Annotated in this window: 56 protein-coding genes (2 of these 56 cut by a window edge); 21 read left to right on the forward strand and 35 right to left on the reverse strand. The window is 59.8% G+C overall.

Annotated features, from left to right (window positions below; all coding sequences use genetic code 11):
• On the reverse strand, window positions 1-817 hold the 5' portion of the coding sequence (locus tag ACIROY_RS20295; protein WP_402343720.1) for a LacI family DNA-binding transcriptional regulator. The gene continues 227 nt to the left of window position 1, outside the view; 817 of the gene's 1044 nt are visible here — the first part of the coding sequence; it begins with the start codon at window positions 815-817; its stop codon lies off the left edge, out of view.
• A gap of 204 nt (window positions 818-1021) precedes the next feature.
• Between ACIROY_RS20295 and ACIROY_RS20300 the strand changes: the two genes are divergently transcribed.
• Entirely contained in the window at window positions 1022-1579 is a 558-nt protein-coding gene (locus tag ACIROY_RS20300) for an SRPBCC family protein (RefSeq protein ID WP_402343723.1), read from the forward strand.
• 36 nt (window positions 1580-1615) lie between these two features.
• Here ACIROY_RS20300 and ACIROY_RS20305 read toward each other — a convergent pair whose 3' ends face one another.
• Window positions 1616-1969 carry a hypothetical protein gene (locus tag ACIROY_RS20305; protein WP_402277989.1) on the reverse strand — a complete coding sequence of 118 codons (354 nt, stop codon included), beginning with the start codon at window positions 1967-1969 and terminating at the stop codon, window positions 1616-1618.
• A 447-nt stretch (window positions 1970-2416) separates the two neighbouring features.
• Between ACIROY_RS20305 and ACIROY_RS20310 the strand changes: the two genes are divergently transcribed.
• Window positions 2417-2740 (forward strand): hypothetical protein, encoded by a 324-nt coding sequence (locus ACIROY_RS20310; protein ID WP_402343727.1) that lies wholly within the window; start codon window positions 2417-2419, stop codon window positions 2738-2740.
• Window positions 2737-3336: a hypothetical protein gene (locus ACIROY_RS20315; RefSeq protein WP_402343730.1), complete on the forward strand. Its 600-nt coding sequence runs from the start codon at window positions 2737-2739 to the stop codon at window positions 3334-3336. The genes ACIROY_RS20310 and ACIROY_RS20315 overlap by 4 nt, the downstream gene beginning before the upstream one ends.
• Here ACIROY_RS20315 and gltK read toward each other — a convergent pair.
• The 6 genes from gltK to ACIROY_RS20345 form a co-directional block, all read right to left on the reverse strand.
• Window positions 3333-4016, reverse strand: a complete 684-nt coding sequence (gltK, locus tag ACIROY_RS20320) for a glutamate/aspartate ABC transporter permease GltK (protein ID WP_402343733.1) — start codon at window positions 4014-4016, stop codon at window positions 3333-3335. The two genes, ACIROY_RS20315 and gltK, sit on opposite strands and share 4 nt — an antisense overlap.
• A 15-nt stretch (window positions 4017-4031) precedes the next feature.
• Window positions 4032-4766 (reverse strand): amino acid ABC transporter permease, encoded by a 735-nt coding sequence (locus tag ACIROY_RS20325; RefSeq protein ID WP_402277987.1) that lies wholly within the window; start codon window positions 4764-4766, stop codon window positions 4032-4034.
• 37 nt (window positions 4767-4803) lie between these two features.
• On the reverse strand, window positions 4804-5373 hold the full coding sequence (locus tag ACIROY_RS20330) for a carboxymuconolactone decarboxylase family protein (RefSeq protein WP_402343736.1): 570 nt from the start codon (window positions 5371-5373) through the stop codon (window positions 4804-4806).
• Window positions 5374-5406: 33 nt separating this feature from the next.
• Complete coding sequence (locus ACIROY_RS20335) at window positions 5407-6312, reverse strand: glutamate/aspartate ABC transporter substrate-binding protein (protein ID WP_402343739.1); 906 nt, start codon at window positions 6310-6312, stop codon at window positions 5407-5409.
• Window positions 6313-6367: 55 nt separating this feature from the next.
• Window positions 6368-7690: an aspartate aminotransferase family protein gene (locus ACIROY_RS20340; RefSeq protein WP_402343742.1), complete on the reverse strand. Its 1323-nt coding sequence runs from the start codon at window positions 7688-7690 to the stop codon at window positions 6368-6370.
• Between the two features lie 274 nt (window positions 7691-7964).
• Entirely contained in the window at window positions 7965-8876 is a 912-nt protein-coding gene (locus ACIROY_RS20345; protein ID WP_402343745.1) for a MurR/RpiR family transcriptional regulator, read from the reverse strand.
• A 256-nt stretch (window positions 8877-9132) separates the two neighbouring features.
• Between ACIROY_RS20345 and ACIROY_RS20350 the strand changes: the two genes are divergently transcribed.
• The 6 genes from ACIROY_RS20350 (at window position 9133) to ACIROY_RS20375 (ending at window position 14404) form a co-directional block, all read left to right on the forward strand.
• Window positions 9133-11328, forward strand: a complete 2196-nt coding sequence (locus ACIROY_RS20350) for a TonB-dependent siderophore receptor (protein WP_402343747.1) — start codon at window positions 9133-9135, stop codon at window positions 11326-11328.
• A gap of 51 nt (window positions 11329-11379) precedes the next feature.
• Window positions 11380-11682 carry a DUF3649 domain-containing protein gene (locus ACIROY_RS20355; protein ID WP_402277981.1) on the forward strand — a complete coding sequence of 101 codons (303 nt, stop codon included), beginning with the start codon at window positions 11380-11382 and terminating at the stop codon, window positions 11680-11682.
• On the forward strand, window positions 11679-13319 hold the full coding sequence (locus ACIROY_RS20360; protein ID WP_402343750.1) for a PepSY-associated TM helix domain-containing protein: 1641 nt from the start codon (window positions 11679-11681) through the stop codon (window positions 13317-13319). The genes ACIROY_RS20355 and ACIROY_RS20360 overlap by 4 nt, the downstream gene beginning before the upstream one ends.
• Window positions 13316-13687: a DUF3325 domain-containing protein gene (locus ACIROY_RS20365; protein ID WP_402343753.1), complete on the forward strand. Its 372-nt coding sequence runs from the start codon at window positions 13316-13318 to the stop codon at window positions 13685-13687. The genes ACIROY_RS20360 and ACIROY_RS20365 overlap by 4 nt, the downstream gene beginning before the upstream one ends.
• Window positions 13688-13875: 188 nt before the next feature.
• Window positions 13876-14121: a type II toxin-antitoxin system ParD family antitoxin gene (locus ACIROY_RS20370; protein ID WP_402277978.1), complete on the forward strand. Its 246-nt coding sequence runs from the start codon at window positions 13876-13878 to the stop codon at window positions 14119-14121.
• A complete protein-coding gene (locus tag ACIROY_RS20375) occupies window positions 14114-14404 on the forward strand; it encodes a type II toxin-antitoxin system RelE/ParE family toxin (protein ID WP_402277977.1) in 291 nt (96 codons plus the stop codon). Before ACIROY_RS20370 ends, ACIROY_RS20375 begins: the two co-directional genes overlap by 8 nt.
• Window positions 14405-14433: 29 nt before the next feature.
• On the opposite strand, the gene ACIROY_RS20380 is transcribed toward ACIROY_RS20375, so the two are convergent.
• The 12 genes from ACIROY_RS20380 to ACIROY_RS20435 form a co-directional block, all read right to left on the reverse strand.
• Window positions 14434-14940, reverse strand: coding sequence for a hypothetical protein (locus ACIROY_RS20380; RefSeq protein WP_402343755.1), 507 nt, complete (start codon window positions 14938-14940; stop codon window positions 14434-14436).
• A gap of 81 nt (window positions 14941-15021) precedes the next feature.
• Entirely contained in the window at window positions 15022-15807 is a 786-nt protein-coding gene (locus ACIROY_RS20385) for a GntR family transcriptional regulator (protein ID WP_402277975.1), read from the reverse strand.
• A gap of 41 nt (window positions 15808-15848) precedes the next feature.
• Window positions 15849-17474, reverse strand: coding sequence for a gamma-glutamyltransferase family protein (locus ACIROY_RS20390; RefSeq protein ID WP_402343758.1), 1626 nt, complete (start codon window positions 17472-17474; stop codon window positions 15849-15851).
• A 40-nt stretch (window positions 17475-17514) separates the two neighbouring features.
• Window positions 17515-18474: an ABC transporter ATP-binding protein gene (locus ACIROY_RS20395; RefSeq protein ID WP_402277973.1), complete on the reverse strand. Its 960-nt coding sequence runs from the start codon at window positions 18472-18474 to the stop codon at window positions 17515-17517.
• A 10-nt stretch (window positions 18475-18484) separates the two neighbouring features.
• A complete protein-coding gene (locus ACIROY_RS20400) occupies window positions 18485-19480 on the reverse strand; it encodes an ABC transporter ATP-binding protein (RefSeq protein ID WP_402277972.1) in 996 nt (331 codons plus the stop codon).
• A 12-nt stretch (window positions 19481-19492) separates the two neighbouring features.
• A complete protein-coding gene (locus ACIROY_RS20405) occupies window positions 19493-20398 on the reverse strand; it encodes an ABC transporter permease (protein ID WP_402343761.1) in 906 nt (301 codons plus the stop codon).
• Between the two features lie 8 nt (window positions 20399-20406).
• The gene (locus tag ACIROY_RS20410; RefSeq protein ID WP_402277971.1) at window positions 20407-21345 is read right to left on the reverse strand and encodes an ABC transporter permease; all 939 of its coding nucleotides are present in this window, start codon (window positions 21343-21345) and stop codon (window positions 20407-20409) included.
• 99 nt (window positions 21346-21444) lie between these two features.
• Complete coding sequence (locus tag ACIROY_RS20415) at window positions 21445-22923, reverse strand: ABC transporter substrate-binding protein (protein WP_402278050.1); 1479 nt, start codon at window positions 22921-22923, stop codon at window positions 21445-21447.
• 424 nt (window positions 22924-23347) lie between these two features.
• Entirely contained in the window at window positions 23348-24532 is a 1185-nt protein-coding gene (gene ampC / locus ACIROY_RS20420; protein WP_402343764.1) for a class C beta-lactamase, read from the reverse strand.
• A 16-nt stretch (window positions 24533-24548) separates the two neighbouring features.
• Window positions 24549-24680, reverse strand: coding sequence for a hypothetical protein (locus tag ACIROY_RS20425; protein WP_402343766.1), 132 nt, complete (start codon window positions 24678-24680; stop codon window positions 24549-24551).
• Window positions 24681-24814: 134 nt separating this feature from the next.
• Complete coding sequence (locus ACIROY_RS20430; protein WP_402343769.1) at window positions 24815-25054, reverse strand: hypothetical protein; 240 nt, start codon at window positions 25052-25054, stop codon at window positions 24815-24817.
• A gap of 5 nt (window positions 25055-25059) precedes the next feature.
• On the reverse strand, window positions 25060-26556 hold the full coding sequence (locus tag ACIROY_RS20435; RefSeq protein WP_402277968.1) for an aspartate/glutamate racemase family protein: 1497 nt from the start codon (window positions 26554-26556) through the stop codon (window positions 25060-25062).
• A 202-nt stretch (window positions 26557-26758) separates the two neighbouring features.
• Between ACIROY_RS20435 and ACIROY_RS20440 the strand changes: the two genes are divergently transcribed.
• From ACIROY_RS20440 to ACIROY_RS20455, 4 genes are all read left to right on the forward strand, one after another.
• Window positions 26759-27658, forward strand: a complete 900-nt coding sequence (locus ACIROY_RS20440) for a LysR substrate-binding domain-containing protein (RefSeq protein ID WP_402277967.1) — start codon at window positions 26759-26761, stop codon at window positions 27656-27658.
• Between the two features lie 195 nt (window positions 27659-27853).
• A complete protein-coding gene (locus ACIROY_RS20445; RefSeq protein ID WP_402277966.1) occupies window positions 27854-29395 on the forward strand; it encodes a methyl-accepting chemotaxis protein in 1542 nt (513 codons plus the stop codon).
• A 119-nt stretch (window positions 29396-29514) separates the two neighbouring features.
• Complete coding sequence (locus ACIROY_RS20450) at window positions 29515-30714, forward strand: threonine ammonia-lyase (protein WP_402343772.1); 1200 nt, start codon at window positions 29515-29517, stop codon at window positions 30712-30714.
• 26 nt (window positions 30715-30740) lie between these two features.
• Entirely contained in the window at window positions 30741-32588 is a 1848-nt protein-coding gene (locus tag ACIROY_RS20455) for a peptide transporter (protein ID WP_402343775.1), read from the forward strand.
• Window positions 32589-32648: 60 nt separating this feature from the next.
• Here ACIROY_RS20455 and ACIROY_RS20460 read toward each other — a convergent pair whose 3' ends face one another.
• Window positions 32649-33758, reverse strand: a complete 1110-nt coding sequence (locus tag ACIROY_RS20460) for a GGDEF domain-containing protein (protein WP_402343778.1) — start codon at window positions 33756-33758, stop codon at window positions 32649-32651.
• 224 nt (window positions 33759-33982) lie between these two features.
• Entirely contained in the window at window positions 33983-34378 is a 396-nt protein-coding gene (locus ACIROY_RS20465; protein ID WP_402343781.1) for an antibiotic biosynthesis monooxygenase, read from the reverse strand.
• A gap of 75 nt (window positions 34379-34453) precedes the next feature.
• Here ACIROY_RS20465 and soxR point away from each other — a divergent pair, with 75 nt between their 5' ends.
• From soxR to ACIROY_RS20485, 4 genes are all read left to right on the forward strand, one after another.
• Window positions 34454-34948, forward strand: coding sequence for a redox-sensitive transcriptional activator SoxR (soxR, locus tag ACIROY_RS20470; RefSeq protein ID WP_402277961.1), 495 nt, complete (start codon window positions 34454-34456; stop codon window positions 34946-34948).
• Between the two features lie 106 nt (window positions 34949-35054).
• Window positions 35055-35612, forward strand: coding sequence for an RNA polymerase sigma factor (locus tag ACIROY_RS20475; protein ID WP_402343784.1), 558 nt, complete (start codon window positions 35055-35057; stop codon window positions 35610-35612).
• 62 nt (window positions 35613-35674) lie between these two features.
• Window positions 35675-36046: a hypothetical protein gene (locus ACIROY_RS20480; protein ID WP_402343787.1), complete on the forward strand. Its 372-nt coding sequence runs from the start codon at window positions 35675-35677 to the stop codon at window positions 36044-36046.
• A 20-nt stretch (window positions 36047-36066) separates the two neighbouring features.
• A complete protein-coding gene (locus tag ACIROY_RS20485) occupies window positions 36067-36396 on the forward strand; it encodes a 4Fe-4S dicluster domain-containing protein (protein WP_402343790.1) in 330 nt (109 codons plus the stop codon).
• A 6-nt stretch (window positions 36397-36402) separates the two neighbouring features.
• Here ACIROY_RS20485 and ACIROY_RS20490 read toward each other — a convergent pair whose 3' ends face one another.
• The 3 genes from ACIROY_RS20490 to ACIROY_RS20500 all read right to left on the reverse strand — a co-directional run bounded on the left by ACIROY_RS20490 (window position 36403) and on the right by ACIROY_RS20500 (window position 38713).
• Window positions 36403-36609, reverse strand: a complete 207-nt coding sequence (locus ACIROY_RS20490) for a hypothetical protein (protein WP_402343793.1) — start codon at window positions 36607-36609, stop codon at window positions 36403-36405.
• Window positions 36610-36782: 173 nt separating this feature from the next.
• A complete protein-coding gene (locus ACIROY_RS20495; RefSeq protein WP_402343796.1) occupies window positions 36783-37703 on the reverse strand; it encodes an ornithine cyclodeaminase family protein in 921 nt (306 codons plus the stop codon).
• Between the two features lie 71 nt (window positions 37704-37774).
• Window positions 37775-38713: a LysR family transcriptional regulator gene (locus ACIROY_RS20500; protein WP_402343799.1), complete on the reverse strand. Its 939-nt coding sequence runs from the start codon at window positions 38711-38713 to the stop codon at window positions 37775-37777.
• Window positions 38714-38984: 271 nt separating this feature from the next.
• Between ACIROY_RS20500 and ACIROY_RS20505 the strand changes: the two genes are divergently transcribed.
• Window positions 38985-39500: a DUF421 domain-containing protein gene (locus ACIROY_RS20505; RefSeq protein ID WP_402343802.1), complete on the forward strand. Its 516-nt coding sequence runs from the start codon at window positions 38985-38987 to the stop codon at window positions 39498-39500.
• A gap of 97 nt (window positions 39501-39597) precedes the next feature.
• A complete protein-coding gene (locus ACIROY_RS20510) occupies window positions 39598-40233 on the forward strand; it encodes an ATP-binding cassette domain-containing protein (RefSeq protein ID WP_402343805.1) in 636 nt (211 codons plus the stop codon).
• 21 nt (window positions 40234-40254) lie between these two features.
• On the opposite strand, the gene ACIROY_RS20515 is transcribed toward ACIROY_RS20510, so the two are convergent.
• Window positions 40255-40524: a helix-turn-helix domain-containing protein gene (locus ACIROY_RS20515; protein WP_402343808.1), complete on the reverse strand. Its 270-nt coding sequence runs from the start codon at window positions 40522-40524 to the stop codon at window positions 40255-40257.
• 143 nt (window positions 40525-40667) lie between these two features.
• On the opposite strand from ACIROY_RS20515, the gene ACIROY_RS20520 reads away from it, so the two are divergent.
• Complete coding sequence (locus tag ACIROY_RS20520) at window positions 40668-41039, forward strand: hypothetical protein (protein WP_402343811.1); 372 nt, start codon at window positions 40668-40670, stop codon at window positions 41037-41039.
• Here the strand turns inward: ACIROY_RS20520 and ACIROY_RS20525 are convergent.
• From ACIROY_RS20525 to dnaN, 8 genes are all read right to left on the reverse strand, one after another.
• The gene (locus ACIROY_RS20525; protein ID WP_402343814.1) at window positions 41036-41482 is read right to left on the reverse strand and encodes an SRPBCC family protein; all 447 of its coding nucleotides are present in this window, start codon (window positions 41480-41482) and stop codon (window positions 41036-41038) included. The two genes, ACIROY_RS20520 and ACIROY_RS20525, sit on opposite strands and share 4 nt — an antisense overlap.
• A 126-nt stretch (window positions 41483-41608) precedes the next feature.
• The gene (locus ACIROY_RS20530; protein WP_402343817.1) at window positions 41609-42682 is read right to left on the reverse strand and encodes an HNH endonuclease; all 1074 of its coding nucleotides are present in this window, start codon (window positions 42680-42682) and stop codon (window positions 41609-41611) included.
• Between the two features lie 680 nt (window positions 42683-43362).
• Complete coding sequence (locus ACIROY_RS20535) at window positions 43363-46443, reverse strand: type I restriction endonuclease subunit R (protein WP_402344202.1); 3081 nt, start codon at window positions 46441-46443, stop codon at window positions 43363-43365.
• Entirely contained in the window at window positions 46443-47504 is a 1062-nt protein-coding gene (locus tag ACIROY_RS20540; protein WP_402343820.1) for an SIR2 family protein, read from the reverse strand. The genes ACIROY_RS20535 and ACIROY_RS20540 overlap by 1 nt, the downstream gene beginning before the upstream one ends.
• Window positions 47501-48772, reverse strand: a complete 1272-nt coding sequence (locus tag ACIROY_RS20545; RefSeq protein WP_402343823.1) for a restriction endonuclease subunit S — start codon at window positions 48770-48772, stop codon at window positions 47501-47503. Before ACIROY_RS20545 ends, ACIROY_RS20540 begins: the two co-directional genes overlap by 4 nt.
• Window positions 48762-50315: a type I restriction-modification system subunit M gene (locus ACIROY_RS20550; protein ID WP_402343826.1), complete on the reverse strand. Its 1554-nt coding sequence runs from the start codon at window positions 50313-50315 to the stop codon at window positions 48762-48764. The genes ACIROY_RS20545 and ACIROY_RS20550 overlap by 11 nt, the downstream gene beginning before the upstream one ends.
• A gap of 967 nt (window positions 50316-51282) precedes the next feature.
• The gene (gene gyrB, locus ACIROY_RS20555; protein WP_402277943.1) at window positions 51283-53790 is read right to left on the reverse strand and encodes a DNA topoisomerase (ATP-hydrolyzing) subunit B; all 2508 of its coding nucleotides are present in this window, start codon (window positions 53788-53790) and stop codon (window positions 51283-51285) included.
• A 204-nt stretch (window positions 53791-53994) separates the two neighbouring features.
• Window positions 53995-55101, reverse strand: a complete 1107-nt coding sequence (gene dnaN, locus ACIROY_RS20560) for a DNA polymerase III subunit beta (RefSeq protein ID WP_402343829.1) — start codon at window positions 55099-55101, stop codon at window positions 53995-53997.
• Here dnaN and ACIROY_RS20565 point away from each other — a divergent pair.
• Window positions 55024-55269 carry a hypothetical protein gene (locus ACIROY_RS20565; protein ID WP_402278055.1) on the forward strand — a complete coding sequence of 82 codons (246 nt, stop codon included), beginning with the start codon at window positions 55024-55026 and terminating at the stop codon, window positions 55267-55269. The genes dnaN and ACIROY_RS20565 overlap by 78 nt on opposite strands.
• 162 nt (window positions 55270-55431) lie before the next feature.
• On the opposite strand, the gene dnaA is transcribed toward ACIROY_RS20565, so the two are convergent.
• Window positions 55432-56539: the 3' portion of a chromosomal replication initiator protein DnaA gene (gene dnaA / locus ACIROY_RS20570; protein WP_402343832.1), read on the reverse strand. 329 nt of this gene lie beyond the right edge of the window; only the last 1108 of its 1437 coding nucleotides appear in the window; the start codon falls outside the window, past its right edge; its stop codon occupies window positions 55432-55434.

Here is a 56539-nt window from a genome sequence, read left to right on the forward strand (position 1 = left end):
CGATCATGACGCCCATGGCGAGGATGTCGGAGCTGCAGAACACGCCGTCGATAACGCCGGCCTGGCCCAGCAGGTCGGCCAGGCCGGTGCGGCCGCTGCCCAGCGTGGTCGGCGCCGGCACCATGCACTGCGGCACCTCGGCGCGACCGGCTGGCGCCATGCCAAGCCGCACCGCTTCGTCGGAGAACGCCCGCGCGCGACGGCGGCTGCGTTCGTCGACACCGGCGATCACGGCCACGCGGCGGCGACCGGCTGCGTGCAGGTGCTGCGCCACGGCGACGCCGATGCGTTCATGCGAAAAGCCGACCAGCATGTCGATCGGCGTAGGCGTCAGGTCCCAGGTTTCCACCACGGGGATGCCGCTGGCCAGCAGGCGCTTGCGCGACTCGGCCGAGCGCATGATGCCGGTCAGCACCACGCCGTCGGGACGGCGGCCGATGATGGCTTCGAGCAAGGCGTCTTCGCGCGAATTCTCGTAGCCGCTCTGACCCAGCATGAGCTGGTGGCCGGCGTCGGCCAGCGCTTCGGTCAGCGACTGCACGGTTTCCAGGAAGATCGGCCCGACGATGGTCGGCACCACGGCGGCGACCAGGCGGCTTTTCTTGGAAGCCAGGCCCCCGGCCAGCAGGTTGGGCACGTAACCGGTGCGCTCGACGGCTTCACGGACCTTCTTGAGCACGGTCTCCGACACCGCGTCGGGCGTATTGAGCGCGCGCGAGGCGGTGATCGGCGCCACGCCGGCCAGCCGGGCGACGTCGCGCAGGGTCAGCCCGGCACCCTTGCGGCCCTTGCGCGCGACAGGCGCGGGTGCAGTCATCGGGACGTCAGGTGAAGGTGCTGAAATGGCGGGAATCGAAGGCTTCGTCATGGCGCGATTTTAGCATCGTCAAAATGGTACCGATACCAGTGCGCCACCGTGGATGACATTGCGCCAGCGCCAGATTCGCGTAAGCTCCCGTTTGCTCATTGATGAACTGCCCACCCGAGAATCCCTTTGCGACTCTTTCTGCTTTGCTCACTCGTGGCGCTGTCCGGAACCGCTTGCCTCGACGCCGACGCGCAAACCGCCGCCGGCGAGCCAGACGTCAGCGTCGTCATGAGCCACGCCAAAGGCTATCCGCTGTTTGCCGTGACGGCGAAGATGACCGTGACTGCCGACATCGCGCGCAGCTGGAAGGTGCTGACCGACTACGACCGGCTGGCCGAGTTCGTCCCCAACCTGTCGCGTTCGCACGTCAGCTCGAGCGAAGGCAATGAGCGTGTCGTCACCCAAAACGGTTTCGCCCAATTCCTGTTCCTCCGGCAAAACATCGATCTGGTGCTGCACGTCACCGAGCAAGCGATGGACGCCATCGACATCCGCCTGGTCAGCGGCAACATGCGCGAATACCAGGCGCGTTGGGAATTGCAGTCATTGCAGGCGCAGCAGCCGGGAGACGAAGGACGCACCCGCATTTCCTACGCCGGCATCATTGCGCCTGACTTTTATGTGCCGACGCTGTTTGGCGCAACACTGATGAAGCGGGACCTGCGCAACATGCTCAACGCCGTCAAGGCTGAAATGGAAAAGCGGCCCTGAGGCCGCTTTCACTATCGTGATCGAGAACCGATCGTCTCAGACTATCCCGAGTATCGAATAGCCGCCGTCGCACAAGGCGTCATAGCAACGCGTGCAGTGGTCGCAGAACAGATGCGAGCGTTTGACCTGATGCCGGCGCAGCACGAGCTGGAGTGCGACGCCTTCGCAATGCGGGCATGTCTCACGCATGGTGCCGACCGGGATCGGATCAGGTGCGAGGAACATGCCGTTGTCGAGCACCATGCCGTCCACCACTTCGCGCGGATCGATTTCCAGCAACGTGATATCGAGACGCTCGCGTCGGCGGTGCGGCCGGGGAGGGAGATTGACGCCGATGGCGCTGGTGTAGATGGATGAACGGTCTTCCGTTGCGACAGATGCAGGACTCATTACTGTGCTCCTTTTGGTCGACAGATAAGTACGCTGTTTCGCTGGCTGTGATGACTAGCTGTTTTTCTGGTGGAATACCCAATCTAGTAAAGATAAGAGGCAAGCGCAAGGAACGATAGAGAATAGTTCTACGAGTCTTGATTTGTTCATAACAACATCAATAGAAATTCTCTGTTGGATTCAAAAACTAGATTTTCATCATGCAACATACGACGATGTATATTGTGTTTATGCATTAATTTCGCTGAGAAATTCTTGAATAAATTCTTCCTGCACGGCATTATCGGGTCGCGCGAATAATGGGCTCGCATCCAGCTCGTGCATGGAAAACAACATTCGTCTGCAACGCCAATAAAAAAATCTGTGACGAAAATCACGCTCAGACCTTCGCGGACTCATGTCTGCGGCCGTCGCTATTTTTCGTCCGGCCTTCATCCGGGGAAACACATGCAACGCACCGCAGCAACAGCATCGTCTTCACAGGCGAAGTCAGACTTGCTGAAAAGAGTATCTGAACCTTTCCACGCACGGACCAGCCTCCACGTCTTCTTTTCTTCGCTCTTGCTTTGCCATGTGACCCCCTTCGCCCATGGCGAGAGCCTCGATGCAAACGGCATACGAATGACCTATCCGGACGGCTATGCAAAACCGGTGTCAAGTAAGGGGACTCCACATGCCTACACTTACTCAAGCTTCAAAAAAATCCCGCCTTCAGGGGTGATCGCCGTCATCACGCGCATCACTGACGGAAAGCAGTCTCCCCGCCCATGATTGACTTCGTGCGAGCGGTCCTGCGAACCGGGTTTTTACCTGCGATATTTCTGGCTGCTCTGGCGGCCACGAGCCCGAGCGCCAGTGCCGCTGGCTTCACCTTCCTGCGCGCGGGCAACTTCATGTGCCCACAAGAATACGTACGCATGCTGGAACATATTGTGGATGCCGAGACGCCGAAAGAACGGGATGCCATGGTCATCGCTGCCGTGTTCTCGGGTTCATGCACCGGCGCTTCGGCGGTGGCGAGCGAAATCGTTGAAGTCGAAGATCGGCGCAGTCCCAATGGCAACGGCTATTCCTGCTTCCATTTGTACGACGAAAAAGGTCCGATGAACTGCGCCCTCAATCAGTATGTGACGGATATTGAAACCGAGATCGCACAACGCAGCGGCGACTACCGGATCTTGGGCGAGGGACCCGGCGGGATCAAGGTAAGTTGCCTCGAAGGAGGCATGGTGTCGATGCAAAAAACTCCGCGCGGATGGGAAAGGTTTTCTATGATTTTTCCGAAACAGATGGAATTGCCCAGGGCTTTGTCCACTGATCGGGAAACTGCCCTGCGTGAAGGATGCAGAGGATTTGACTACCGCTAGTCCGGTCGTGCGCTGAGGGTGCGCTTGACCAGCAGCGAAATGCCAAAGCAAATCACGAAGTAGACCGCTCCCGCGAAGAACAGCAATTCAATGATGCGGCCGTCGCGTTCGCCGATGCTGTAGGCGCGGCCGAAGAAATCCGCCAGCGCGCTGACGTACACCAACGACGTGTCCTGAAACAAAATGATGCCCTGCGTCAGCAGCAACGGCACCATGTTGCGGAACGCCTGCGGCAGGATGATCAGGCGCATCGTCTGCGTGTAAGTCAGCCCCAGCGCGAACGCCGCAGCCAACTGGCCGCGCGCCACGCTCTTGATGCCGGCGCGGATGATTTCGGAGTAATAAGCCGCCTCGAACAAGGAGAAGGCAACCAGCGCCGAAATCATGCGCAAGTCGTTCGACGCCGACAAATGGAACACCTTCTGCAACAACTGCGGCACGATCAGGAAGAACCACAGCAGCACCATCACCAGCGGGATCGAACGGAACAGGTTGACGTAGCCGCTGGCGAACCACTGCAACGGCTTCGACGACGACAGCCGCATCATCGCCAGCAGCGTGCCCCAGACGATGCCGAACGCGATGGCGGTGGCGGTGATCTGCAGCGAGATCGCCATGCCATGGCCGAGCACCTGAACCGCTGCAGGCGTGATGGAACTGAAATCGAACTGATAGCTCATGGCCGCGCGCCCTCTCTATTTTCCGCCGCCGAAACCCGGCAGGGCGACGCGCCCTTCGAGCCGGCGCATCAGCGTCATGACCGTGATGTTGATCAGCATGTAGGTCAGCGTGACGGCGATGAAGGCCTCATACGGCTGCGCGGTGTAATCAACCAGTTGCCGTCCCTGCGCGGCAAGCTCCAGCAGGCCGATGGTGGAGGCCACCGCCGAGTTCTTGAAGATGTTGAGGAATTCCGAGGTCAGCGGCGGCAGGATGATGCGGAACGACATCGGCAGCAGCACGTAGCGGTAGGTCTGCGCCAGCGTGAAGCCGATCGCCAGGCCGGCGTTCTTTTGTCCGGGCGGCAAAGCGCCGATGCCGGAGCGCACCTGCTCGCACACGCGCGCCGCGGTGAAGAAGCCCAGGCACAGCATGGCGGTGGTGAACTGTTGCGCCAGCGGGCTCATGCTCTTGATGTCGTCGCCGATGCCGAACGGCAGCACCTCGGGCATGGCGAAATACCAGATGAAGACTTGCACCAGCAGCGGCACGTTGCGGAACAGTTCGACGTAAGTCGCGGCGGCGCCGCGCAGCCAGCGATTGGGCAGCGTGCGCATGATGCCCAGCACGGTGCCCAGCGCGAGTGCAAGGCACCAGGCCGACAGGCCGAGCGCCAGCGTTACCGACAAACCCGACAGCAGCCAGTCGGCGTAGGTCTGGTTATCGGCGGCCTGGTGGAGGAAGACGCTCCAGTTCCAGCGGTAGTCCATGTGGTGCTCTCGGAATGGAAAAGAATGCGCGCGGCGCTCAGACCGGCGGCGGTTCAGGGAAAGGCAGCGAGGCCTGGCCTTCGGCGCGCATGCCGAAGACGTTGAGCGTCATCGCCACCAGTGCGTAGTAGCCGAGCAGTCCGATCAGGTTGACCACCACCTTGATGCCGAACAATTCCAGTGCGCGCGCATAGGTTGCATCGGTCACGCGCTTGCGCCTGCCGAGTTCGGTGGCGAAGGACCAGATCACGCGTTCGTCCTCCAGCGCGAACACCGGCGTCTGGCCTTGCCGGATCTGCTCGGCGACGTCCGCCGACAGGCCGGCGTCGATCGCGATCGGCAGGTGGATGTACCACTCCGCCTGCGACTGCCATTGCTGCGCGGTGACCAGGATCGCCAACTCCGACAAGCGCAGCGGCAGGCCGGTTTCGTAGCGGCAGTAGGCGCCGAGCTTCTGCGCCAGCTGGCCGAATTCGGGGCTGTGGATCCAGCTTACGAACGGCCCGTTGAGATTGCCGCGCGGGCCCGACAGGATGTCGTCGAGCAGCGCTTTCTGGTCGGGCGTGGCGTGGGCTGCGTCGAAGGCGGGCAGGCGTGGTTGGCTCATGTGGAGGCTCCGTGATGGATAAAAGCGTTCAGCTTAATCCATCGGTTTGTCGCTTGGATTCGCATACAGCTTTTTGACGTCTTCCGGCATCGGGAAATTGAAGCTGATGTTCTTCGGCGGAATCGGGAAGGTGAACCACTTGGCGTACATGCGGTTGATCTCGCCGCTCTTCATCAGGCCGCTCAGTGCGCCGTCGACCAATTGCTTGAATTGCGGATCGTCCTTGCGCACCATGAAGCCGTACGGTTCAGCGCCGAACGGCGTGCCGGTCAGCAGCCAGTCGTTGGGCTTTTGCGCGGTGGTGCGTGCGCCGGCCAGCAGGATGTCGTCCATCACATACGCGGCGACGCGGCCCGATTGCAGGATCAGGAAAGCTTCGCCGTAGTCCTTCGCGCTCTGGATCTGCATGTTCATCTTGCGGCGCTCGTTGAGCGTGCGCAGCAGGCGTTCCGAGGTGGTGCCGGCGTTGGTGACGACGGCCTTGCCGGCCAGATCGGGGAAGTCCTTGATGCCGCTGTCCTTGCGCGTGAGGATGCGGCTGCTGGCGACGAAGAAGGTGGTGTTGAAAGAGACTTGCTGCCAGCGATCCTTGAGGTTGCTGGTGACGCCGCATTCCAGATCGATGGTGCCGTTCTGCAGCAGCGGCGTGCGATTCTGCGAGGTCACCGGGATCATGCGCACTTCCAGGTTGGGCAGGTTCAGCTTCGCCTTGACCGCGTCGATGGCCTTGTTGCACAGGTCTTGCGAATAGCCGACCACTTTCTGGTTTTCATCGTAATAGGAAAACGGAATCGAGCTGGTGCGGTGGCCGATGGCGATGACGTTGCCGTCCTTGATCTTTTGCAGCGTCGGACCGAGGCCGGCGTCGGCGGCGTGCACGGCGCCCGCACAGGCCAGCATGGACAGCAATACAAGCAGCGGGTGGGTAAATTGTTTCATGGCGCTTCCTCTCCTGAAGATGTAGATGGGTGCTGCTTGAATGTTTGTTGTTGATTTATGCAAGTGCTGCATCGACCGCCGGAACCAGGCGTTCAACCATGGCGTCGATGTCGGCGGCGGTACTGATGAACGGCGGCGCGATCAGGATGTGGTCGCCCTGGCGACCGTCGACGGTGCCGCCCATCGGATACACCAGCAGCCCGCGCTGCATGGCTTCGCTCTTGACGCGGCTGTGCGTGCGGCGCGCGGGATCGAGCGGCTGCTTGCTGTCGCGGTCGGCCACCAGCTCGACGCCGACGAACAGGCCGCGGCCGCGCACGTCGCCCACATTCGGATGGTTGGCGAAAACTTCGCGCAGGCGGGCGCGCAATTGTTCGCCGCGCGCCTGCACGTTCTGCAGCAGCTGTTCTTCGCGGATCGTTTGTTGCACGGCGAGCGCGGCGGCGCAGGCGGTGGCGTGGCCGATGTAGGTGTGGCCGTGCTGGAAGAAGCCGCTGCCGCCGACCACCGTGTTGTAGATGCGGTCGCTGGCGATCATCGCGCCGATCGGCTGGTAGCCGGCGCCCAGGCCCTTGGCGATGACCAGGATGTCGGGCGCGATGCCGTCTTCGGCGCAGGCGTACAGATGACCGGTACGGCCCATGCCGGACATGACTTCGTCGAGGATCAGCAGGACGCCGTACTTGTCGCAGACGGCGCGGATCTTCTTGAAATAGTCGCCGACCGGCGGCACCGCACCCGCGGTGGCGCCGACCACGGTTTCGGCGACGAAGGCGGCGACTTCATCGGCGCCGAGTTCGAGGATCTTGGCTTCCAGTTCGTCGGCCAGGCGTTGCACATATTGCGCGTCGGATTCGCCGCTCAGCTGCTCGCGGTAGGCGTAGCACGGCGCCACGTGGTGCGACGGCGTCAGCAGCGGCAAGAAGGCTTCGCGGCGCCAGGCGTTGCCGCCGATGGCCAGCGCGCCGAGCGTATTGCCGTGATAACTCTGGCGGCGCGCGATGAAATGGCGACGCTGCTTTTGACCGTTCTCGACGTGGTATTGCCGCGCCAGCTTGAGCGCCGCTTCCACTGCCTCCGAACCGCCCGACAGGAAGTACACGTGATTCAGGTCGCCCGGCGCCGAGGCGCTCAGTTCGTCGGCCAGTTGCTCGGCGACGGCGGTGGTGAAGAACGAGGTGTGCGCATAGGCCAGCTCATCAATCTGCTTGTGGATCGCCGCCAGTACGCGCGGATGACCGTGGCCGAGGCAGGACACCGCCGCGCCGCCGCAGGCGTCGAGGTAGCGCTTGCCCTTGCTGTCGATCAGCTCGATGCCCTCGCCTGCTGCGGCGACCGGCAGGGTCATTTTCGGATAACGATGGAAGACGTGTGTCATGAAGCTGGTCCCGTACTGAAATCAAGTTGGGGCCAACTATAAATTGAAAGAATCGCTTTTGCAACGTTCGTTGCATATATATTTTATTGCGCATTTTTTGGTGCATTGCGACGTAACTCCGCACCAAATCAGGTCGTCTCGCCAATCGCCATCGAACGGCGCGTAAAGACAGCGCCTCCGGGCACTGCGGGGGCATCGTGGTGGATCAGGACGGGGCAATCATTGCCGCAACACTTGTTGCAGTGGATGTTGAAACGTGAACCGGCCGAACAACTTACTTGTTGCCGGCTTTCACGTGATTCACATAAGCGCCGCTCTGGTACAGCTCTTCCTCGGCGTGCTCAAGGCGCTTGACGGCTTTGTCGTCGTCGAGCGAGATCACCAGTTCGATCAGGCTTTCCGCCACCGCGATGGCAGCCGCCATTGACGGGAAAAACGACGGGCTGTCGTGCGAGAACAGGATGGTGTGATCGGCCTGCAGCGCGATCGGCGCGACTGCGCTGTCGGTCAGCGCGATCAGTTTGCTGCCGGCGCGCTTGGCGGCCTCGGCCACCTGCACCGCTTCAATTGAATACGGCGCGAAGCTGATGACGATGGTGGCATCCTGCGGCGCGACGGCGCGCAACTCCATCGCCAGCGAACCGGCGGTGCCCTTGATCAGCGTGACGCTGGGGCGGAACAGGCGGTACAGGTATTCCAGCATGAAGGCCACCGAATACGCCGCGCGGAAGCCGGCGATGTGCACGTGGCGCGCCTTGGTCAGCGTGCGTGCGGCGCGCAGCAATTCGTCGGCGTTCTTCGGCTCGGAGGCGTCGAGGTTGGCGCGCTGGGCCTGGAAGATTTCGGCGATCAGGATGTCGCTGTTGTTGCGCTTGACCAGGCTCTGCGCCTTGTAAGCGTAGGCCTTGGGCGTGACCGCCAGGCGCTCCACGAACAGCGCGCGCAACTCGCCCCAGCCGGGAAAGCCAAGATACTGCGACAGCCGCACCAGCGTCGACGGCTGCACGCCGGCGCGCGTGGCGACCGCGCGCATGGTCGACACCGCCACCTCGCCAGGATTGTCGAGCAGGAAGGCGGCGCCGGCCTGGAACTGCGGACGCATGTCGGCATAGTTGGCGCGGATCAGGGCGTCGAGTTCGGCGAAGTTGGCCGGGGTGTCGGCGTTGGCAGCTGTGGAATCCGTCATGGCGGGCGTATGCATGTGGGAATGAATCAGGGAGGCTGCATTGTTTCACAAATTGCAGCGGCGCAGGCGCGTGCAACATTGGTTTCATTTCCGGCTTCCGCCTACCGTGAGGGATGACATTTTGAATAGGAATTGTTATCATCTAGAAATAAGTCTAGTCAAAAACCAAATAATTCACAGGCTTACTCCAGATACCCAGCTCCCGATTCTTATCGTTGCCAGGCACAGGACCGCGATAACTTAGAGGGAATCCACCATGTCATACCGCTCGTTCGACGCGCGGCCGACGGCTGTTTCAGCCGCCGTTGCCGCCGCCTTGTTTTGCATCGCCCACACCGCGTCTGCGCAGGAAGCCGCCGGCAACGCCGGCGCCCTGCCGGAAGTCAACGTCACTGCCACCACCGACCAGACCGCCACCGGTCCGGTCAGCGGTTTCGTCGCCAAGAAAACCCTGACCGGCAGCAAGACCGAAACGCCCTTGCTGGAAACGCCGCAGTCCGTGTCCGTCGTGACGCGTGACGAAATGAACACGCGCGGCGCGCAAAACCTGATCGATGCGCTGGCCTACACTCCCGGCGTCGGTGCGCCCTACCCCGACCCCAACGGCGACTGGCAATACATCCGCGGCTTCTTCGCCTCGCAATATCTGGACGGCCTGCGCGTGGTCTATTCGGGCGGCGGCGGCGCCGTCACCATGCGTACCGAAACCTGGGGCCTGGAGCGCGTGGAAGTATTGCGCGGCCCGGCTTCAGTGCTGTACGGCACCAACGCGCCGGGCGGCATCGCCAACTCGGTCAGCAAGCGCCCCACTGCCGAACCGGTCCGTGAACTGCAGGTGCAATACGGCAGCTTCGACCGCAAGCAGGCCGCCTTCGATATCGGCGGCGCCATTGATGAAGACGGCAAGCTGAGCTACCGCCTCAACGGCCTGATCCGGGATGCCGGCACCAGCGTCGACGGCGTCAAGAACAACCGCCGCTACTTCGCTCCCGCGATCACCTGGCGGCCTTCCGCCGACACCAGCTTCACGCTGCTGGCGCATTACCTGAGCGAGGACCTGAGTCCGCGCAATTTCATGCCGTCCAAGGGCACGCTGTTTGTGAATCCTCTCGGACAGATTGCGCGCAACCGCAATCTCGGCGAGCCGGATTACAACATCTACACGCGCGAACAACACGCGGTCGGCTACGCGTTCGAACACCGCTTCAACGATGCGCTGACGCTGCGCCAGAATTTCCGCTTCACCGACGTCAACGCCTATTCGCGCGCGATCTCGCCGACCAGTTTCGCCAACCTGCAGGCCGACAATCGCACAGTATTGCGCTCGGCGTCGCAAGCCTGGCGCCAGAGCCAGACCACCAACGTCGATACCCATCTGGAAGCAAAATTCGACACCGGCCCGTTCAAGCACACCAGCCTGGTCGGCTTCGACTATTCACAGTATGAAGAAGACACGCGTTCGGCCAGCGCCACTGCCCGGCCGATCGACATTTTCAATCCGGTATACGGCACCCTGCCAACTTCGGCGTTTACCTTTGCCGTGCCGACGCTGCAAAAGCAGGAGCGCCCCGGCGTCTACCTGCAAGACCAGGCGGCCTTGGGCAACTGGCGCTTCACGCTGGCGGGCCGCTATGAACAGGCGCGCACCAGCACCCGCAACCAGAGCACCCTTGCCACCACGGCCAAGCTGGAAGACAGCGCGTTCACCAAGCGCCTGGCCGCCCTCTACCTGTTCGACAACGGTATAGCGCCCTATGTGAGCTATTCGGAATCCTTCGAACCGATCAGCGGCACCGACTTCTTCGGCAAGCCATTCATCCCGACCAAGGGCGTGCTGTATGAAACCGGCGTGCGCTATCAGCCGAAGGCGTACAACGCGATGTTCTCTGCTGCGGTGTATCAACAGAAGCAGAAGAACAACACCATGACCGATCCGGATCCGACGCACGTCTGCGCCGGCGGCACGCAATGCTCGGTGCAGACCGGTGAGTTGCGCACCCAGGGTATCGAACTGGAAGCCAAGCTGACGCTGGAAAGCGGCGTCAACCTGACGGCCGCCTATGCTTACACCGCAGGCAAATACCTGAAGGCCAGTGCACCGGCGCAGGACAAGGCGCCAACCTCGCTGGCCCCGCATACGGCCTCGGTATGGGCCGACTATGAAGTCAAGAACGGTCCGTTGAATGGCCTCGGCTTCGGCGCCGGTGCGCGCTACACCGGTAAAATGTGGCTCGACGCCGGCAACACGCAAAAGATCGCGTCGTTCACCCTGGTCGATGCGATGTTGCGTTACGACCTGGCGAAACTGGATCCGAAGCTCAAGGGCGCACGCCTGGCCTTCAACATCCAGAACCTGTTCGACAAAGTGTATTACCCCGGCATCTGCTCCACCACTTACTGCCTGTACGGCGAAGGCCGCACTGCGACGGCAACGCTGTCGTACGGCTGGTAACGCAATTGGAATTACGACAGAGCCGACGCCACATCATCATCAAGTGAAGAAATGAACCTGAATCCCTCCCTTCGTTATCGCCTCGCCGTCGCCTCGCGCGCACTGGCCGCCATCGGCGGCGGCTATGCGCTGTCCGCCGTCGCGGCCGCCCTGCTTGCCGTGGTGTTGCCGATGCAGCCTGCCGAAGCGGTGATCACCGCCACGCTGTTGTCGTTCATCGTGTTCTGCTGCGCAGTGCTGTGGGTGTTCGCGGCGCGCACGGCGTGGCGTGCGTGGGGCGGGATCGTGGCGCCGGGCTTGTTGCTCGGCGCGGGTTTGTTGATTGTGACGATGATCCAGCGGAGCACGCCATGAGAGAAGGCTTCCGCCAGTCGATGGCATGGCTGCACACCTGGTCCGGCCTGCTGGTGTGCTGGGTGCTGTTCCTGGTGTTCTGCGCCGGCACGGCATCCTACTTCCGCGAAGAGATCACGCTGTGGATGAAGCCCGAGCTGCACGCGTCGCACAGCGCAGCCGTCACCCGCGCCCAGGCTGCGCAAACGGCACTAGCCGCGTTGCAAAGCAAGGCGCCGGATGCTTCGCGCTGGTTCATCACGCTGCCGGCCGAACGCAGCACGGCGCTGCGCATCGGCTGGATCAATCCGCCGCCCAAGGATGCGCCGCCGAAGACGCGCGGCAAGTTCACCAGCCAGATCATCGATCCGCTGACCGGCGAAAAAATGCCCGACGTGCGCGAGACGCGCGGCGGCGAATTTCTCTACCGCCTGCACTTCGACCTGCATTACATGCCGGCGCTGTGGGCGCGCTGGATCGTCGGCTTCTGCGCCATGTTCATGCTGGTGGCGATCGTCAGCGGCGTGATCACGCACAAGCGCATCTTCAAGGATTTCTTCACCTTCCGTCCGAAGAAAGGCCAGCGCTCCTGGCTCGACGCGCATAACGCCACTGCCGTGCTGGCCCTGCCCTACCACCTGATGATCACCTACACCGGCCTGGTCACGCTGATGTTCATGTACATGCCGTGGGGCATCCAGACCGCGTACAAGGGCAACCAGGAAAGCTTCTTCGCCGACGTCTTCCCGAGCGCCAGGAACGGCAAACCCGCCGGCAAGCCGATGCCGCTGACGCCGCTGCAACCGTTGCTGGCGCAGGCCGAACAGCGCTGGCACGGCATGTCCGCAGTCGGCATCACGATCAATCATCCGGGCGACGCCAATGCGACGATCCAGATCCGCCGCCAGGAAGAAAAAGGACTGAACTACATCCAGCCTAGCGTGCAATTCAACGGCGTCACCGGCGCGCTGGTCAGCGCCGACAATGAAGACATCGGCGGCGCCAACGCCACCCGCGGCGTACTGTACGGCCTGCACATCGGCCACTTCGCCAACCCGCTGCTGCGCGTGCTGTTCTTCCTGTGCGGGCTGTCGGGCTGCGCCATGGTCGCCACCGGCGCGTTGCTGTGGGCGGTCAAGACGCGCCAGGGCTATGCCAAAAAACTCGCCGCCGGTGGGCGCGTCGGTTTCGGCCTGCGCCTGGTGGAAGCGCTCAACATCGGCGCCATCGCCGGCCTGCCGATCGCCTTCGCCGCCTACTTCTGGGCCAACCGCCTGCTGCCGGTGGCGATGCCCAAGCGGCCCGACGCCGAGATCAGCTGGTTCTTCATCGCCTGGGGCGTGGCCGCCGTGCTGGCGCAGATCCGCCCCGACCGCCGCATGTGGCAATGGCAATTGTGGACGGGCGCCCTGCTCTTCATGGGCATACCGGTGCTCAATGTGTTCACCACCTCGTCGCACCTGGGCGTGACGCTGTTCATGGCGCAAGGTCCATGGTCGGTGGCCGGTTTTGACCTGACGGTGCTGGCGCTGGGGATCGGCCTGGCGTTCGCGGCATGGCATCTGGGCCGCAAGAAAAAAGTGGCAAGGAAAGCCGGCAAGCAAGGTGTGCAAGAGCCGCAAGAAACATCCAAAGCCAAGCTGCAGGAGGTCGCATGATGGACATGACGAACCTGATCCCGCTGCCTTTCCTGGCGACGCTGGCGCTGACCTACAGCGCATGGGTGGCGCTGAGCCTGGCGATGGACCGCCACTACGCAGACATCAACGGCCGCGGCGCCGAACCGAGCGCTGTATCGCGCAAGCGCGGCCGCTGGCTCGGCACGCTGGCGCTGACGGCGGCCTTCGCAGTCTGTGTGCGCGACAGCGGCTGGGGCATCGGCCCGGTGGCCTGGCTGGGCACCATGACCGTCGCCGCCCTGCTGCTGGTGCTGCAGCTGTGCTACGCGCCGAAGTCGGTGCCGCGCACGGGCAAGCCGGTGTTGTGGCTGGCCGGCCTGCTGACACTGGCAGCATTGGCGACCTAGGTTTAACAGTCGATGCGAGCGCCAACTCGAACCATTAAATAATCCTTAATAGTTCGAACTTCTGCCAAAACGCATTCATCGAGCGATCGTTTCAATGCCCGCAACTGGCATTTTGGGTAAGTGTGCGCAATAATGCACCAATAGTATGATTTTCATCACTCTATTGAAACCTACCGGGAGATTGCCTCATGGGAACCGTGCGCAAGACCATTACGTTGACGGACACGCAGGACAACTGGATCAAGGCACAGATTGACGCCGGCCACTATACAAACGACAGCGAATACATCCGTGACCTGATACGACGTGAACAGGAACGCAGTATCGAACTTGAGGCGATCCGGGCTGCGCTGATCGAAGGCGAGTCCAGTGGAGAACCCCGCCCCTTCGATGCCCACGCATTCAAGCAGCGAATGTCAGCCAAACATGGCTGAATACCGTCTTGCGCCCGCCGCCGAGCGCGACCTGGAGGCGATATGGACTTATACCCGCATGAAGTGGGGTGCCGAGCAAGCGGATCGCTACACGGACATCATGGCGCTGGCATTTGATGAGTTGGCGCGAGCGCCGCAAGCAGCGCCGGCATGTGACCATATTCGTCCCGGTTATCGTCGCCGAAGCGTGGGGCGGCACATGATCTATTTCCGTGTCACGACCTATGGGATTGCAATCGTTCGGATATTGCACGATCTGATGGACGTCTCCCGACACCTTTGACTGCAGCGGCAGGAGCCGGCACTGCACCGCTATGCAGCCGGGACCTGCGTCGATGTCTCCCGCCGTCCCAGCCACACCACCTGCAGCGTCGCCCCCACCAAAAACACCAGCACCAGCGCACCTGTCAGCATCTTCAGCAGCGGGTCTTCCGCGTTCGCAAAGAACGGCGCGCCGACGGGCAGGCGCGTGCCGGTTTCGGTCAATGCCGGGATGAAATGGAACAGCAGCGTGGCTGAGTACGCCACCATCTCCACATAAGCGCTGCGGCGGCCGAACCAGGTGGTTTGAATTGCGGCACGCGCGATGGCCAGGGTCGCCAGCGTGATCAGCGCCAGCGCATGGGGTTTACCGAAACCGCCGTGCTGGAAGATGCCCAACGAAGTCAGGCTGGTGAGCACGGTGGCGTGAACATATAGCTTGCCCGCGTTGGTGGCGTATCGGATGCGGTGTTCCCGCGCGAGGATGATGAGGGCGGTGACCACGGCCACCAGCGCGATGGCCGTGTGGATGATGCCGAGCGAAGTCAATCCGAGCATGTCTTTCTCCTTTTTCAATGTGGCTGACAACAACGTTGGCTACAAATCAGGACGTGCAAAGACGATGTTCGCAGAGCTTGCTCAGAAGGAACGCATGACCCTCACGGTGACGTAGGGCAGGCGCTCGGTCGCGGCGGAGGCGCGCGCGCTGTGCAGGCGATGCAGGGTGATCTGGTTGACTTCCGCGTGGCTGCCGTCGATGTGCTCCGTTATCAACCTGACAGCTTCATCGCCGGCGCGGGCGTCGATCTGCGCAAGGATAGCAGCATGTTCCTCGTAGGTCGATCCGACGCAATCGCCGTAGACAAAATCAAGCCGGCGCACGATGCGGATGCGGTCGGTGAGGCGGTCAAAGGCGCTCGCCATTTCCAGGTTGCCGGTGGCGCGCACCAGCGTCTGGTGGAAGGCTTCGTCGAGCGCGGCGGCGGCGCGGCCGTCGCTCAGGCGCTGCCCGACCGGCACGCACCAGTCCGCCTTGAGGGCCTCGATCTGCGCCATATCGACCTTGTGCTTGCCGTCAGCGCCATCGGCGCACAGGCGCGTGACCGCATGCACCTCGATCAGCTGGCGCAACTCGTACAAGTCGGCGAAGCGCTTGAAATCCATCGGCACCACTTCCCAGCCGCCGCGCACGTAGCCCTGCATCAGGCCGTCGCTTTGCAGACGTTGCAGCGCCTCGCGCACCGGCGTGCGCGAGACCTTGAAGTAGGCCGCGACTTCGGTCTCGGTGACCTGGTCGCCGGGCAGCAGGCGCATCTCGAAAATGTCTTCACGCAGGCGCGCGTAGACGTACTCCGGCAACGACGACGACTTGACCGGCTCTGCGGCGACGCTGTCCATCAGCGACGGATCGGGTGAAGCATGCATGGGCGCACAGCCTTTTCCAGAAGAGAGTGAAACTGCTGAAACTACCAGGCCGCCACGCAACCGTCGCTGCGCGGTTCGGTGCCGCCGCACAGCACGCCGTTGGCGTCGCGCCAGATGATCTGGCCGCGGCCGAAGCCGAGCTGGTTGCCGGACCAGCTGACTTCATGTCCGAGGCCGGCCGGGCCGAGGCCGCGGAACAGGTGCTCGGCAGTGGTGTGCTCGATGCTGACCTTGTTGCCGCTTTCCCATTCCCAGCGCGGCGCGTCCAGCGACGACTGCGGATTGAGGCCGAAGTCGACCGTGTTCATCACCATCTGCACGTGGCCTTGCGGCTGCATGAAGCCGCCCATCACGCCGAACGGACCGACCGCTGCGCCGTCCTTGGTGAGGAAGCCGGGGATGATGGTGTGGTACGGCCGCTTGCCCGGCGCCAGGCAATTCGGATGGGCGGCGTCAAGCGTGAAATTGTTGCCGCGGTTGTGCAGCGAGATGCCGGTGCCCGGCACCACCAGGCCCGAACCGAAGCCCATGTAATTGCTCTGGATGAAGGACACCATGTTGCCTTCGTTGTCGGCGGTGCACAGGTACACGGTGCCGCCGCGCGGCGGTTCGCCCGGCGCCGGCAGCGCGGCGCGCGCACCGATCAGCTTGCGGCGCTCGTCGGCATACGCATCCGACAGCAAGTCCTTGACGGAGACACGCATGTGGCCGCTGTCGGCGATGTGGGCGAGGCCATCGGCGTAAGCCAGCTTGATCGCTTCGATCTGGCGGTGGTAGGTCAGCAGGGTATCGCGCTCGCTGAAGTCAAAGCCCTTGAGCATGTTCAGCGCCAGCAAGGCGACCAGGCCGTGGCCGTTCGGCGGGATTTCCCAGACGTCGTAGCCGCGATAGTTGGCGCGGATCGGATCGACCCATTCCGGCCGGTAATTGGCGAGGTCGGAGACATCCAGGTAACCGCCGGCGGCGCGCACGAAGGCGGCGGTTTTTTCGGCCAGCGCGCCTTGATAGAAACTGCGCGCGTTGTCGTCGGCAATCGATTGCAGCGTCGCGGCGTGACCGGGAGAACGCCACATTTCGCCGGCCTGCGGCGCGCGCCCGGAGCCGTCAAGTGCGCCGAAGGTGTCGAACCAGGACTTGAAATGATCGTCCTTGAATTCACGCGTGAAATTCTTGTAGGCCTGCTGCCACGCCACCGCCACCATCGGCGACACCGGGAAGCCGTCCTGCGCCAGGCTGATGGCGCCGGCCATCGACCGCGACAGCGGCAGGCGGCCGAAGCGTTCAGCCATCGTGGCCCAGGCCGACGGCGTGCCGGGCACGGTGACGGGCAGGGCGCCGTACTTCGGCACGTTCTTGTGACCGGCCGCGCTCAGCGCGTCGAGCGAAATCGCCATCGGCGCCGGACCGCTGGCGTTGAGGCCGTGCAGCTGGCCTTTGTGCCAGATCAGCGCGAAGGCGTCGCCGCCGATGCCGTTGGCGGTCGGCTCGACCACGGTCAATGCGGCCGCCGCTGCAATCGCGGCGTCAATCGCGTTGCCGCCGGCTTGCAGCACTTGCAGGCCGGCTTGGGCGGCCAGCGGCTGGCCGGTCGCGACCATGCCGCGATTGGCGAAGACCGCGCTGCGGCGGGAAGCGTAGGGATAGTGGTTGGCGTTGAAAGTGGGCATCGGATGCTTTCGGGTTTCTGATCTGGACGAAGGAGAAAGTTTAACGGTATAGATGACAGGCGACATATTCGCCCGGCGCGGTTTCGATGTTAGGCGGTGTTTCAGTTTTGCAGACATCCATGCAGGACGCACAGCGCGGATGGAAGTGGCAACCCGCCGGCGGCGACGCCGGATTGGGAATGCCGCCTTGCAGCACGATGCGCTGACGCACCTGGTCCGGATGCTCGCGCGGGATCGCCGACAGCAACGCCTGCGTGTAGGGATGTTTCGGCGCGCTGTAAACACTCTCGCAGCTGCCGTATTCGACCATGCGGCCGAGGTACATCACGCCGATGCTGTCGCTGACGTGACGGATCACGGCAAGGTCGTGCGAAACGAACAGATAGGTGAGGGCGAATTCCTTCTGCAGCTCTTGCAGCAGGTTCAGGATCTGCGCCTGGATCGAGACGTCGAGCGCCGACACGGCCTCGTCGGCGACCACCAGTTTGGGCCGCGTGATGATGGCGCGCGCGATGCCGACGCGCTGGCGCTGGCCGCCGGAAAACTCATGCGGATGGCGACTCGCATAGGCCTGGTTGAGACCCACCACGTCGAGGATTTCGGCGACCTTGCGCTTGCGCGTGGCGCGGTCGAACAGGCCGTGCACGATCAGCGGCTCTTCCAGTACCTCGCCGATGGTCATGCGCGGATTGAGCGAGGCGAACGGATCCTGAAACACCATCTGCATGTTGCGGCGCATGGCGCGCAGGGCGGAAGACGACAGCGTAGAGATTTCCTCGCCCATGAAATTGACGCTGCCGGCGGTCGGCTCGATCAGGCGCAGCACGCTGCGCCCGGTGGTCGACTTGCCGCAGCCGGATTCGCCGACCAGGCCAAGGGTCTTGCCTTCCTCGATGGCGAAGGAGACGTCGTCGACCGCCTTGACCGGCGATGCGCCGCGCCTGCCGGCGGCGAAATGTTTTTTCAGTCCGGAGACCCGGAGCAGGGGAGCGGAATTCATGTCGGCCTCTTCAATTCGGATACCAGCAACGGGCCAGATGACCGCTGCCTGCGCTGTTGCTTATGCCCACGCTTACGTTGTCCAGCGTCGGCGCCTCGCGATGGCAACGCTCCTGCACCTTCGGGCAGCGTGCCGCAAACCGGCAACCGAATTCCACCGAACCCGGAAGCGGCACCGAGCCGGGGATCGCTTCCAGCGGCTCGCCCGGCACGGCGTCCAGCGCCGGCCGCGCGCGCATCAGCGCTTGCGTGTAAGGATGGGCGGGCGCGTCGAACAAGTCGCGCACGCTGCTTTGCTCAACCACCTGGCCGGCATACATGACCACCACGCGGTCGCACATTTCGGCGACCACGCCGAGGTCGTGCGTGATCATCAGGATCGCGGTGCCGTGCTCGCGCTTGAGTGCGCGCATCAGGTCGAGGATCTGCGCCTGGATGGTGACGTCGAGAGCGGTAGTGGGCTCGTCGCAGATCAGCAGGCCGGGATTGCACAGCAGCGCCATGGCGATCATCACGCGCTGGCGCATGCCACCCGACAGGCTGTGCGGATAATCGCCGACCAGCTGTTCGGCGCGCGGCAGGCCGACCCGCTGCAGCATGGCGATGACCTGCGCGTCGATTTCCTTGCGGCTCAGCTTGCCGTGCACCTTCAGCATCTCGCGCAACTGGTCGCCGATACGATGCAGCGGATTGAGCGAAGTCATCGGCTCCTGGAAGATCATGGCGATCTCCTTGCCGCGCATGCTGCGCAGGGTGGCGTCGTCGGCTTCCAGCATATTGGTAAGCTTGACGCCGTCGTTGTACTGCACCGAGCCGCTCAGCTGCGCCTTGCTGGCCATCGGGAACAGCCGCAGGATGGACAGCGCGGTGACGCTCTTGCCGCAGCCGGACTCGCCCAGCAGGCCGACGGTTTCATTGGCGCCGACCGAGAACGAGACGCCGTCGACCGGCGCCACGCGCTTGCCATTGCGGACGAATTCGACTTTGAGATTGTTTACTTCCAACATGGCCGGTTCTCTTTAACGGTATAACTTGGGGTCGAACACTTCACGGATGCCGTCGCCCAACAAGTTGAAGCCCAGCACCACCGCGAAGATCGCCACGCCCGGCCACAAGGCCAGCGTCGGATTGGTGTTCAGGTAGCCCTGCGCGATGTGCAGCATCGAGCCCCAGCTTGGATCTTCCGCGCGGGCGCCGAGGCCGAGATAGGACAAACCCGCTTCGGCGATGATGGCCGAGCCCATCGCGAAGGTGGCCTGGATGATCAGCGGCGCCATCGCGTTCGGCAGCACGTAGCGCCACATGATGCGGATGTGGCCGGCGCCGACCGAGCGCGCCGCCATCACATAATCGAGATTGCGGATGCTCATCGCCTGGCCGCGCGCGAGACGGATGAAAGCCGGCGCGAAGCCGATGCCGACCGCCGCCATGGCGTTGTAGAAACCCCCGCCCAGCGCCGCCGCCAGCGCCAGCGCGAGGATCAGCGGCGGGAAGGCTTGCAGCGCGTCGACGATGCGCATCACCACCCACTCGTCCCAGAAGCCGCGGAAGTAGCCGCTGGCGATGCCGACCGGCACGCCGACGCAGAAGGCCAGGCCGACGGCGATCAAAGCCGCCTGCAGCGAGATGCGCGCGCCGTACAGCATGCGTGAAAAGATGTCGCGGCCGAGGTCGTCGGTGCCCATCCAGTGTGTGGTATCGGGGCCCGACAGCAGGTTGCCGTAGTCCTGGTCAAAGATCGGATCGTGGGTCGCCAGCAGCGGCGCAAAAATCGCGATCAGTACCAGCAGCAGAATGATGGCGGCGCCCAGCACGGCGAGACGATTGCCGGCGAAGCGGCGCAGTCCGGTGAAACGTTGTTGGCGGGGCAGGGCGTCCGCCGCCTTCGATGGAGTAGTGATTGCCTGGTCCATATTTGCTTTCATGTTGGCGGTCACCTTTCGATGCGCGGATCGATGACGGTGTACAGCACGTCCACCGCCAGGTTGACGATCACCACCATCAGCGCGGCGGCCAGCACGCCACCCTGCACCATGACGTAGTCGCGCTGGAAGATGGCGTCGACGATCATCTTGCCCATGCCGGGAATGGCGAAAATGCTTTCCGTAATCACCAGCCCGCCCAGCAGCACCGACACCATCAGGCCGCTGGCCGTGACCACCGGGATCAGTGCGTTGCGCAGCGCGTGGCCGATCACCACCTGCCAGTCGCGCAGGCCTTTGGAGAACGCCGTGCGGATGTAATCTTCATTGAGCACTTCGAGCAGGCTGCTGCGCACCATGCGCATCAGGATCGCCGATTCGCGCAGCCCGGTCGCCAGCACCGGCATGCACATCGCCGCCAGGTTGCCGCGCCAGTCCTCGGTGAACGGCACGTAGCCCGAGGCCGGCAGCCAGCCCAGCTTGACCGCGAACAGGATGATGAACATCATGCCCAGCCAGAAGTGCGGCACCGACATGCCGAACAGCGCAATCAGTGTGGTGAAATAATTGGCGATGCCGCGCGGGCGCACCGCCGACAGGATGCCTGCCGGCACCGCGATCAGGATGCCGACGGCGAAGCTGCCGACCGCCAGTTCGATGGTCACCGGCAGGCGCTGCATCAGCACGTCGATGACCGGCGTGCGGTCGATGAAGGAGCGCCCGAGGTCGCCGTGCAGCACATTCCACAACCAGCGCCCGTATTGCACGTACAGCGGGTCGTCGAGGCCGAGCTGCAGGCGCAACGCCGCCGCGGCTTCGGGCGTCGCTTCGAGGCCGAGGATGGCGGTCACGGGATCGCCGGGCAGGATCGCCAGCAGCGAAAAGATCACCATGCTCACCAGCAGCAGGGTGGGGATGACCAGCAGGACGCGTTTGATCAGTGGAGACATGGGTGATATGGGAAGCTCGGGTAATGCATGCAATGTGGCCGGAAGCATTGCCGCCGCAGGCCCTCGCCCACGGCAGCAATCATGACGACGCTCCGCTGATTACTTCGACAGCGTGGCCGTGCGGATCACGCCGTCCGGCACCAGCTTGAAGCCCTTGATGGCCTTCGAGATCCCGAACAGCACGTTGTCGTGGTTCAGGTAAACGTAGGGCACTTCCTTCACAAGTATCTGCATGGCCTGGTCATAGAACGCCTTGCGCTTGGTCTCGTTGCTTTCCAGGCGCGCCTGTTGCAGCAGATCGTCGATTTCCTTGGTGCCGAACTTGGAATAGTTCAGCGAGCCGTTGGTGACGGTGAAGTCATAGACGTTCTGGTCGGGATCGGGACGACCGCTCCAGCCAACGAACAGCGCCTCGTGCGTGCCGGCCTTGCCTGCTTCGATCTGCGTGGCCAGCTCGGCTTTTTCCAACGTAACGGTGATGCCGGCCGGGCGCAGCATGCCCTGGATCATCTGGCCGACCTGCGATTCATAGGGCGTGGTCGGCAGCGTCAGGCGGAAGCTGAACCCGGCTTCCTTGCCGGCTGCTTTCAACAGCGCCTTGGCGCGTGCGAGGTCGACTTTCGGCGGTGTGTCGGCTTCGCCATGGGCGAACTGGGCCTTGCTGAACGGCGAGTGTGCGGCGGCGACGGCGCCGTTGTAGACCACCTTGGCGATGGCGTTGCGGTCGATCAGGATGTCGACGGCTTCACGCACTTCCTTCTTGTCGAACGGCGGCTTGGACGCGTTCAGGTAAAAGCCGCGGAAGCCCAGCGACGGCTTGTTGATGACGGTGTACTTGGCGCCGGCGTCGATGTTGGTGATTTCCTTGTACGGAAAACGGTTGGTGATGTCGACCTGGCCGCTGCGCAGGTTGTTGAAGGCGACGTTGACGTCGTTCATGATCTTGTAGGTGACGCCATCGACTTTCGGCAAGCCGGCCTGCCAGTAGTGCGGATTCTTTTCCAGCGTGATGGTGGCGCCCTTGAGGCGGCCCTTGTAGATGAAGGGGCCGGTGCCGACCGGGTTGTTGACGTAGTCGTCGCCGTACTTCTTGACGGCGTCGGGCGAGGACATCATGCCGGCGCGATCGGTCAGGATCGACATGAACGGTGCGAACGGCGCGGTCAGCTCAAGCTTGACGGTGCTGTCGTCGACCACGGTGATCTGCTTGATGTACTTGAGCTCATTGCGGCGCAGGGAGGCCTTCTCCTGACCGCGCAGCAGGTTGAATTCCACCGCCTTGGCGTTGAAGGGCGTGCCGTCCTGGAATTTCACGCCTTTTTGCAGGTACAGCGTATAGGTCTTCTGGTCGTCGGAAATGGTCCAGCGCTGCGCCAGCATGGGCACGATCTTGCCGCTCTCATCGAGGTCGACCAGCTTGTCGAAGATGCTTTGGTAGACGATGCGCTCGGCGATCATCGACGACTGCGTCGGATCGAGCTTGCCCGGATCGTCGTCCAGCGAAATGTTGATGACCGCGGCCGAGGCCGACAAGGCCGCGCCGCTCAGCAGACCGGCGGCGGCAAGACGGATGAACATGCGCTTAAAAGCATGCGAAGACGGAGGAAGAATCTGGCTCATCGTTGTTCCTTTAAATGTAGGCACCAATGTATACATCAAAGTAGACATGCATTTATCGTGCCATATCCCATTCAAAAGGTGGGCTGAAAATCGACAATCCGCCGCTATTTCTGCTTTAAAAACAACGATGTAACGACCCGACCAGAGCCACTAAGGACCATTGCGGCGCACAAGAAACCCGGCTTCCGGGGCACTTTAGCACTTGCTTAAAAGACAATAAAATGCCTGCAAGGTGCAGGCGTGGTGCGGGGGCGGTCGATCCGCTCGATGCCATGGTCCCTAATGGTGCGACGCGATTGCACACCGTAAACAAAAAGGGCCGTGCTTTTTCTGCACGGCCCAAGAAGATGCAAGATGCAAGATGCAAGATGCAATCCGTCGGCTAACGGCGGGTTGCGTTGCGCGCGTCGAGCTCGCTCAATATCCGGTATGCCGCCGTCACCCGTTGATCGTTGGGATAATTCTTGTTGGCCAGCATCACGATGCCGATCTTCTTGGCCGGCGCATACAGCGCATAAGCGCCGAAGCCGCCGGTCGATCCGGTCTTGTTGAGCAAGACCGCCGCCTGTGGCGGCAAGGCGGGATCCAGCTGCGTGACGGCGGTGCTTTCATAAATCATCTGGTTGGAATTCCCGGCCAGCAGGCGCGCCAACGGCGCGGTATCGGGATATTGCTCCCAGATCAGATCCTGGATCATTTCACCGGCCTTGAAATAACCGGTGTGGGTAGCGGTAATCGCCTGCTGCAGTTTCGGATCGAGTTTGACCAGTCCCATATTGGCGTCGATGAAGCGGATCAGGTCCAGCGTACTGGTCTTCACGCCATAGGCTTCGTCGGCCAGCATCGCCGGGCTCACCCGTACCGGCGCATCGGCTTTGTTGTAGCCCTGCGCATAATCCTTCATCTGGGCCGGCGGCACGTGGATGTAGCTGTGCGTCATGCCGAGCTGCGGGAACAGGGTCTTTTCCATCGCTTCCGAAAACGGCACGTGCATGCTCTTGGCCGTGACCACGCCGAGCAGGCCGATGCCCGGATTGGAGTAGGTCCGGTAGGCGCCGACGGCACGGGTGGGCTTCCAGTTCTTGTAGTAGTCCAGGAGCTGCTGTTCGTTGGTCACCTCGTCGGGAAGCTGCAGCGGGAAGTTGCCGGCGGTATGCGTGCCCAGATTCATCAGGCTGATGCGGTCGAAACTGCCGCCGGCCAGATAGGGCAGATGCCGGCTGACGCTGTCGCTCAGCGACAGTTGGCCGTTGACCTGCGCATAGGTGGCCAGCGTCGCGGTCAGGGTTTTGCTCAGCGAGCCGATTTCGAACAAGGTCGCACTGGTCACCGGCTGGCCGCTGGCCTTCGACGCCACGCCATAGTTGTAGAAATAATTCTTGCCGTCCACGGAGACGGCGACCGCCATGCCCGGGATGGCGTATTTTTCCATCAGCGGACGGACCGCAGCGTCCACCACGCCCTGGATTTCAGGCTGGCCGGCGACGGGCCCTGCATAGCTGGTGCAGCCCGCCAAAAGGGAAAGCGCCATGGCGACGCGGAGTGTGTTGATGGCTTGTTGATACATGCCTGGATACCTCGGTTCAGATCGGAATGAATGGAGCAATTTTCCTCACCCGACGGTCGCAAGGCGGCCCGCGATGACGCTGCGATTGGACGACCAGTTGCAGGGAAGGAGAGCCGATGAAGACGGGAACGCGCAGACGGGTTTTCATGCTGCTTCCTTGCCGGAGAGGGAAATGCCGGTCGCACTATCCCATCCCGACACACCCGCTGCAAACGATAATAACTGATGCCTTTCCCAAGAAAATCTGAGTCCTTATTTTTCAGATCCTGGTCAATCGACGTGTCAGGGCATCGCCTGGCGGCGCGCCAGCACTTGCGCCGTGGCCTGCCGCCAGCGCCAGCGTGAATGGATGCGATTGAAGAGCTCGGCATACTCCCGCGCCTGCGCTTCGTCCAGATCGCCGGCGCGGGCGAGCGCGCGGTAACGGGAGAAGACCGGATCGGCATAGCCGCCGCGCGCGCCTTGCAGCACCTCATTCCGCAAGAACTGCCTGAACAGCGCCATGTCGGTCCGCAGGGACATGATGTTTACGCCGCCTTGCGCCCTTGCGGGCTGGCCAGCGCGACGCAGCGGCGTGCCAGGATTTCGGTGGGATCGAGCACCGGGACTTTCTTGCCGCCGACCTCGAACTTGTCGTCCTGGGCGATCAGCAGCGGCAGTTCGGTACAGCCGAGCACGATGACGTCGGCCCCCTGCGCCACCAGGTGGGCGATGGCGCGCTGCAGCTTGGCGCGCACGGCGTCGTTGACGAAGCCGGCCTTGACGCCTTGCTCGCCGTAGATCACGTCCATGACCAGCGCCTGGTGCTCGGCATCCGGCACGATCATGCCGAACTTGCCGTCCCCCTTGTTATGCCCGGTATTCCGGTCGACGGCCTGTTGGTACACGCGGCTGGCGATGGTGCCGGAGGTCGCCAGCAGGCCGATGCAGGTTTTGTCGCCGTGGCGTTTTTCGATGTAGCTGACGGTTTCCGACAGCATGTTGACGATCGGGATCGACAGGTAGGACTGGATGCGTTCGACGAAGGCGTGCGCGGTGTTGCACGGGATCGCGATCATGTCGGCGTTGTCGTTCTCGAGGCGCTTGCAGGCGGCGTAGATCGCCACGGTCGGATCGGCGCCGTCGCCGATCAGGTTGTCGGTGCGGTCGGGGATCTTGGGGTTGTGCTCGACCACCAGCTTGATGTGATCCTGGTCGCGCGCGGCCGGCGTGTTCTTGATGACCTTCTCGATGAAGTCGACCGTGGCCGCCGGACCGACGCCGCCGACCACGCCGATCTTGAACGAGCGCGCCACCTGTTCGGCCTGGAAGCTCAATGCCGATTCCGCATAGATCTGGTTGGTGTCGATGATGGGGATGCCGCGCGCGCTGAGCGCCTCGGCCACGGTGGCGATCTCGGTCATGCCGGGCACGATGACTTGCGCGCCCTGGTCGAGCAAATCCTTGCAGGCGCGGTACAGCAGGTCGATCGACTCGCCGTCGAGGTAGCCGTTCTTGATGCCGGTGGTGCCGTAGACGGCACGCATCAGACAGGCGTGCTGCATGACGGGCGCCGGATAGAGCAGCTCGCAGTCGCCGGCGAAATACTTTTCGAACAGCGCCTTCTTGCGCACGTAGCTCGAGGTCAGCACGCCGATCTTCTGCAGCTTGGGCAGGCGCTGCGCCAGGTGGCGTCGGATGGCGGCGACCATGTCGATGATCGGCACGCCGACCTCGGCCTGCACCTCGTCGATGAAGGTATGGCTGATGAAGCAGGGCAACAGCACGGCGCTGGTGCCGCGCTGCTCGAACTCGCGCAGCATGTCGAACACGTACAGCTTGCGGGTGTTGGTCTGGGCGTTCTCGGCGCCGGCCATGTCGGCGTCGTCGAAGGCCTGCTGGCCGAACAGCACCTTGACGCGCTCCCTGGCGGTGGTCTTGGCGGCGGTGCGGGTCATTTTTGCGTACAGGTCCGCGCTGCCGATGGCGCCGAGGCCGCCGATCACGCCGACCGACATTGCTCGCTGGATTTGTTCGACTTTCATGGATACGCTCGCACGGATGTTGTTCTATGTGCCGAGCATAATCGTTGCAGCGCGCGACGCTATGCAAAGTAGTACGAAGGTTATGTCGCCAACGCATAGTTTCTCGCAACACGTACCGGGCGGGACTTTCCACGCCCGGTTGCAACTGTTATACATGTAATCCTCAGCGCGCCCGCCAACTCAGCAACAAGGAAAACAGCCGATGGACATCAAGTGGATAGAAGACTTTCTCAGCCTGGCGGCGACGCGCAACTTCTCGCGTTCGGCGGATCACCGCAACGTCACGCAGCCGGCCTTCAGCCGCCGCATCCGCGCGCTGGAAGCCTGGACCGGCGCCGAGCTGGTCGACCGCAGCACCTATCCGCTGACGCTGACCGTGGCCGGCAAGCTGTTCAACGACGCCGCCTCGGAAGCGCTCAAGCTGCTCAACGATGCCCGCAACCAGCTGCGCAGCGAGCAGACCGCGCACAACATGTTGCGCGTAACGGCGGGGCATTCGCTGGCGCTCAGTTTCTTTCCGGAATGGCTGGACGGACTGAACGGGGATGGCGGCGCCGACCTCAGCGCCCGTATCACCGCCACCAACATCCACGACTCGGTGCTGGCGCTGAGCGAGGGCGAATGCGACCTGCTGCTGTGCTTTTACCACCCGCAACTGCCGCTCCTGCTCAACCCCGACCAGTATGAATACCTGACCGTCGGCAGCGAGCGCGTGATCCCGGTATCTGCTCCCGATAAAAACGACGCCGCCCTGTTCCGCTTGCCCGGCAGCAAGAGCAAACCAAGCCGCTTGCTGGCGTATCCCGCAGCGTCCTTCCTCGGCCGCGTGATGGAGCTGATCCTGGCCAACGCACCGCACGCGCCCGGTCTGCTCACGACCTACGAGTCCGAAATGGCGGAGTTGCTCAAACGCATGGCGCTCAACGGCCACGGCATGGCGTGGCTGCCGCAGCGCTCGGTGGCGGAGGAGTTGGCGAACGGCAAGCTGGTGCCGGCCGGCGGCGATGCCTGGTCGCTGGAACTGGAGATTCGCGTGTACCGGTCGCTGCAAAACAAGCGGCCGGCGCTGACCCGCCTGTGGGACAAACTGACAGCTTCCTGAACCGCAGAAAAATTAAGCAGCCGGCATGTTTTCCCCTCAAGTACGGCATCGCAGCATCCGATAACATAAGGACACGCAACGTATCGACCGGATATCTGCCTGTTCCTGCATAAAGAGCCAGAAGCCACAAGCTGCAAACATCGGCCACCAGGAACAAGGTAAGCGGCGGACAGCGTCCAACCTCGAGGGAAGACAATGAAAAATCTGAAAATCGGCACACGCCTGGGCATAGGCTTTGCCGCGATCCTGGTGCTGATGAGCATCATTACCGCCATCGGCGTCTGGCGCCTGCAATCCGTGGGCAACATGACCGACTATATGGTCCACAACGCGCTGGCCAAGGAACGGCTGGTCAATGCCTTCTACAAGTCCATCGAACTCAACGTCGGCCGCATCGTCGCCGCGGCCAAGAATGCCGATCCGGCGGAGCAGAAGTTCTACAAGGATCAGATCGTCGCCACCATTTCCAAGAACAACGAATACGTCAAGCAGATGGAAGCCACCATCGTCGACGACCAGGGCAAGGCGCTGCTCAATGAAATCAACGAACACCGCAAGGTGGTGATCGCCAACAACACCGAAGTCTTCAAGGAAAAAGGCGCCGGCAACGAAGAGGGCGCGCGCAAGGTCGTCGAAGAGAAGTTGTTGCCCAACGCCAAGCTCTACCTGGCCTCGATCGAGAAGCTGTCCAACCTGCAGAGCGACGCCATCACCTCGCTGACCAAGGAGGTCGATGATCTGTTCAAGACTGCGCGCCTGCTCATGATCGTGCTGGGCGGCATCGCGCTGGTGGCCGGTATCGGCTTGGCGGTATTCATCACGCGCTCGATCACGCGACCGCTGGTGACCGCGGTCGGCGTCGCCGGCCGCGTCGCCCAGGGCGACCTCGGCACCACCATCAAGGTGGAGTCGCGTGACGAAACCGGCCAGTTGATGGCCGCGCTCAAGGACATGAACGACAACCTGGTCAATATCGTCGGCCAGGTGCGCACCGGCACCGACACCATCGCCACTGCCTCGGCCGAGATCGCCAACGGCAACCTCGACCTGTCCAGCCGCACCGAGCAGCAGGCCGGTTCGCTGGAAGAAACCGCCGCCGCCATGGAGCAGCTCACCTCGACCGTCAAGCAGAACGCCGAAAACGCGCGCCAGGCCAACCAGCTGGCGGTGTCGGCGTCCGAAGTCGCGACCCAGGGCGGCGCCGTGGTCGGCCAGGTGATCGACACCATGAGCGCGATCAATGAGTCGTCCAAGAAGATCGTCGACATCATCAGCGTGATCGACGGGATTGCCTTCCAGACCAACATCCTGGCGCTCAACGCCGCGGTGGAAGCGGCGCGCGCCGGCGAGCAGGGCCGCGGCTTCGCGGTGGTGGCCTCGGAAGTGCGCAGCCTGGCGCAACGCTCGGCTTCCGCCGCCAAGGAAATCAAGGAGCTCATCACGGCCTCGGTGGACAAGGTCGACAGCGGCAGCAAGCTGGTCGAAAACGCCGGCGCCACCATGTCCGAAGTGGTCGCCAGCGTGCGCCGCGTGACCGACATCGTCGCCGAGATCAGCGCCGCCAGCACCGAGCAGAGCACCGGCATCGAAGAGGTCAACCGCGCCATCGTGCTGATGGACGAAAGCACCCAACAGAACGCCGCCCTGGTGGAAGAAGCCGCCGCCGCTGCGCGCGCCATGCAGGACCAGGCCGCCAACCTGGCGCAGATCGTCGGCATCTTCAAGCTCAAGGGCTGACCCGCCTGCATTTCCTCCCCGCCGGCTGCGGGAATTACGTACAAAGATCGTTCCCGCAGCCGCCGTCTCTCTCGCTACAATGTCTGCTCCCTGTTTTTGTGCAGACTTGAGCGGACCGTATGACCACCATCGAAGACATCCGGCGCGCCGCCGCGCGCCTGCAAGGCCAGATCCTCAACACGCCGTGCGTGGAATCGCGCACGCTGTCGGAGATCGTCGGCGCCCAGGTTTTCCTCAAATTCGAAAACCTCCAGTTCACCTCGTCCTTCAAGGAGCGCGGCGCCTGCAACAAGCTGACCGACCTGGCCGCCGCCGGCGTGCGCGGCGTGATCGCCATGTCGGCCGGCAACCATGCGCAGGGCGTGGCCTATCACGCGCAGCGGCTCGGCCTGCACGCGCTGATCGTGATGCCGCGCTTCACGCCGGGCGTCAAGATCGAACGCACGCGCGGCTTCGGCGCCGAGGTGGTGCTGCACGGCGACACGCTGGAAGAAGCGCGCGCCCACGCCTTCGCGCTGGCGCAGGAACGCGGCCTGACCTTCGTCCATCCCTACGACGATGAAGCCATCATCGCCGGCCAGGGCACGGTCGCGCTGGAAATGCTCGATGCCGTGCCAGACCTCGACACGCTGGTGGTGGCCATCGGCGGCGGCGGCCTGCTGGCCGGCATGGCCGTGGCGGCGCGTGCGCGCAAACCCGACATCGACATCGTCGGCGTGCAGGCCAAGCGCTTCCCGTCGATGATCAACGCGGTGCACGGCACCACCCATGCGCTCGGCACCAGCACCATCGCTGAAGGCATCGCGGTGGCCACGCCCGGCGTGCTGACGCGCGAGATCATCGCGCGCGAAGTCAATGACCTGCTGCTGGTCGACGAGGGCGACATCGAACAAGCCGTGCTGATGCTGCTGGAAATCGAAAAGACCCTGGTCGAAGGCGCCGGCGCAGCCGGGCTGGCGGCGCTGATCCGCCATCCGGAACGCTTCCGCGGCAAGCGCGTGGGCATGGTGCTGTCGGGCGGCAATATCGATCCGCTGCTGCTGGCCGCCATCATCGAACGCGGCATGGTGCGCGCCGGCCGGCTGGCGCGCGTGCGCGTGTCGGCGCGCGACGTGCCGGGCGTGCTGGCGCGCATCACCGCCACCGTCGCCGAGGCCGGCGCCAACGTCGACGAGGTGCATCACCAGCGCGCCTTCACGATGCTGGCGGCGCAGAACGTCGACATCGAACTGGTCCTGCAGACGCGCGGCCGCGAACACCTGGCGCTGGTGCTGAACGCGCTGCGCCAGGCCGGCTTCGAAGCCGAAGAACAACACTAAAAGAATAAAAGAAGGGGAGAGGAGCGATGGCGTTTTCGCTGGAGAATTTCGAATACCTGGCCTACTCGCGCCAGCACGAGGACGCCGCGCGCGAGCTGATGGCCCTGCTGTCGGCGCTGGACGCCAACTACGGCCTGCCGGGTGCGGATTTCACCGCCAGGCCGCTGTCGAGCGTGCAGGCCGATGAGCTCAACGACCACGTCGTCACGCGCATCGCGGCGGCGATTTCCTGCCTGTTCGCGGACAGCGAATTCCAGTTCTCCCAGCTCGGCTTCGGCCAGATGCTGGTGATGCATCGCTGGCTGTCCAGCCTGTTCGCGGCGAGCTCGTTCCGCAACGCCGACCATGTGGTGCGCGCCTGGAACATCCGCGGCAAGGGCAACCTGCGCGAAGTGGAAATCAGCAACCGCGACCTGATCAAGTTCTGCCTGCTGTATTCGCCCGAATCCGAAATCCCGATGGACCTCGACGCCTTCTGGGCGCACGACAAAACGCTGGTCGCCAGCCTCTGCCTTGCCCTGCTGTCGCCGCGCCTGCTGGCCACGCCGGTGGCCTACGAAAAGCGCGAACAGATCCTGCCGTGGCTGGCCGCGCGGCTGGAACAGATTGAGGACCTGGCGCAGCTGCCGTCCGGCATCCTGCACGACGTCTACATGCATTGCAGCTACGCGCGCCGCGCCGACAAGCACGACATCAAGAAGCCGATCAATGCGCTGATCCGGCGCAGCATCGATCGTGCCGGCATCAAATCACTGAGTACGCCCGTTCAAACCGACAGTTCAGGCGGCAAGAACAAACCCGTGCTGCTGGTCGTGGTGGAATGGTTCAGTTCGGCGCACTCGATCTACCGCACGCACTCACGCACGCTCGAGGCGGCGCGCGAACTCTTCCACGTGGTCGGCATGGGTTACGCCAGCACGGTGGACGACGCCGGGCGCGCGGTGTTCGATGAATTCGTCGAGATCACGCCGGGCGAGATCCTCGACCAGCTGAAGCAGATCCGCGGCGTCGCGCAAGACAAGGCGGCGCAGGTGTTCTACATGCCCAGCGTCGGCATGTTCGCACTGACGATGTTCCTGTCCAACCTGCGTCTGGCGCCGGTGCAGGCGATGGCGCTCGGTCATCCGGCGACCTCGCACTCGCCCGAGATGGATTACGTCGTGGTCGAGGACGACTATGTCGGCGACCCGGCCTGCTTCAGCGAACAGCTGCTGCGCCTGCCCGGCGACGGTATGCCGTATCGCGCCTCGGCCCATGCGAGCCAGCTCGATCTGCCAACGGAAATCCGCGAGACGCCGGACGTGGTGCAGATCGTCGTGGCGTCAACGACGATGAAGCTCAACCCCGACTTCCTGCGCGCCTGCCAACGCATCCTGCGCGAAGCCAAAAGCAAGATCCACTTCCATTTCCTGATCGGGCAGGCGCAGGGCATGCTGATCTATCCGCAGGTCAAGCGCGTGATCGGGCAGTTCCTCGGCGACGCCGCCACCGTGTATCCGCACCAGCAGTACGGCGCCTACATGCAGGTGATCGCGCGCTGCGACATGTTCATCAACCCTTTCCCGTTCGGCAACACCAACGGCATCATCGACACCGTCAGCGCCGGCCTGGTCGGCGTGTGCAAGACCGGACCCGAGGTGCACGAGCACATCGACGAAGGCTTGTTCGGACGCTTGAAATTCCCGCAATGGCTGGTGACGCCGACGGTCGACGAGTACATCAAGGCCACCGTGCGGCTGGCCGACGACCACGCGCTGCGCCACCGGCTGCGGCGCGAACTGACCGGGGTCGGCGCGGTGCAGACCATCTTCAGCGGTCGTCCGGAAATCATGGGGCAGATGATGCTGGAAACGCTGAAGTCGAAGGCATCCTGAACGCAAGCGAAGCGGGCTTGCAGGATGAGGGGAGGAGGGATTGAGGCGGCGGCGAAAGAATCAGTCGCGCTTTTCCGCTTCCTGGCGATTGCGCTTGCACAGATACATGGCCTCATCGGCGCGCGCCAGCAGCGTGACGAAATCGCAGACTTCATCCGGCTCCAGCGTCGCAATGCCGACGCTGATCGTGACATCGCAATGCGGCCACGGCGCCGCAGCCAGCATCGCCTGAATCCGCTCCACCACCAGTTGCGCGCCGAGGTGCGGCGTATTCGGCAAGATCACCGAGAATTCGTCGCCGCCATAGCGTGCCACGAAATCGCTGGCGCGCAGCGGCATGCGCAACAACTCGCACAACAGATTCAGGATGACGTCGCCGGCCGGATGCCCGTAGACGTCGTTGTATTGCTTGAACTTGTCCACATCAATCATCAGCAGCGACAAGGCCGAGCCGCTGCGCACGTGGCGCGACCATTCTTCGTGCAGGCGGCGGTCGAAACCGCGGCGGTTGCCGACGCCGGTCAGCGGATCGGTGAGCGTCTGGCGCTGCAGCTGCTGCATGTCGCGATGCATCTCCAGCTGATCCATGAACTGCTGCGCCAGCAAATGCAAGCCGTCGCGCTGATGCTGCGTCAGCCGGCGCGGCACGCGATCAAGCACGCACAAGGTGCCGATCAGTTCGCGGTGCTGATCGCTGAGGGGAATCGCTGCATAGAAGCGCACCTTGGGTTCCAGCGTCATCATGGCCAGCCCGGCGCAGCGGCTGTCGGCATGAAGATCGCCGATTTCGGTAATGCGGTCCGGGGTGGTGACGGCGGTTTCGCACAGGCTGTAATCGGCGGTGCTGCACACCACGCTCGACTGTCCTGCAAACCGCCACCATTGGCGGCGATGATCGACGCCGCTGTCGAGTGCGACAGCGGCGGTGAGCGACAAGGCGCCGCGTTCGGAGCAATCGAATTCGCCCTGCAGTTGCGAGACCATGGCTATCGGCGCTTCACACAGCAGGCCGGCCAGCGAGGTGATGTTCCACAGCAGGCGGCCCAGGCGCTCGTCGGGCTCGCTCATGGGATGACCCGGCAGGCGCAGCGACACGGTCGCTCCCGCACCGCCGCCCAGGCCGATGCCGAAACCGTGTTTGTCGCTGACGCCTGTCTGCAAAGCTGCCATCGCCGTCGTTTCCTGTTCTTGTTCTGCCCCTGAAGTACTGCCCCTGACCAGAGAATGTAAAACGATCCGGGGCAACTGTATATCCCCCAAACGTGCTACAGACAGGTTTTATGGCAAAGGCTGAATAAAAACACAACGCTGCGCGCCCCGACCGTGACAACATCGACAACTATCGTGGCAATTACAACAACAATTTTGACGTGAAGCCACCTCCAGTCAGGTTTTCAGGCTTTCTGGTAAAAACCCTGATCAGCCCGGATACCGAGATCGGCCACCATTTTTTTCGGATCGAAATCGTCTTCGGCGAAGCGCTTTTGCACGTGCGCCACTGCCGCCGTCATGGCGTCGATATCCGCCCATTCGAGGAAGGTCACGACGTTGAATTCACCATCGCCGCCGATCTGCGAGAGGATATGCCGCTGTGCCGATCCCGGCAGGTCGACCAGAATCGCATGCACGTAACGCAAGCGTGTCATGAAAGCTTCCAGCGATGCGGCGGGGACGACGAATTTGTCGACGCGGTAGACGGCAGCGGATTTGGATGAGGTGGAAGGGGTGGAAGGGGTGGAAAAAGCAGGCAATTCAAGCGAAGCCGGGGACGACAAGTTTACGGTGGACATGTGAATTTCTCCCTTAAAATGATGATCCGCTTGCAGTCTAAAACCTCAAGCAAAGTTGAGGTCAAGGAGAACTTCATGATCCCGTTGTCAGCACTTGAGCAGGCCGGTATTGCGTCGATGCTGTCGGTCGGCGACGTCGCCAGGCGCAGCGGCGTTGCGGTCTCGACGCTGCACTTCTACGAGTCCAAAGGACTGATCACCAGCACCCGCACCGACGGCAACCAGCGGCGCTACCCGCGCGAGGTGTTGCGCCGTATCGCCTTCATCCGCGTGGCGCAGCGCGTCGGCATCGGACTGGCCGAGATCGACGCTGCGCTCGCCACGCTGCCGGCCACGGCGGCGCCCAGCCGCAGCGATTGGGAACGCCTCTCGGCCGGCTGGCGCGCCGAACTCGACGAGCGCATGGCGCAGCTGAGGAAGTTGCGCGACACGCTGGACGACTGCATCGGCTGCGGCTGCCTGTCGATCGACCGCTGCCGCCTGCGCAATCCGCTCGACAAACTGGCGGCGCAGGGTGCGGGGCCGCGGCGTTTGCTGGTAAAACAGAAGGGATTGAAGCGCGACGAATGATTTTTTCCGGCAACTGATACGGTCCACCTGTCCATGCAATCCGGTCAGGCAACAAGTTTATTTCGCCGCTCTCACAATATCCGCCGCTGTGATCCGTCTTCACGGCATGGAACCGACGATGGCTCAAAACAATAAACACATCACCGACACCGTCTTGCGCGAGCGAACGCGGCTGCGCAACTTCATTCGCACGCGGGTACCCGACCCGGGCGAGGCGGAGGACATCCTGCAGGATGTGTTTTACGAACTGGTCGAAGCCTGCCGTCTGCCCGAGCCGATCGAGCAGGTCGGCGCCTGGATGTTCCGGGTGGCGCGCAACCGCATCGTCGACCGCTTTCGCAAGAAGAAGGAACAGGCGTTGCCGGAGGTTTCCGGCGACGCGGACGATGACGGCTGGCTGGAAGACATGCTGCCGGACACCGACGCCGGCCCCGAGGCGGCGTATGCACGCTCGATGCTGCTGGCCGAATTGCAGGACGCACTGGAAGAATTGCCGCCCGAACAGCGCGACGTCTTCATCGCGCACGAACTGGAGCGGCGCAGCTTCAAGGAACTGGCCGCCGAAAGCGGCGTGAGCATCAATACCTTGCTGGCGCGCAAACGCTACGCAGTGCTGCATCTGCGTGCACGCCTGCAAACCCTATATGACGAATTCAACAACTGAACTTCGACTGAACCACGTTGAATTCCACTTTTAATCTATCTCATCTGTAACGGAGGAAAAAAATGAACGGCCCAATGAACTGCAAACGAAAATTCTGGAAGATCCTGGTCTTCATCATCGCCGGCGTCGCCGCACTCGGCTTTGTCGTCATGTCGCTGTGGAACTGGCTGATGCCGTCCCTGTTCAGCGGTGCGCAACAGATTGATTATTTGCATGCCTTGGGATTGTTCGTGCTGTGCAAGATCCTGTTCGGCGGCTTCCGCGGACGCGGCTGCCACCACCAACACCGCCAGCGCTGGGAACAGATGAGCGAGGAAGAACGCGAAAAATTCAAACAGGGCATGCGCGGAATGCGCGGCTGGCGCGAGCGCTGGAATCGCAACGAGCGCAACGGCGTCGCCGATGCCAAAGACCCGACTTCCGGTGGCGTCTGACGCCATCGCTGATCAAAAAAATGAATCAAACTTTGCAGCAACAGCAATCGCAGCCGCACACGCACTCTGCCAGCGGCTGCAAACAAACCCCGGGCGTCATCGTCCCGGCGGTCAATCTGAAACGTTGCGAAGGGAAGGGCGATTGCCTGGTGGTGTGTCCGGAAGACGTTTTTGAAATCCGCCGCATCGACGACGCCGACTACCAGTCGCTGGGCATGCTCAACAAATTCAAACTGCGCGTGCACGGCATGCACGTCGCCTACACTCCGAACGCTGATGCCTGCCGTGCCTGCGGCCTGTGCGTCACGGCTTGCCCGGAACAGGCGATCACGCTAGTGCGCGCCGCTTGATTTTCCTTACGGCTTGCCGACCGAAATCTGCGGCTCATCCTTGTGCTTGATGTCAGCTGCTGTCTTGTCGTGATGCGGCGGCTTGCTGTGGTCGAGTTTGGACTCGGTTGAGTCCTCGTATTCGTGGTCGGGGTTGACCTGGGTATCAGCATTGTCGGTCTTGGCGGCATTGTCTGCCGACTGCGGGAGATGTAAAACGGGACGATTGGACATGACGGTACCTGTCGATTCTGAGGGAATGACTTTCACTGTAGTCGCCCGCACGCGCAATGGACATCGGACAGTGCCGCAAGATGGCGTAGGAGAACAGACCGCACGGCCTCCACAACAAAACGGCGACCCGCAGGCCGCCGTTTGCAATAACGCTGTTACTTCAGCAATACGTGTTACCAGCCGTTCTGCGCCGCCGCCTTGCGATACGCCAGGCCGGCCAGCGCCACGTCTTCCAGGCCGATGCCGATGGCCTTGTAGATCACGATATCACCCTCTTTGCGCTGATAACCGATGCTGCCGTCGACGGCCTGGCCCAGCTCCCACACGTTGGCCCAGTCGAAGGTGCCCGGTGCGCATTGCACCAGGTCGCCGGCTTCGACCTGCGCCTGCGGCTTCCACTCGACCACCAGCGCAGCGGCGCGCTTGATGGCGACGTCGTCCAGTTCGCGTACGGTGGCCTTGCTGGCGCCGACGGCGGCGACGAAAGCGCCCGGCTTGATCAGGTCGCCCGAGAACAGCGGCGTGGTCGCGCGCGTGACGGTCACCAGCACGTCGGCCTGGCGCGCGGCTTCGTCGATCTCCACCACGCGCGCCGGCACGCCGTAAGCTTTTGTCACTTCGTCAGCCAGCTCCTGCTGTCCGGACAAACCGGCGATCAGGATTTCCTTGAACTTGCGCACCTGCAGCAGCGCCGGAATGTGCGAACGCGCCTGCACGCCGGTGCCGATGATGGCCAGCGTGTCGACGTCCTTGCGCGCCAGCGCATCGCAAGCCACTGCGGTCGCGGCAGCGGTGCGCAGGCCGGTCATGGTGTCGCCCTCGATGGTCGCCAGCGGCGCGCCGGTCTCGGTCGAGAACAGCGTGATGACGAACTTGAACGCACCCTTGATGGTGGTGTAGACCTTGGCGCCGGCGATGCCCGCATCAGGGATCACCGCGCCCATCATCGACAGCATCACGCCGTTGGATGCGCTGGTGCGCACGCGCGCTTGCTGCGCGCCGCTGCCGGCTGCGGCGAAGGCTTCGCGCATGGCTTGCACGGCGTCGGCGGTGGTGACGAGTTCGCTGACTTGCTGGTTGGTGATGAGCTTCACGGTGGTCCTCTTCTAAACGTTGGTTGATGCAGAAACGAAATCTTGTAATTTGCAGTTGCTAGCGCAAGGGTTTAGCGCACTGCGTGCGCGGCGCGCAGGCAAGCCCAGATGCGATCCAGATCGGGACGGGCGTCGTCGATGCGGCGGTACACGCGGATGTCCATCTCGTCGCTCCACAGGCCGGTCGACAGCGCCTCGTTGTCGTTGGGCGCGATCGCCAGCGTCAGCTTGCCCTCGGCCACTTCGCGCGTCACCGCGCTGGCCGGCAGCCAGGCCACGCCATGGCCTTCCAGCACCATGCTTTTTAAGCCCTCGGCCAGGTCCGACTCAAAGCGGCGGAACACGTGCACCGGGCGCGGGCTGGCGCTGAGCTGCTTCTCGACGATGCGGCTCAGCGAGGAATAGGAAGAGTAACTCAGGAACGGCACCGGCTCGCTCGCCGTGCCCGGCAGCGTGTACTTCGGCACGCCCTTGCCGATGGCCTTGACATAAGGACGCAGCGGCTCCTTGCCGAGCGACAGCATGGCGTAGCGCTCGGCGTCGAGGTCGATGCCCTGCTGCGGATGGTGATAGCAGATCAGCAGGTCGCAATGACGCTCGACCAATGCCATCACGGCATCGTGCACATTGGTGGCCTGCACCGTGGTCGCCATGGCGCCGGTGCACTTCTCGATTTCGGACAGCAGCTTGGGATACAAAGTCAGCAGCAGCGTGTGCGGCATGGCGAACTTCACGGTCGCCTGCGCCCCGGCCAACTGGCCGCGCAGGATCAGGCGCGCCTGGGTCGACTGGTTGAGCATCTCGCGCGCGATCGGCACGAAGGACTCGCCCGCCGAGGTCAGCGCGCAAGGGTAGGTGGAACGGTCGAACAGCTCGGCGCCGAGCCAGGCCTCCAGCGAACGGATGCGGCGACCGAAGGCCGGCTGCGTGACATTGCGCAGCTTGGCCGAGCGGCTGAAGTTCAGCGTCTCGACCACCGACAGGAAGTCTTCCACCCATTTGATTTCCATTTGTTCGCGCTCTTTTTTGCTGGTTGTGCAGGTAATTGGAGGTGTCGTGCCGGCGGGGTGCGGGCCCTGCGGAGCCGCATACTTTCCGGCATGACACTATACAAATACGGCATGGGAATGTCCCATGCCGTTTCGGCATTGCCTTTGCGACAACACTTTAAACACCTGCACCAAGGCCTGAAACTGGCGCGCGCCACGGCAGCTCATGCACAATGGCGGCTCGCGCACCGCCGCCCCATCGTTCAGTATTCAGCACACCTCAGGAAACCGCATGCAAGACATCCGCCAGTTCATCGACGCCTCCAATGACCTCAGCGCCGCCGCCATGGCGATCCGGGCGCTGATCGTGTTCTGCTTCACGCTGATCTTCCTGCGCATCGCCGGGCGCCGCTCGTTCGGCCAGCGCAGCGCCTTCGACCTGTGCATCACGGTCTTGCTGGGCGCGATCCTGAGCCGCGCCATCGTCGGCGCCTCGCCGCTGCCGCCCACGCTCGCCGCCGGCGCCGTGCTGGTGCTGCTGCACCGCCTGATCGGCGTGCTGGTCACGCGCTGGGCCTGGCTCGACGACCTCATCAGCGGCACTGAACGCCTGCTCGTCAAGGACGGCCGCAAAGACCCGCACCAGATGCGCGCCGGCCTGATCAGCGATCGCGACATCGACGTCGCCCTGCGCAAGAAGGAAGACGGCGCCACGCTCGAGCACGTGGCGCGTGCGGTGCTGGAGCGGAATGGGGAGATCACGATTACGCTGCGTGATGCGAATGCACCGACGGAGCGGCTGCACTGATCCAGCCGGCACGTGATTTACAATCGCCTCTCGCGTCAGTGCATCAATACCTGACGACACCATCAACCAAGCACAGCCACAGAATCCACCGAATCCGATGACCAGCCCGACCATCCTGCAAGCCACCGACCTGAGCTTCGGCTACCCCGACCATGAGGTGTTCAAGAACCTCTCGCTGGCCCTCCCCGCCGGCGTCACCGTGATCCGCGGCGGCGACGGTCGCGGCAAGACCAGCCTGATCCGCGTGCTGGCCGGCGAGCTCAAGGCAAGCAACGGCCAACTGGCCATCAACGGCATCCGCCTGGATGAACAAGCCGCGCAATACCAGCAGCAGGTCTACTACGTCGACCCACGCACGGAAGCCTACGACCAACTGAGCGTGCCGGAATATTTTGCATCGGTGAAGGCGAGATTCCCCGGCTTCGACGAGGCCGCGCTGCCGGAATTATTGGAAGGCCTGTCGCTGACGCCGCATGCGGAGAAGAAGCTGTTCATGCTGTCGACCGGCAGCAAGCGCAAGGTGTATCTGGCGGGGGCATTTGCCGCAGGCGCGGCGGTGAATTTGCTGGATGATCCGTTCGCCAGCCTGGACAAGAGCTCGATCAATTTTGTGAGCGAGGTGCTGGCGGGTTTTGCGGAGGAGGGTGAGCAGAGTTCGCAGGTTTGGGTTGCCAGTTTTTATGAGACGCCGGAGGAGATTGGGGCGCGCGAGGTCGTCGACCTGGGCGACTGAGTTTTGTTCTGGCTACGCGGCTTATTTTCCCGAGCTGATGTGATCTTCAAGCGATGCAAACAGATCCGGGTTCAGCAGATCCTTCAACGGAATCCCCAACGCGACCGCCAACAACTCCATGTTGTCGATGGAGATATTGCGTACCGCACGTTCCACTTCACTGACGTAGGTGCGGCTGAGCTCTGCCCGCAGAGCGAGGTCTTCCTGGGATACGTCCTTCAAACGTCGGGCGCGGCGCAAATTCTGTCCGAATATTTCTCGTGCGGAGATAGATGCTTTTGGCTTTTTCATGCCGTAAGCATCCGAGGATTGAAACTTACAGTCCACTAACTATAGATGACTCAATGTAAACTATGAGTGACATAAAGAGCAATTAAAGATATATTTTGCTCATTAAACGTCTCGCAGATGAGTCCGTCACTATGGTTAAACAGATGAGCTTCTTCGCCATCGCCTGGAAGCAGATGGCAGAGCTCGATGATTTTCTAGCCGAGCAAGCCGCTGAAGCGGCACAGCGCATCACCGACCGATTTGTGCTGAAGCAAAAGCCGGATGCGTTTGCAGCCGCAACAGACTTCCGATTGGAAGTCATCGTGCGCAAGGATTCGATCCGGGGCGAGGACAACGCAACCCATGCCTGCGCTTTGCTTGAGCTGAGCTTGCCCGCCGTCTCCACGGCAGCATCGCGAGAGACCTATATGGAGACGGTCAGATTATTGCGTGAAGCCACCAAGGAAGCGATGGCGCTGCCGCCCATACTGACGAGGACGGTAGTCCGCTTCCGATGGTCAAGAAAGTATCGTTAGCCGGGAATATTCGGCTCAACAAGATTGGCCAGCTGCAGAAGCGACTCCTGCCAACCGAGATAACACATCTCCACCGGAATCAGTTCCGGAATCCCCGCCTGCGTAATGCGCACTTCCGTGCCAACTAAAACCGGCTTCAACTTCACCGTCACCTGCATTTCGCCAGGTAGATTCGGATCGTCAAACTTGTCGGTGTAGCGAACCAGCTCGCCCGGCACCAGCTCCTTGTATTCACCACCGAAAGAGTGGCCATTGCCGCTGGTGAAATTCGAAAACGACATGCGGAAGGTACCGCCGACTTTGGCTTCCAGATGCTCCACGGTGCAGGTGAAGCCGTAGGGCGGGAGCCATTTGGCGAGGGCGTCTGCGTCGGTGAAGGCGCGGTAGATTTTGTCGGGGGTGGTGCGGAGGATGCGGTGGAGTTCTACGGTTCCTGTTGCCATGGTGAGTCCCCGCTTAAATCTTTCTGTTGTTGGAAAATCAAAATAATAAATTTTATGAACACCCGCTACGTCATCATAAATGATGTCTGTATTGGTTTCCGTTGCTCCCCTGGCTATTTTTAATAACTATCCGTAGTGCTGTTCTCTATGGCAGTTGGGACATAGCGCGAGTGCATTTTCAATAGTATCGTCCCCGCCTGCGGCCAGAGGTAGTCGATGATGAACTTCGAGGAAGGGTGTTCCATCACTTTTTCGATTGAACGGTGCTCCTCGATTGCATTCTTCACATACGCCTTTAGATCGAAATAGGACCTCGCTTATGACATCGGGATTACGCTGATATGCGGTGGAGAACACTCGTATAGCTGATGGTTTCGTCGGTGCTTCGGCTAATCTAAGAAGTCTTTGTTCGCGAGGTGATTGAGATGAGACACGAACCGCGTTCGCAAGCTTTGAATTTGCGTAGTGGGCGTCAATGGCAATCGTCTCCGGTTGTCGATCTTCTAGGCGCAGAATGAACGCCTTAGAACCGTCTACTTGTCGAACTATATTCTCGTACTTAAATATGCCGCGGAAGACAAAACGACCTGAATTTGAAGGTCGTGAGAAGGTCAATATCGGCAGGTCCTGAACTTCGAGAATCGCTTTATTTTCTTTAAAATATTCTCCAAAGTTGGCTTTCTCACTGTTCTTTTCTCTTTTGCTTTTCAAGTAGTACTTTAGCAAAGTGCCTTCTTCAATCCATTCATTGGGATATTGACCATCTTGGAGCGTCGCTTTGATGATTGCCGCTATCGCATTCTTGTTTGCCTCTAGGACAAACATACCTCCGGCTTGAGTATTGTAATGCCGGGCTAAAATTAGAATGTCGTGTACGTCATACTCGCGGCCAATTTCAAAGTCTGTAATACGAGAGCAATCGTTGGCCCATCGTCCAAAACGGATTTCGAAATCTCCAACGATGTCTTCAAACGTTGTGAGACCAAAGCGCTTCATCTCTTTGTATATAGGTGCTTCATTACCTAGGTTAAAACGTTTTAAATATACCAAGAGATCACCAACTCGTTTGAACCGGGAGATCCAGCCGCCTGAATAACTAACTTTGCGTTTCATCTCGTCGGACAGTTCACTATCCAACGCTGGGTGTATCACGGTTTGGAAAAGAAACTCTTCTGCTAACTCAATTGGTGTAGTTCCCATTGAATACTTTGATTGTGATTTTAGTTAACTTTCCCCGGGCATTTACATTTCTAGGGAGAGCAAAATAGTTCTTTTGAGGATATCACGCCCGCTGAACCGTGTTGATGGTGTGGCTGCAATGTGCCTGAGAAGGATCGACTATATGAGGGTGTCGTGTTGATTTTGCTCACGGAACTGACCCTATCCAATTGATCCACCTTCCAGCCTCTGGAGAACCTGTGACCCGCTCGTACGACCCTTCATACCGCAACGCTTGCAGCTCCAAGTACGGCTGTTTTACGTACGACGTGGCTCGGCGGCTTCCATCTTTAACCAGGCGGAGAGTTTGAGTGTGTACTTGTCCAGAGAACTCCGTGGACGCCTGTCTGGGCAAGCTAGCTCAATGGTGTTCGCACGAATGTATCGTCTGATGGTGTTGCGGGGATGTCTAAACGCCTGGCGATCTCTCGCAGTGAGACCTGGTCACGAAGGTGCCAGCGTCAAATAATACCTAGCAATGCCACGTCGATCACTCCGAGCTCCTGCTTATAGTCATCGGCAGAATTGTGTTTTAAACATGGGGTAATTCCCGGTGCAATTTATGCCGTTAATGGGTCAATTCTCGGCGCAAATCGACACTTTTTGAATATGGCCGAATGAGTGTCATCACGCCTTAAATATAAATGCCGACCGCCTTGAGACTAGGTCCATTCGCTGCTTAAACTTTCCGCCTGTTGCAATACAATTTGAATCGCCTCTTCTTGTTGGTCAGGGGGGTATTTATACTTTCGTAAAATTCTCTTCACCATCAGTCGCAGTTTTGCTCGGACGCTTTCTCTCTGTGACCAATCGACACTGATATTTTGTCGAAGATTCTCAGTCAGTTCATGGGCAATCAACTTCAACGTTTCATCGCCGAGTTCTCGAACGGCAGACTCATTGTTCGCAAGAGCATCATAGAAACGAATTTCATCATCAGTCAATCCAAGGCTTTCGCCGCGATTGGCTGCATCCTTGAACTTCTTCGCTAACTGAATGAGTTCTTCGATGACCTGGGCGGTCTCAATGGAGCGATTCTGATAACGTTTTATGACGTCAGTAAGCAGCTCCGAGAACTTCTTGTTTTGGATTACGTTGCCGCCAAATTTACTTTTTATTTCCCCTTCAAGCAGACGTTCAAGCAGCTCTACTGCGAGGTTCCGCTCGGGCAAATTGCGCACCTCAGCCAAAAACGCATCATCAAGCAGACCAATATTCGGCTTGTCCAATCCAACCGCCTCAAAAACATCTACAACTTGATCAGATACGACCGCAGATCCGATGATTTGGCGAATCGCCAGTTCGCGTTCTTCATTCGTTTTTTTCTTAGCGCTAATTTCGCGCTTTGTAAGTAACACTTTGATTGCCTGAAAGAACGCCACTTCGTCACGCACGGCTTTGGCTTCGTCGAGAGTACAACATAGGGAAAATGCTTTGCTCATTGCCAAAGCATGGTCCGCCCACCGCCTTTTACCGTCCTTTTCAAGAAGCACGCGGTTAGCAGCACCAGCCAGTAGTTTGTGACTGCCACTCAAAAAATCGCGGTAGCTAAAACCGTGCAGCATAGCTCGTAGTACCCCCAACTTTTCTTCCAGCAAGCTATAGGCTTCGTGCGCGTCTACGACCGGGCGACCACGGCCATTGCTGGCGGAATATTCTTTCAACGCCTGCTTAAGTTCATTGGCAATGCCGATGTAATCAACAACCAAACCGCCTTGCTTATCTTTAAACACCCGGTTTACCCGTGCAATAGCTTGCATAAGGCTGTGGCCCTTCATGGGCTTGTCCACATACAACGTGTGCACACACGGCGCGTCAAATCCTGTCAGCCACATGTCGCGCACAATTACCATGCGTAGCGGGTCTGCGGAATCTTTAAAACGCTTTTCCAGCTCTTTCTTGATCTGCTTGGAATAGATATGTGGCCGCAGTAAAGGCTTATCGCTGGCGGAACCCGTCATAACAATCTTGATCGTACCTTGGGCCGGATCGTCATCATGCCATTCGGGACGCAATTTAATTATTTCGTCATATAAATGGACACAGATTTCACGGCTCATTGCCACCACCATTGCTTTACCACTCTGCGCTTTGGCGCGTTCTTCAAAATGCCTTACTAGATCAGTAGCAACTCTAGCAATACGAGGCTCAGCCCCAACCACTTTCTCCAATGCCGCCCATCTATTTTTCAGTTTGGATTGCTCGTTGGCGTCTTCGCCTTCTGATAGCTCGTCGACTTCTGCGTCAAGGTCGTCAATTTTTGCAGCCTCTAAACCCAGCTTTGCAAGGCGCGACTCGTAGAAAATTGCGACGGTCGCTCCATCATCTTTAGCTTGTTGCATGTCATAAACATGAACGTAATTGCCAAACACTGCACGAGTGTCGCGATCTTCGTTGGAAACAGGCGTGCCAGTGAATGCTACGAAAGTCGCATTAGGTAACGCATCACGCAGATGCTGTGCGTAACCAACTTGATAGCCCTTAGCATTCTCTTTGAATTTGGCCTCAAAGCCGTATTGCGTGCGGTGGGCTTCGTCAGCAATCACAACAATATTGCTGCGATCCGATAGCACTGGGAAGCTATCTTCATCTTCACCTGGCATAAACTTCTGGATAGTGGCGAACACGATACCCCCTGATGGCCTATTGCCGAGCTTCGCGCGTAGATCGCCACGAGTTTCCGCCTGCACCGGTTGCTCACGTAACAGATCTTGCGCTAAGGAGAACACGCCAAATAATTGTCCATCCAAATCATTGCGGTCAGTAATGACCACAATTGTTGGATTTTGCATCGCAGATTCGCGCATCACTCGTGCAGCAAAGCAAGTCATTGTGATGCTCTTACCGCTTCCCTGTGTATGCCAGACGACACCACCCCTATGGCTACCGCCAGGTCGTGATGCAACTACTACGTGTTCAATGGCCGCACGGACCGCGTGAAACTGGTGATAGCCGGCGACCTTCTTGGTCAGACCACCGTCATCTTCGAATAACACGAAAAAACGAAGGTAATCCAGAAGATAAGCCGGAGCGAGCAGACCACGAATTAAAGTTTCTAGCTCGTTAAACTGTCCTAATGGGTCAACTGTGTGACCATCAATAGTGCGCCACTGCATGAAGCGTTCCTGGTTACTCGATAGAGAGCCAAAGCGAGCTTCACTACCGTCGGAGATGACCAACACTTCGTTGTAATAGAAAACATCTGGTATCTGCTCTTTGTACGTTTGTATCTGATCGAATGCTTTCCAGATGTAAGCATTCTTGTCCGCTGGATTCTTCAGCTCCAACAGTACCAATGGCAAGCCGTTCACAAATAGAATGATGTCGGGGCGGCGGGTATGCTTTGGGCCTTTAAGAGTGTATTGATTAACAGCCAGCCATTCATTGGCGTCCACATCGGAAAAATCAACTAAACGTACAAAGTCGCCCCGTGTTTCTCCCTCTATCTGGTAATTCACAGGTACGCCGTTAACGACTAAGCTATGAAAATGGCGGTTTGCCGACAACATTGCGGGTACACCTAAGTCCGTTACCTGTTTCAACGCATCCTCGCGAGCGATCGTCGGAATCGTGGGATTGAGTCGATCTATCGCATTACGAACACGGCCAATCAAAAACGGTTGTACGTAGTTGTCGCGTTCCGACGCATCACCATCGGGTGAAATCGTGTAACCATTCAAGTATCGATAACCAACTTCTTGCAGCCATCCCAATGCCTCATTTTCTAATTGGTCTTCGGTCATCATTGACTCGCCTCTTGGAGCTTCACTAAAAGTGCTTCAATTGATTCATTGTGCGTTTCGGCGGGAAACCAAATTGGATAGATATGGCATTCAGCTAGCTCTGCTTGTCGTCGAATCCGAATTTGTTCGGTCTCTGGCTCCTCCAGAAACGCGTAGTGTCGCGGCAAATTGTCGTGTCCGACTTCTGCGACCCTTGCTTTAATAGCTGCCAACGTTCGATCAACGGTCAAGCTGCAACCTAAAAACAGTAGGTTGCGAGAATCACAAATGGCGTGAATTGTAGAGGCCAACGTTACGCCGTCAATGTAATGCTGGTCGTATTCCATTTGGGTCAGAATTCGGCCGCGTCCCGACGTAGCTTTGCCATGTAACATCAGTAAGATTCGACACTCCGCCAACATCTGTCGGCGTATTTGATGAGAATCAGCACCGGTCAATTTTTCTGTAAATGGCCTCCCTGCGTTTTGATATATACGATCCAACGTGTTGTCAAAGTTAGTCGTTACTACACTATCCGGAAACACATAGGGAAGCATCTCAATAGGGCCATGCAGATCTCTGGTACAGCCGAACGTATTGTCCACGGCCTCATTGAATGCCACGCCCTGCGCATTCGCAATCTGTTGAGCTGCTTGCTCATACTCTCCTTGTTCCAGCAGCGCCTCAAAGTCAACTTCAGAAATCGCCGTTTGCTTGCGTTGTTTTTGCAAAAACCGTGTCCAACTCGGATAGCCACTTGGCATCGAAAGTCCAGCACCAACAAATGGTATGACGTTATGGGCTCGATGCGCTTCCGATAGGCGTCGAAAGCGATCTTCCAATTCGAACCGACGCAAGATATCGTCTGCCAGCTCAATTTGCCGCTCTTTATATTCAGCTAGCCAGTCATCAAACATTTCGTCGAGCAGTAAATTCTTACCATTTTCGTCTTGCACTCCAATCAGATCGATGAGCTCAGCCGCTGTCCAAGATCGGCTACGAATTACGACCTGTCCGTTGCTGACGGCAAGATTTTCTTCGCTGGATAAATCTTCCTTGAACCTCGCTTCAAGCCACTTCATGTTGCCTCGCCACGATTAAGCGTATATTCAATTTCACTGATGCGGATTTGTCCCGAGATCAACCGCGGTAACAGAGAGTCACGCAACGTAGCAAGGCTCTTAATCCTTTCGTTATTTGAGGAAATTTTGGTCCGAAATATGGTGACTAACCCATCAAACGCTTGAAGGATAGGTTTTGATGGCATCACTACATTTAGTCTATACACATTATTTCTATTCAACCCCGGCACTGCGCCGTCCGTGTTCATGTTTTCGAGCCCAAGCGTCTTTAGCAAATAGAAACAGTAAGTAAGTGGTCTTGTTGTCCTGACATAGAACACCGTATCAATTGGGAAAAATGGTCGGTCCTCCCAATACAGGCTACCTACAGTACCCTTGCGACCGACGATGATAGATGGACCTGCCACCAATGACTCGTTATGGAACCCCGTTATACCGCCAGAGCCATAGACTGGAATAGATCCTTCAATCCGATCAGTCGATTTCAACGCTTTGCCATAAGCAAGTTCCAGTAAATCATCAATCGTACCGACCCCCCATCCAGCGGGAATTGAGCCCAAGCCTGATTCATCAAAACTTCTAGGAAACAACGTCGCCGTCATCTCGTCCATGCCTTCTGGAATTTGGCCTCGGCCCTTAGCTCTAACTGGATCGAAATCGACAAACCATGATTTGAAAGTAGCTTCGGCGAGTGCTTCAAGCGTGGCATTGGTGTCACGCAAGAGAGTAATACGGTCGTCAAGTATGCTCAGTGTCGCTGCAATGCGGCGCTGAAGCTCAAGCGGTGGCAAGGACAATTGAATTCCGCGCAAAGACTTCAATGGTGTTGCTATGCCAGGCGTTCCAACCTGAGAGGCATTCATCAACAAAGCTGCACGACCAATTGGACTCTTGAAGTAATACATCAAATACAGAGGATCTACCTTCGTGCGATCGGGAGACAACTTCATCAAACTCGTTGACAGCATGTATCGATATCCGTCATCTGGTGTGATACCGACTTCCCCGATGTTGCCGCGATGGGGAAAAACAAGATCGCCAGGTTCAACACAACAACTCGCTAACGAATCTGCAGTTTCCTCCGAGACAAATACGTAGTCGCCTTCGGGCTCTCTACAGCCATTCAAGTTGTTGCCACGGATCACTCGGACCCCAGACGAAACATATAAATCAGCCTTCATGCGCGACCCAAATGGCCCTACGGCCATGGAGCCTTTCCAATCACCTGCAAGTTGGGCTATTGATGTCAGCGGCCAATCAGAACTCATAGCCCAGACCTTCGAGTTTCTTTCGAATTAACGTGTCCAGCTCTGCGCCCTTTTTCATCTGCTCACCAAGTGTCGCCGTAAGTTTCTGCATTTTGTCGGCAAAGGCTTCGTCGTCGTCGTCTACTTTTTTTGTACCAACATAGCGTCCGGGAGTAAGTACGTAGCCATGTTCTGCAATTTCAGCAAGCGGGACGCTGCGGCAGAAACCTGGGACATTGACGTAGGGGCTCGTGCTTTCACCGCGCCAAGCGGCAACCGTCCCAGCGATCTGATCATTAATGATCTCATCAGTGAATTCACACTGAACCCGGCTAACCATGCTGCCGAGCTTACTTGCATCAATGAAAAGGACTTCACTTTTACGAACTGTCTTTTGCTTGGCGAGAAACCACAGGCAGGCGGGGATTTGCGTGTTGAAAAACAGTTGACCTGGCAAGGCAATCATTATTTCAACCACATCTGCTTCTAACATCGCCCGGCGAATGTCACCTTCGCTATTTTGACTTGAACTCATACTCCCATTTGCAAGCACAATGCCGGCTCGGCCCGATGGTTTCAGGTGATATAGCATGTGCTGCAACCAGGCATAGTTGGCATTACCCTGTGGCGGAGTTCCGTAAGCCCAGCGTGAATCGCCTTCTAAACTGGCGTGCCACCAATCACTAATATTAAATGGGGGATTTGCCAAAATGAAATCCGCACGCAAGTCTGGATGTTGATTGCGAGTGAAGGTGTCAGCAGGTTCTCGGCCAAAGTTGAAGTCGATACCTCGAATAGCAAGATTCATCGCTGCCAGGCGCCACGTTGTTGGATTAGCCTCTTGTCCGTAAATACTGACATCGCCTAACTTACCGCCATGAGCTTCAATAAAACGCTCTGATTGTACGAACATCCCACCCGAACCACAGCACGGGTCATAGACCTTGCCATGATGTGGTGCAAGTACAGCAACCAGTGTTTTCACGATGCTCGCAGGTGTGTAGAACTGACCGCCTCGCTTGCCCTCAGCGCTGGCAAACATCCCAAGAAAATATTCATAAACCTGTCCGAGTACATCGCGGGCAGCGCTTGCATCGACGCCGAAACCGATCTGAGACACGAGATCGACCAATTCGCCGAGCTTGCCATCAGGCAACTGAGCGCGGGCATACCGTTTGTCCAGTATGCCCTTCAGTTTGGGATTTTCAATTTCGATCAGTGACAAAGCATCGTCAATGCGTTTGCCAATATCTGGCTGCTTAGCATTAGCCCGTACACTTTCCCATCGGGCTGCTTCCGGTACCCAGAACACGTTGACTTCGCGATAATAATCACGGTCTTCCAATTCTTCGATCAACAGTACCGCATCGGTTGTGTGCAGGAAGTATTCGTCGTTCTGGTCAGAAAAGCGTCGATTTAACTCTTCACGGCGGGCCTGAAAAGTGTCAGAAATATATTTGACAAAAATTAAACCGAGTACCAAGTGCTTGTATTCGGCGGCATCTATGTTTGCCCGTAGCTTATCGGCAGTTGCCCAGAGAGTTTTTTTTATGTCTTCAATCATTTTCTTGATTCGTTGTATACAGCCGGAGATTGCTGGAAGTACCGCTCTGCATTATGGCGTAGAGCTGAACTTTGTTGGATCGAAGGTTCTCCAATCTTGCTTTTTTACATTAATTAATATCATCAAATCGTAGAGCCTGCTAGAAATTTCCCCGCAGATCCCTAGCCAATTACAAAGCCATCCGTTAGCAATCGCAAATGTTTATCAAATACAATTAAAAAAACGTTGTCGTACTAGGTGCTTCTTTTCAATACAAGAGCCAAAACCTACTGGATAGAATGGTTTAGATATATTGCACTCATGCAATATATAAACGTTCTTAATGGAGGATCTGTGAAAGAAGGCGTGTCTTGAATGAAAGGGTGTTTAGACGCGTTATTTACACCCACGCTAAGCGAAATGTTTGTTGATTTGCATCGTGAACTGGGCCAGTTCAGACACCAACGTAGCACTACTAGATATTATTCGGCGCTGACACCTTCGTGACGAGGTCCCATTGCGAGAATCGCCAGGTGTTTAGGCATCTTAAGCAACACCGCCAGGCGATATTATTCGCGCGGAAATCACCAAGCCAGCCTAAGCAGACAGACACCCTGGAAGTTATCTGGGCAAGTACACACTCAAACTCTCGGCGTGGTTAAAGACTGAGGTGGCCAAATCACGCGAGCAACGTCGCACGTTAAAACAGCTCCATTGGAGCTATGAGCACTGAGTACGAGGGGGTCGTACGATCGTGTCGCAGCCTTCGCCAGGCGCTGGAAGGTGGATCAATTGGAGAGAATCAATTCTACGAGTGAACACGTGAAAAAGCCTCAGGTCAATCGAGGCTTTTTTTTGCGCAATTACTTTGTATTTCAGCTATTGAGACTAAATACCGAAAATGTGGGGACTGTCATCAATGTGGAAATTTAATTGTCACATGAATGAGACAATTTCCCCCTTCTCTGACACCCCTACAACACAAAAATCAAACATCAATATTCCCAGCCTGCAGCGCATTCAACTCAATAAACGCGCGACGCGGTTCCACGTCATCCCCCATCAGCGTCATGAAAATCTGATCCGCGGCGATCGCGTCTTCGATTTGCACTTTGAGCAGGCGGCGGACGGTTGGGTCCATGGTGGTTTCCCACAGCTGTTCCGGATTCATTTCACCCAGACCTTTGTAGCGCTGCTTGCTGACGCCGCGTTCGGCTTCTTCGCGCAGCCATGCCATGGCCTGGTGGAAGTCGCTGATGGCGCTTTCCTTGATCTTGTCGCCGGTGCCGCGGCGGATCAGTGCGCCGCGTCCGATGAGACCGCGGAAGGTTGCCGCTGCGTTGGCCAGCACCTGGTAGTCAGGGCCGTTGACGAAGTCGGTGTCGATGGCGGTGACCTTGATGTTGCCGTGGTACATGCGCTGGATGCGCAGGATGTGCTTGTCGGTCAGCTCGTCGGAGCGGACGATGACGTCGATGCCCGGTTCGTTGATGGCGGCCTTCAGTCTGGCGGCGGATTGCTCGGCTTCTGCTGCGGTGTTGAGTTGCAGCGTGACGCCGGTCATGATGGCTGACAGCGCGGTGGCGTCGATCATGCGCGTCAGGCGCATGATGATGGCGTTGGCGGTGTTGTACTGACGGACCAGTTCGGTCAGCGGGGCGCCGCTGATCGGGGCTGCGCCTTCGCTTGGGACGAGCTCTGCGTCGTTCAGGGCGATCTGCATCATGTAATGCGCTTCTTCGACGTCATCCTTGAGGTAGCGCTCGTCCTTGCCGGCCTTGACCTTGTAGAGCGGCGGCTGGGCGATGTAGATGTGGCCGCGTTCGACCAGTTGCGGCATCTGGCGATAGAACAGCGTGAGCAGCAGCGTGCGGATGTGGGCGCCGTCGACGTCGGCATCGGTCATGATGATGATGCGGTGGTAGCGCAGCTTGTCGGCGTTGAATTCGTCCGGGCCGATGCTGGTGCCGAGGGTGGCGATCAGCGTCGTGATCTGCTCGGAGGAAAGCATCTTTTCGAAGCGGGCTTTTTCGACGTTCAGGACCTTGCCGCGCAGCGGCAGGATGGCCTGGAATTTACGGTCGCGGCCTTGCTTGGCCGAGCCGCCCGCGGAGTCACCCTCGACGATGTAGAGTTCGCACAGCGCCGGATCCTTTTCCTGGCAGTCGGCCAGTTTGGCGGAGAGGCCGAGGCCGTCCATGACGCCCTTGCGGCGCGTCAGTTCGCGCGCCTTGCGGGCTGCTTCGCGCGCACGCGCTGCTTCGACGATCTTGCCGCAGATGATCTTGGCGTCGTTCGGGCGCTCTTGCAGGAAGTCGGTGAGGGTCTTGGCGACGATTTCTTCGACCGGGCCGCGCACTTCGCTTGAGACCAGCTTGTCCTTGGTCTGCGAGCTGAACTTCGGCTCGGGGACTTTGACGGACAGGACGCAGGTGAGGCCTTCGCGCATGTCGTCGCCGGAGACTTCGACCTTGGCCTTCTTGGCGAAGTCGTTTTCTTCGATGTACTTGTTGATGACGCGGGTCATCGCGGCGCGCAGGCCGGTCAGGTGGGTGCCGCCGTCGCGTTGCGGGATGTTGTTGGTGAAGCAGAGCACCTGTTCGTTGTAGGCGTCGTTCCATTGCATGGAGACGTCGACGCTGATGTTGGTGTTTTGGTCCGACATGCGCTCGCCGGTGGCCTGGAAGATGGTCGGGTTGAGGATGCTCTTGTTCTTGTTGATGTATTCGACGAAACCGCGGGTGCCGCCTTCGAAGGCGAAGTCTTCTTCCTTGCCGGTGCGCTGGTCGGTCAGGCGGATGTGCACGCCGTTGTTGAGGAAGGACAGTTCGCGGATGCGCTTGGCCAGGATTTCGTAGTGGAATTCAACGTGGGTGAAGATTTCTTCGTCGGCCCAGAAGTGGACTTCAGTGCCGCGCTTGTCGGTGTCGCCGAGCACCTTGATCGGCGAGACTTGCACGCCGTCGATGGTTTCGATCTGGCGGTCTTGCGGGATGCCGCGCACGAATTCCATGCCGTACATCTTGCCGTCGCGGCGGATGGTCAGACGCAGCAGTTTGGACAGGCCGTTGACGCAGGACACGCCGACGCCGTGCAGGCCGCCGGAGACCTTGTAGGAGTTCTGGTCGAACTTGCCGCCGGCGTGCAGCTCGGTCATGACGATCTCGGCGGCGGAGCGCTTGGGATCGTGCTTGTCGTCCATCTTGATGCCGGTCGGGATGCCGCGGCCGTTGTCGGTGATGGAGATCGAGTTGTCGGAGTGGATGGTGACGTGGATTTCGGTGCAATGACCGGCGAGCGATTCGTCGATGGAGTTATCCAGGACTTCGAACACGAGGTGGTGCAGGCCGGTGCCGTCAGAGGTGTCGCCGATGTACATGCCGGGGCGCTTGCGGACGGCTTCCAAACCTTCCAGAATCTGGATGGAGGAGGCTCCATATTGATTTTGTTGCGGTTGATCGGTGTTGTCTGCTGGCGCTTGGGACGATTGGGACATGGCTACCTTCTGAAAAAACTAACGGAACTGCCTGACTGACTGCTAAGGAAATACACGGGTATTGCTCTGAAACTGGTGGAATCCGGTGCGAGGAAGATGCAAAACTGACGCAATATCGACGCAATGCCGATGCAAAACCGAATTCCTGAAAGTGGCGAAGGGCCGTGTATGCACGGCCCCTCGTCTGCTTTCGGCTAACTGAAATCAAATGCGCATCGGCATGACGACGTATTTGAAATCGGCATTGTCGGGAATGGTGATCAATGCGGAGGAGTTGGCGTCGCCCAGGGCGATGTTGACGAAGTCGCCCTTGAGGTTGTTCAACACGTCGAGCAGGTAGGTGACGTTGAAACCGATGTCGACGCTGTCGCCGCCGTAGTCGATTTCGAGTTCTTCAACCGCTTCTTCCTGATCGGCGTTGGTGGAGCTGATCTTCAGGCTGCCGGGAGCAACCACCCAGCGCACGCCCTTGAACTTGTCGCTGGTCATGATCGCGGCGCGTTGCAGCGAGCGCAGCAGCTGTTCGCGGCCGATGGTGAAGTTGTTCTTGTAGCCCTTCGGCACCACGCGGGTGTAGTCGGGGAACTTGCCTTCGACCAGCTTGGAAATCAGCTCGATGTCGGCGAAGGTCAGCTTGACCTGGTTGTTGGCGATCTCGAGCTGGACCGGGTCGTCGTTTTCTTCCAGCAGGCGCTGCAGTTCGATGATGGTCTTGCGCGGGATGATGACTTCCTGGCGCGGGAACTCTTGCTCGGTGGCGACCTGGCAGAACGCCAGACGGTGACCGTCTGTTGCGACCGCGATCACGTTCTTGCCTTCGACGACCAGCAGCAGGCCGTTGAGGTAGTAACGGATGTCTTGCTGCGCCATCGAGAAGTGGACCATGTTGAACAGGTGCTTCAGGGTCTTTTGCGGCAGCGTGACCTGAGCGTTGTAGTGCTCGGCCTGGGCGACGGTCGGGAATTCTTCCGCGGCCAGCGTTTGCAGCGCGAAGCGCGACTTGCCGGACTGCACCGTGAGGCGCTTGTTGGCGAGGGTGACGGTGACTTCGCCCGAGTCGGGCAGGGCGCGCAGGATGTCGAGCAGCTTGCGCGCGGCGACGGTGGTGGCGGTGACATCGCTGCCGGAGCCGACTTCGGCGTGCGTGGTGATCTGCACTTCAATGTCGGTGGACAGGAAAGACACCTTTTCGCCGTCCTTGCGAATGAGGATATTGGCCAGAATCGGCAATGTGTGCCGACGCTCGACAATACCGCTCACTATTTGCAGTGGCCGGAGAAGCGTATCTCGTTGGGTTTTGACCAATTGCATAGTCTTTTTATCCTTGTTGATAATGGTTTAAAGGATGCTGAAAGCCGCTTTCAAATTCTGTCTGCAATCCGGCATGGTCAACCGTTTGCGCCCAGTTTTGCCGGAGTTTCTGCAAATGCGCTGCAATTTGAAAAGGGCTTCGTTGCGTTTGCGCCGACTTACCACTGACCGGCGCTTTTACTGCAGCGCGACGATGCCATCCTCGCTTACGGTTTTGCCTCTCTCCCGCAGTGCTTAAATGACAACAAAAACACCGCCAAGGCAAACCGGACCAACTCTCTCATTGTATCAAATCAACCCCAGTTACAGCAGTAAATTGGGGTTGCCGGATCAACCTTTCAGGGTCTGCTCGAGCACGTGCAGCTCGTGGTTGCATTCCGGGTTTTTGGTGCGATCGGCGGAGATCTTGCGGACCGCGTGCAGCACCGTGGTGTGGTCGCGGCCGCCGAACAGGTCGCCGATTTCCGGCAGGCTCTTTTGCGTCAGTTCCTTGGCCAGGTACATGGCGATCTGGCGCGGACGGGCGATATTGGCCGGACGCTTCTTGGAATACATGTCGGCGACTTTGATGTTGAAGAAGTCGGCGACGGTCTTTTGGATGTTTTCGACGGAGATCTGACGGTTTTGGACGGACAAGAGGTCTTTTAAGGCATCTTTGACGACATCGATGGTGATATCCTTGCCGTGGAAGCGGGAGTAGGCCAGGATCTTGCGCAGCGCGCCTTCGAGCTCGCGGACGTTGGAGCGCAGGTGCTTGGCGACGAAGAAGGCGACGTCGTCGGACAGGACCACGCCTTCGAGGGTGGCCTTCTTCATCAGGATGGCGACGCGCATCTCGAGCTCGGGCGGCTCGATGGCGACCGTCAGGCCGGAATCGAAGCGCGAGATCAGGCGGTCATCCATGCCGCTGATTTCCTTGGGATAGGTGTCGCTGGTGATGATGATCTGCTTTTTGGCGGCGATCAGGGCTTCAAAGGCGTAGAAAAACTCTTCCTGGGTGCGGCTCTTGCCGCCGAAGAACTGGATATCGTCGATCAGCAGCAGGTCGAGCGAGTGGTAATAGCGCTTGAAATCGTCGAAACCCTTGCGCTGGTAGGCCGTGACCACATCGCGCACGTATTGCTCGGCGTGGATGTAGCGGATCTTGGCGTTGGGGTTGTCGGCCAGCACCTGGTTGCCGATCGCGTGGATGACGTGGGTCTTGCCGAGGCCGACGCCGCCGTACAGGAACAGCGGGTTATAGGACACGCCGGGATTGTTGGCGACCTGGGTGGCGGCGGCGCGCGCGAGCTGGTTGGCCTTGCCGGTGACGAGGTTGTCGAAGGTCAGCACCGAGTTGATGCGCGACAGTTCCTGGCGCGGCGCCACATGCGGCGGCGGCGCCGGCTGCACGATGGATTCCTGGATGCCGGTCGGATAGCCGTCGAGGATGTTGCCG

Source organism: Herbaspirillum sp. NPDC101396, assembly GCF_044767365.1.
Taxonomy (GTDB): domain Bacteria; phylum Pseudomonadota; class Gammaproteobacteria; order Burkholderiales; family Burkholderiaceae_D; genus Herbaspirillum.

Coding starts and splice junctions, on each gene's coding strand:
- ACIROY_RS20520 (WP_402343811.1), top strand. CDS start 40,668: ATGAGCTTCTTCGCCATCGCCTGGAAGCAGATGGCAGAGCTCGATGAT.
- ACIROY_RS20385 (WP_402277975.1), bottom strand. CDS start 15,807: ATGCATGCTTCACCCGATCCGTCGCTGATGGACAGCGTCGCCGCAGAG.
- gyrB (WP_402277943.1), bottom strand. CDS start 53,790: ATGTCCCAATCGTCCCAAGCGCCAGCAGACAACACCGATCAACCGCAA.
- ACIROY_RS20395 (WP_402277973.1), bottom strand. CDS start 18,474: ATGAATTCCGCTCCCCTGCTCCGGGTCTCCGGACTGAAAAAACATTTC.
- soxR (WP_402277961.1), top strand. CDS start 34,454: ATGATCCCGTTGTCAGCACTTGAGCAGGCCGGTATTGCGTCGATGCTG.
- ACIROY_RS20415 (WP_402278050.1), bottom strand. CDS start 22,923: ATGTTCATCCGTCTTGCCGCCGCCGGTCTGCTGAGCGGCGCGGCCTTG.
- ACIROY_RS20325 (WP_402277987.1), bottom strand. CDS start 4,766: ATGGACTACCGCTGGAACTGGAGCGTCTTCCTCCACCAGGCCGCCGAT.
- ACIROY_RS20450 (WP_402343772.1), top strand. CDS start 29,515: ATGACCACCATCGAAGACATCCGGCGCGCCGCCGCGCGCCTGCAAGGC.
- ACIROY_RS20500 (WP_402343799.1), bottom strand. CDS start 38,713: ATGGAAATCAAATGGGTGGAAGACTTCCTGTCGGTGGTCGAGACGCTG.
- ACIROY_RS20390 (WP_402343758.1), bottom strand. CDS start 17,474: ATGCCCACTTTCAACGCCAACCACTATCCCTACGCTTCCCGCCGCAGC.
- ACIROY_RS20310 (WP_402343727.1), top strand. CDS start 2,417: ATGCAACGCACCGCAGCAACAGCATCGTCTTCACAGGCGAAGTCAGAC.
- ACIROY_RS20460 (WP_402343778.1), bottom strand. CDS start 33,758: ATGGCAGCTTTGCAGACAGGCGTCAGCGACAAACACGGTTTCGGCATC.
- ACIROY_RS20305 (WP_402277989.1), bottom strand. CDS start 1,969: ATGAGTCCTGCATCTGTCGCAACGGAAGACCGTTCATCCATCTACACC.
- ACIROY_RS20355 (WP_402277981.1), top strand. CDS start 11,380: ATGAACCTGAATCCCTCCCTTCGTTATCGCCTCGCCGTCGCCTCGCGC.
- ACIROY_RS20440 (WP_402277967.1), top strand. CDS start 26,759: ATGGACATCAAGTGGATAGAAGACTTTCTCAGCCTGGCGGCGACGCGC.
- ACIROY_RS20510 (WP_402343805.1), top strand. CDS start 39,598: ATGACCAGCCCGACCATCCTGCAAGCCACCGACCTGAGCTTCGGCTAC.
- ACIROY_RS20345 (WP_402343745.1), bottom strand. CDS start 8,876: ATGACGGATTCCACAGCTGCCAACGCCGACACCCCGGCCAACTTCGCC.
- ACIROY_RS20535 (WP_402344202.1), bottom strand. CDS start 46,443: ATGACCGAAGACCAATTAGAAAATGAGGCATTGGGATGGCTGCAAGAA.
- ACIROY_RS20405 (WP_402343761.1), bottom strand. CDS start 20,398: ATGAAAGCAAATATGGACCAGGCAATCACTACTCCATCGAAGGCGGCG.
- gltK (WP_402343733.1), bottom strand. CDS start 4,016: ATGAGCTATCAGTTCGATTTCAGTTCCATCACGCCTGCAGCGGTTCAG.
- ACIROY_RS20545 (WP_402343823.1), bottom strand. CDS start 48,772: ATGAGTTCTGATTGGCCGCTGACATCAATAGCCCAACTTGCAGGTGAT.
- ACIROY_RS20505 (WP_402343802.1), top strand. CDS start 38,985: ATGCAAGACATCCGCCAGTTCATCGACGCCTCCAATGACCTCAGCGCC.
- ACIROY_RS20475 (WP_402343784.1), top strand. CDS start 35,055: ATGGAACCGACGATGGCTCAAAACAATAAACACATCACCGACACCGTC.
- ACIROY_RS20525 (WP_402343814.1), bottom strand. CDS start 41,482: ATGGCAACAGGAACCGTAGAACTCCACCGCATCCTCCGCACCACCCCC.
- ACIROY_RS20315 (WP_402343730.1), top strand. CDS start 2,737: ATGATTGACTTCGTGCGAGCGGTCCTGCGAACCGGGTTTTTACCTGCG.
- ACIROY_RS20380 (WP_402343755.1), bottom strand. CDS start 14,940: ATGCTCGGATTGACTTCGCTCGGCATCATCCACACGGCCATCGCGCTG.
- ACIROY_RS20465 (WP_402343781.1), bottom strand. CDS start 34,378: ATGTCCACCGTAAACTTGTCGTCCCCGGCTTCGCTTGAATTGCCTGCT.
- ACIROY_RS20365 (WP_402343753.1), top strand. CDS start 13,316: ATGATGGACATGACGAACCTGATCCCGCTGCCTTTCCTGGCGACGCTG.
- ampC (WP_402343764.1), bottom strand. CDS start 24,532: ATGTATCAACAAGCCATCAACACACTCCGCGTCGCCATGGCGCTTTCC.
- ACIROY_RS20550 (WP_402343826.1), bottom strand. CDS start 50,315: ATGATTGAAGACATAAAAAAAACTCTCTGGGCAACTGCCGATAAGCTA.
- ACIROY_RS20375 (WP_402277977.1), top strand. CDS start 14,114: ATGGCTGAATACCGTCTTGCGCCCGCCGCCGAGCGCGACCTGGAGGCG.
- ACIROY_RS20410 (WP_402277971.1), bottom strand. CDS start 21,345: ATGTCTCCACTGATCAAACGCGTCCTGCTGGTCATCCCCACCCTGCTG.
- ACIROY_RS20370 (WP_402277978.1), top strand. CDS start 13,876: ATGGGAACCGTGCGCAAGACCATTACGTTGACGGACACGCAGGACAAC.
- ACIROY_RS20360 (WP_402343750.1), top strand. CDS start 11,679: ATGAGAGAAGGCTTCCGCCAGTCGATGGCATGGCTGCACACCTGGTCC.
- ACIROY_RS20530 (WP_402343817.1), bottom strand. CDS start 42,682: ATGGGAACTACACCAATTGAGTTAGCAGAAGAGTTTCTTTTCCAAACC.
- ACIROY_RS20425 (WP_402343766.1), bottom strand. CDS start 24,680: ATGAAAACCCGTCTGCGCGTTCCCGTCTTCATCGGCTCTCCTTCCCTG.
- ACIROY_RS20340 (WP_402343742.1), bottom strand. CDS start 7,690: ATGACACACGTCTTCCATCGTTATCCGAAAATGACCCTGCCGGTCGCC.
- ACIROY_RS20455 (WP_402343775.1), top strand. CDS start 30,741: ATGGCGTTTTCGCTGGAGAATTTCGAATACCTGGCCTACTCGCGCCAG.
- dnaN (WP_402343829.1), bottom strand. CDS start 55,101: ATGCAATTGGTCAAAACCCAACGAGATACGCTTCTCCGGCCACTGCAA.
- ACIROY_RS20480 (WP_402343787.1), top strand. CDS start 35,675: ATGAACGGCCCAATGAACTGCAAACGAAAATTCTGGAAGATCCTGGTC.
- ACIROY_RS20400 (WP_402277972.1), bottom strand. CDS start 19,480: ATGTTGGAAGTAAACAATCTCAAAGTCGAATTCGTCCGCAATGGCAAG.
- ACIROY_RS20430 (WP_402343769.1), bottom strand. CDS start 25,054: ATGTCCCTGCGGACCGACATGGCGCTGTTCAGGCAGTTCTTGCGGAAT.
- ACIROY_RS20490 (WP_402343793.1), bottom strand. CDS start 36,609: ATGTCCAATCGTCCCGTTTTACATCTCCCGCAGTCGGCAGACAATGCC.
- ACIROY_RS20350 (WP_402343747.1), top strand. CDS start 9,133: ATGTCATACCGCTCGTTCGACGCGCGGCCGACGGCTGTTTCAGCCGCC.
- ACIROY_RS20485 (WP_402343790.1), top strand. CDS start 36,067: ATGAATCAAACTTTGCAGCAACAGCAATCGCAGCCGCACACGCACTCT.
- ACIROY_RS20435 (WP_402277968.1), bottom strand. CDS start 26,556: ATGAAAGTCGAACAAATCCAGCGAGCAATGTCGGTCGGCGTGATCGGC.
- ACIROY_RS20330 (WP_402343736.1), bottom strand. CDS start 5,373: ATGAGCCAACCACGCCTGCCCGCCTTCGACGCAGCCCACGCCACGCCC.
- ACIROY_RS20515 (WP_402343808.1), bottom strand. CDS start 40,524: ATGAAAAAGCCAAAAGCATCTATCTCCGCACGAGAAATATTCGGACAG.
- ACIROY_RS20335 (WP_402343739.1), bottom strand. CDS start 6,312: ATGAAACAATTTACCCACCCGCTGCTTGTATTGCTGTCCATGCTGGCC.
- ACIROY_RS20445 (WP_402277966.1), top strand. CDS start 27,854: ATGAAAAATCTGAAAATCGGCACACGCCTGGGCATAGGCTTTGCCGCG.
- ACIROY_RS20540 (WP_402343820.1), bottom strand. CDS start 47,504: ATGAAGTGGCTTGAAGCGAGGTTCAAGGAAGATTTATCCAGCGAAGAA.